The sequence below is a fragment of the Streptomyces sp. TG1A-8 genome, assembly GCF_030499535.1.
Lineage (GTDB): Bacteria > Actinomycetota > Actinomycetes > Streptomycetales > Streptomycetaceae > Streptomyces.
The window spans coordinates 3,040,247-3,096,488 of sequence record NZ_JASTLB010000001.1; the positions used below are offsets into that span (position 1 = coordinate 3,040,247).

Sequence of the window (56,242 nt, forward strand, 5' to 3'; positions counted from 1 at the left end):
GGCCGCTGAGCGAGTAGAGCGTGAAGCCGGGCGACTTCTCGCTGCCCATCGACCGGAACCACTCCTTGCCGTTCTTCAGGATGGCGGGAACCGACGCGATCGACTCGACGTTGTTCACCACGGTGGGACAGGCGTAGAGGCCCTCCACCGCGGGGAAGGGGGGACGGAGCCGCGGTTGGCCGCGGCGGCCTTCGAGCGAGTCGAGCAGTGCGGTCTCCTCACCGCAGATGTACGCGCCGGCGCCGGCGTGCACGGTGAGTTCGAGGTCGAGTCCGCTGCCCAGGATGTTCTCGCCAAGGTAGCCCGCCGCGTAGGCCTCGCGGACGGCCTCGTGCAGCCGCCGCAGGACGGGGACGACTTCGCCGCGCAGGTAGATGAAGGCGTGCGAGGACCGGATGGCGTAGCACGCGATCACGATGCCCTCGATGAGGCTGTGCGGGTTCGCGAAGAGGAGCGGGATGTCCTTGCAGGTCCCGGGCTCCGACTCGTCGGCGTTGACGACCAGGTAGTGCGGTTTTCCGTCCCCCTGGGGAATGAACTGCCACTTCATCCCGGTCGGGAACCCCGCGCCGCCGCGCCCGCGCAGACCGGAGTCCTTGACGTAGGCGATCAGGTCGTCCGGCGACATGGCGAGCGCGGTGCGCAGCCCCTCGTACCCCTCGTGCCTGCGGTAGACGTCCAGGGACCAGGACCGGTCCTCGTCCCAGAAGGCCGACAGCACGGGTGCGAGCAGCTTCTCCGGGCTGGTGTCCCTCACATCGGGTGCCACGGTCATCACTCCCCCTCCTCGGCGGTGGGCCCCGCCGGGTGGGCCGGGTCGGAGGCCGATGTGTCCTGCGGCGCGTCGTGGGAACTGAGGTGCTCGGCCGGGGACGGCTCGTGCACCGTCCGGGCCCGCGGTTCGTCGTGCGGGCCGCCGTCACGCGGGTGCACCACGCGCGCGGGCGCGGCCTCCCCCCTGGCCAGGCGGAGACCCACCAGCGAAGCGGGTCCCGCGCTGCCTCCCTCCTCGACGGCACCGGGCCGCTCGTCGGGGAAGCCGGCCAGGATCCGGGCGGTCTCCTTGAAGGTGCACAGCCGCGCCCCGCGCGTGGGCCGCACGGGCCGCCCGGCGCGCAGGTCGTCCACCAGGGCGGTGGCGCTGTCCGGGGTCTGGTTGTCGAAGAACTCCCAGTTGACCATCATGACCGGCGCGTAGTCGCAGGCCGCGTTGCACTCGATGTGCTCCAGGGTGACCTTGCCGTCGTCGGTGGTCTCGCCGTTGCCGACGCCCAGGTGCTCCTGGAGGGTCTCGAAGATCGCGTCGCCGCCCATCACCGCGCACAGCGTGTTGGTGCACACGCCCACCTGGTAGTCACCGGACGGCCTGCGCCGGTACATGGTGTAGAAGGTAGCGACGGCGGTGACCTCGGCCGTGGTCAGGTCCAGCATGTCCGCGCAGAACCGCATGCCGGTGCGGGTGACGTGGCCCTCCTGCGACTGCACGAGGTGGAGCAGCGGCAGCAGGGCGGACCGGGAGTCCGGATAGCGCGCGATCACCTCGCGCGCGTCCGCCTCCAGCCGGGCCCGGACGTCGTCCGGGTACGCGGGCGCGGGCAGTTCGGGCATGCCCAGGCTGACGCCCCGCTCCGAAGAAGAGGTGGTCACCGGTCGACGCCTCCCATCACGGGGTCGATGGACGCGACGGCGACGATGACGTCGGCGACCTGGCCGCCCTCGCACATCGCCGCCATGGCCTGCAGGTTGGTGAAGGACGGGTCCCGGAAGTGGACCCGGTAGGGGCGGGTGCCGCCGTCGGAGACAGCGTGCGCGCCGAGCTCGCCCTTGGGCGACTCGACGGCCGTGTACGCCTGTCCCGGCGGGACCCGGAAGCCCTCGGTGACCAGCTTGAAGTGGTGGATCAGGGCCTCCATGGAGGTGCCCATGATCTTCTTGATGTGGTCGAGGGAGTTGCCGAGGCCGTCCGGCCCGAGGGCGAGCTGGGCGGGCCAGGCGATCTTCTTGTCGGCGACCATGACCGGCCCGGGCTGGAGCCGGTCCAGGCACTGCTCGACGATCCTGAGCGACTGGTGCATCTCCTCCAGGCGGATGAGGAAGCGCCCGTAGGCGTCGCAGGTGTCGGCGGTCGGGACCTCGAAGTCGTACGTCTCGTAGCCGCAGTACGGCTGGGCCTTGCGCAGGTCGTGCGGCAGGCCGGTGGAGCGCAGGATCGGGCCGGTGGCGCCGAGGGCCATGCAGCCGGCCAGGTCGAGGTAGCCGACGTCCTGCATGCGGGCCTTGAAGATGGGGTTCCCGGTGGCGAGCTTGTCGTACTCCGGGAGGTTCCGCTTCATCTTCTTCACGAACTCGCGGATCTGGTCCACCGCGCCGGGGGGCAGGTCCTGGGCGAGTCCGCCGGGGCGGATGTACGCGTGGTTCATCCGCAGGCCCGTGATGAGCTCGTAGAGGTCGAGAATCATTTCACGATCGCGGAATCCGTAGATCATGATCGTGGTGGCGCCCAGCTCCATGCCGCCGGTGGCGATGCACACCAGGTGGGAGGAGAGCCGGTTCAGCTCCATCAGGAGCACCCGGATGATCTTGGTCCGCTCGGTGATCTGGTCCTCGACGCCGAGCAGCTTCTCGACGGCGAGGCAGTAGGCGGTCTCGTTGAAGAAGGACGTCAGGTAGTCCATGCGCGTGACGAAGGTGGTGCCCTGCGTCCACGTGCGGAACTCGAGGTTCTTCTCGATGCCGGTGTGCAGGTAGCCGATGCCGCAGCGGGCCTCGGTGACCGTCTCGCCCTCGATCTCCAGGATCAGGCGGAGCACTCCGTGGGTGGACGGGTGCTGGGGACCCATGTTGACGACGATGCGCTCGTCGTCGGCGCGGGCCGCGGACTGGACGACTTCGTCCCAGTCGCCGCCGGTGACCGTGTAGACGGTGCCCTCGGTGGTCTCGCGCGCCGAGGCGGCGGAGGCCGCGGATGCTGACTGCGTGCTCACGAGTACGACCTCCGCTGGTCCGGAGCCGGGATCTGGGCGCCCTTGTACTCGACGGGGATGCCGCCGAGGGGGTAGTCCTTGCGCTGCGGATGGCCCTGCCAGTCGTCCGGCATCATGATCCGCGTCAGGGCCGGGTGGCCGTCGAAGACGATCCCGAAGAAGTCGTAGGTCTCGCGCTCGTGCCAGTCGTTGGTGGGATAGACGGAGACCAGGGACGGGATGCGCGGATCGCTGTCGGGCGCGCTGACCTCGAGGCGGATCAGCCGGTTGTGGGTGATCGAGCGCAGGTGGTAGACGGCGTGCAGCTCGCGGCCCTTGTCGTGCGGGTAGTGGACGCCGCTGACGCCGGTGCACAGCTCGAAGCGCAGGGCCGGGTCGTCGCGCAGGGTGCGGGCGACGCGGACCAAGTGTTCGCGTTCGAGGTGGAAGGTGAGTTCGCCGCGGTCGACGACCGTCTTCTCGACGGCGTTGCCGGGGAGGAGTCCCTGTTCCTCCAGGGCGCCCTCCAGTTCGTCGGCGACCTCGTCGAACCAGCCGCCGTAGGGCCGGGCCGCCGGTCCGGGGAGCCGGATCGAGCGGACCAGGCCGCCGTACCCGGAGGTGTCGCCGCCGTTGTTGGCGCCGAACATGCCGCGCTGGACGCGGATCTCCTCGCCTCCCCCGCCCCGCCGGCCGGGAAGGTTGGAGGCTTCGAGGTCCTTGTCGGGGTTCACCCCGTTCGCGGACCCGTTCGCGGCGTTGGTGCCGTTCGCGTCGCTCACCGCAGCAGCCCCTTCATCTCGATCGTGGGCAGGGCCTTGAGCGCCGCCTCCTCCGCCTCGCGGGCCGCTTCCGCGGCGTTCACGCCGAGCTTGGTGGACTGGATCTTCTGGTGGAGCTTGAGGATCGCGTCCATCAGCATCTCGGGCCGGGGCGGGCAGCCGGGGAGGTAGATGTCGACCGGGACGATGTGGTCGACGCCCTGGACGATCGCGTAGTTGTTGAACATCCCGCCCGAGGAGGCGCAGACGCCCATGGAGATCACCCACTTCGGGTTGGGCATCTGGTCGTAGACCTGCCGCAGCACCGGCGCCATCTTCTGGCTGACCCGGCCGGCGACGATCATCAGGTCCGCCTGGCGGGGCGAACCGCGGAAGACCTCCATGCCGAAGCGGGCGAGGTCGTAGCGCCCGGCACCGGTGGTCATCATCTCGATGGCGCAGCAGGCGAGGCCGAAGGTGGCCGGGAAGACGGACGCCTTGCGCACCCAGCCCGCGGCCTGCTCGACGGTGGTCAGCAGGAAGCCGCTCGGCAGTTTTTCTTCGAGTCCCATGTCTAAAGGCCCCTCAGTCCCATTCCAGGCCGCCGCGCCGCCATACGTACGCGTACGCGACGAAGACGGTGAGCACGAAGAGCAGCATCTCCACGAGCCCGAAGATCCCCAGGGCGTCGAAGGTGACGGCCCAGGGGTAGAGGAAGACGATCTCGATGTCGAAGACGATGAAGAGCATCGCCGTCAGGTAGTACTTGATGGGGAAGCGCCCGCCGCCGGCCGGCGTGGGGGTGGGCTCGATACCGCACTCGTAGGCTTCGAGCTTGGCGCGGTTGTACCGCTTCGGACCGATCAGCGTGGCCATGACCACGGAGAAGATCGCAAAGCCTGCCCCGAGGGCTCCCAGTACGAGGATGGGCGCATACGCGTTCACCGCTCCTCGCTCCTCTCAGTCGGCGCTGACTGCATGGGCACTGGGCTCACGTCCGCCCCACCGGCCCCACGAACCCCGCTCGTCCCGGGCGGAGATCGCGAACATGTGAAGCAGGTCACAAGCCCAACTGCCTCGCATCCTATGCCTGCCGATGTGTGATCTGCGACACGGGGTATTGCACAAGCTTTGTGATCTCCACCACCTGACGAAGGATCATGAAGCCGGATGAGGGGTGATCTTCACACGCGAAGCGTTCAGGTGATCACCATAAGTGACATTTTCGCCGGTCACCGCAGGTCGGAGGGGTCGCCTCAATATCAAGAGAATTCCGTTGCATGCAAATTGGCGCTGGACGGCGCACCCTGCTAGGCGATCGCGTTCACACGTGCGAGGGGGGTCCGCGGCTCGATGTGAACGGGGCCGGGGCGCGTGCGCGCGTTCACGAAGTCCGCCGCGCCCGGGACGCCGCCCTCCCGGTAACCGTTCCGTGACCTCCGCCACATCCGTGAGAATCGGATGAGAACCGGGCTTGGCCAACCGGCCCAACCAATGGTAGGCGCGGGGCAATTCGGACGTAATGATCAAAGGCCGTGATCAAGGCCTTGATCACAAGCGTCCGCAATGTCCGTTACGGCGTCAATAAAGAGCGACACGCCCGGCTTTCGGGCCCCGGCTGAACAACTGTGGCGCACCACACGTTCCTTGAAGATATGAAGGAGCCCCTGGTACCGGTTGTTCCCATGTCCCACACCGCTCACATACGCAGCCACCGGAAACCCCGCCGCAGCGCGTCCACCATCGCGATGCGGGCCGGAGTCGCCGGTGGCGTTCTCGGCACCCTGGCAGTGGCCGGGGCGTCCGGTTCGGCGAACGCGGCCGAGCCGGTGGCGCAGACCCTCGAACTGCCCACCCTGACGTCCGACGTGGCCGCCCAGGTCGCCCGGTCCGCGGACGCCACGCAGCAGGCCGCCGCGAACTACGAGCTGCAGGCCGAGCGCGACGCGGCCGCCGCGAACGCCGCGAAGCAGGCCAAGGCGGACCTCGCGGAGGCCAGGAAGAAGGCGGCGCAGGCCAGGAAGAAGGCCGAGGAAGCCGCCCGCAAGGAGGCCGCCGCGCGCGCCTCGCGCACCGCGGAGCGCACCGCGCCGGCCACCACGACGAGCACCGGCACCGGTAGCAGCGCCGGCACCAGCGCCGGCACCACGGTCTCCACGAGCACGTCCACCGCCACCGGTTCGGCCGCGGCCATCGTCTCCTTCGTCGAGGCCCAGGTCGGCAAGGCGTACGTCTCCGGCGCCACCGGCCCCTCCGCCTACGACTGCTCCGGGCTGGTGCAGTCGGCGTTCAGGCAGGTGGGCGTCAGCCTGCCGCGCGTCTCCCAGGACCAGTCGGTGGCCGGCACCCAGGTGTCGCTGGGCAACCTGCAGCCGGGCGACATCCTCTACTGGGGCGGCGCGGGCAGCGCGTACCACGTCGCGGTGTACGTCGGCGACGGCATGTTCGTCGGCGCGCAGAACCCCTCCACGGGCGTCGTGGAGCGGCCGCTGTCGTACGACCCGCCGTCCGGCGCCGTGCGGGTGCTCTGAGGCACCGCACGCCTTCCCCGCGCGGGGCCGCAGCCGCTCGGGGGCAGCGGCCCGGCGCCGTTGCGGGCATGCTCGGTCCGGACCGCCGCCCGGCGGTCCGTCCACGAGCGGAGGAGACCGCGGTGCCCCGCGTGTTCGTCCGGGGAAACCCCGTCGGCCACTTCCCCCGCCACGCCCCCGAGGCCGGGCGCGGCGCGGTGCGCCGCATCCCCGAGGCCGGCGAGGAGGTCCTGCACCGGCCCTGCCGGGACGTCACGGAGTTCGGGCCCGACCTCGCCACGCTGATCGACGACATGTTCCGCGCCCTGTACGTCGCCGAGGGGCGGGCCTGGCCGCGAACCAGGTCGGGGCCGGGCGGCGCCTGTTCGTCCACGACTGCCCCGACGACGACGGGGGCCGGCACGTCGGACCCGTCGTCAACCCGGTGCTCGTGCCGCCGACGGGTGCCGGACGGCGGCTGACCGAGGCCGGCGAGGGCTGCCTGTCCGTGCCCGGCGCCGTGATGGCCGTGGCGCGGCCGGCGCGCGCCCTGGTGCGCGGGCGGAACAGGGACGGCGCTCCGGTCGCCGTCGAGGGCACCGGGCACTTCGCGCGCTGCCTCGCCCACGAGACGGACCACACCGACGGCCACCCCTACCTGGACCGGCTCTCCGGGCGCGGGAAGAAGGACGCGCTGCGGCAGACGAGCGGCCCGGCGGGACGAGGTCTACGCCCGCCGGGCCGCCAACGCCGCGGCCCTCATGCCCTGGGTGGGGCCTTTCGTCCGGACCGGGCCGGGTCCCGCGGGCCCGGCGGGATCCGGACGGGGGCCCTGGTCACGCCTTCGGGGCCACCTTGCTCAGGCCGTTGATGATGCGGTCCATCGCGTCGCCGCCCGTCGGGTCGGTGAGGTTGGCCAGCAGCTTCAGCGTGAACCTCATCAGCAGCGGGTGGGTCAGACCGCGCTGGGCGGCGATCTGCATGACCTTCGGGTTGCCGATGAGCTTCACGAAGGCGCGGCCGAGGGTGTAGTAGCCGCCGTAGGTGTCCTTCAGCACGCGCGGGTAGCGCTGCAGCGCGGTCTCGCGCTGGGCGGGCGTGGCCCGCGCGTGGGCCTGGACGATGACGTCGGCGGCGATCTGGCCGGACTCCATGGCGTAGGCGATGCCCTCGCCGTTGAAGGGGTTCACCAGGCCGCCGGCGTCGCCGACGAGCAGCAGGCCCCTGGTGTAGTGCGGCTGGCGGTTGAAGGCCATGGGCAGGGCGGCGCCGCGGATCGGGCCGGTCATGTTCTGCGGCGTGTAGCCCCAGTCCTCGGGCATGGAGGCGCACCAGGCCTTGAGGATCTCGCGCCAGTCAAGCTCCTTGAAGGCGGCGGAGGTGTTGAGGACGCCGAGGCCGACGTTGGAGGTGCCGTCGCCCATGCCGAAGATCCAGCCGTAGCCGGGCAGCAGGCGGTCCTGGGGGCCGCGGCGGTCCCACAGCTCCAGCCAGGACTCCAGGTAGTCGTCGTCGTGGCGCGGCGAGGTGAAGTACGTGCGGACCGCGACGCCCATCGGGCGGTCCTCGCGGCGGTGCAGGCCCATCGCGAGGGAGAGCCGGGTGGAGTTGCCGTCGGCGGCGACGACGAGCGGCGCGTGGAAGGCGACCTCGCGCTTGTCGTCGCCGAGTTTGGCGGTCACGCCGGTGATGCGGCCGGTGCGGTCGTCGACGACCGGACCGGAGACGTTGCAGCGCTCGTACAGGCGCGCACCGGCCTTCTGGGCGTTGCGCGCGAGCTGCTCGTCGAAGTCGTCCCGCTTGCGGACGAGGCCGTAGTCCGGGAAGGAGGCGAGGTCGGGCCAGTCGAGCTGGAGCCGGACGCCGCCGCCGATGATCCGCAGGCCCTTGTTGCGCAGCCAGCCGGCCTCCTCGGAGATGTCGATGCCCATGGCCACCAACTGCTTGACCGCGCGCGGGGTCAGGCCGTCGCCGCAGACCTTCTCCCGGGGGAACTCGGTCTTCTCCAGCAGCAGGACGTCGAGTCCGGCCTTGGCGAGGTGGTACGCGGTGGTGGAGCCTGCTGGCCCAGCGCCCACGACGATCACGTCGGCGGTGTTGTCGGGAAGGGGCTCGGTCACGGCGGGATCTCCCCAGGTTCGGAATCTGCGTGCCGACCGGCACTGGACAGGGGGCAGTCTATTCAGCGGTACCGAACCACCCGGCTGAAGGGCTGCCTCCGTGAACCGGCTCCTCCCCGCCCACGAGGACGCGCTCGTGCGGCACCGGGTCCTCGGCGACCGCGCGGTCGTGGAGTTCCACGGCGGCCGGCCGGACTGCCGGGCTGCCGGCCGGCCGGGCTGCCGGCCGGCCGGGCGGCCGGACTGCCGGGCTGCCGGCCGGCCGGGCGGCCGGGCTGCCGGGCTGCCGGTCCACGAGCAGCCGACCGCGTACCGGCGCCGGCACGACGCGGAGCGGGTCTTCTGCCCGCGGTCGGTGCTGGACGGGGCCGGGGAGGTCGTCGGGTTCGCCGGCGCGCGGTTGTGGCCGCATCCCGTGGAGGCCGGTGGGCGAGGTCGGGGCCGGCCGGCGGCTCGGCCGGGCGCGCACCGGGGCCGCCTCCGCGGCGGCGCGGGAGACCCGCGGGCGGCTGCGGGCGATGGGCGTACCGGGCGTGGTGGCGATGGTGGACGCCCGCAGCGAGCGCTCCATCACCGTCACCCGGAGGCCGGGCATGCGCCTGGAGCGGACCCTCACGGCACCGGACCCTGAACGGCGGGCCCTGCCATCACCTCGACCCGTGACCCACGGTAGTCGATTGTCACAATGTGCCACATCGCACTTCCGGGTGGACCGGGGCGGGGCTACCCTGCCGGTACCGCTGGGGGTGACATCTGTGCACACACCACGCAATATGCCCGGACCCCGTGTTCCCCGTCTGGTCGGCCTGATGGCCGTGGACGCGCGCGAGACGGCCCGGGCGCGGGGCCTGCTCCTCGCCGCGCCGGACCGCCCGGAGTTCCACCGCGCGGTCGTGGACCACGTCGTGCGCCAGTACCCGCAGCCCGGCGCCGAGGTGCCGCCGGACTCGACGGTGTACGTGTGGTTCGACTCCGCCGAGGGGGAGGGCGGCGGAGGTGTGCGCGAGCCGCGTGTCCCCCAGCCGCCCGCCGGCGGGGTCCGCCGCGAACTGGGCGAGGCCGGGGACGCCTTCGCGCTGGCCGACCGGTGAGGGTCCGCCGGGGGCTCAGCCCTCCTTGAAGCCCCGGTGCAGCGCGACCACTCCGCCGGTGAGGTTGCGCCAGGCCACCTTCGACCAGCCGGCCCTGCCCAGCCGTTCGGCGAGGCCGCTCTGGTCGGGCCAGGCGCGGATGGACTCGGCGAGGTAGACGTAGGCGTCCGGGTTCGAGGACACCGCGCGCGCGACCGGGGGCAGGGCCCGCATCAGGTACTCGGTGTAGACGGTCCGGAAGGGCGCCCAGGTCGGGTGCGAGAACTCGCAGATCACCACGCGTCCGCCGGGCCGGGTCACCCGGTGCATCTCCCGCAGGGCCGCGTCCGTGTCCTGCACGTTGCGCAGGCCGAAGGAGATCGTGACGGCGTCGAAGGTGTCGTCCCTGAACGGCAGCCGTGTGGCGTCGCCGGCCGTGAACGGCAGCCAGGCGTGCTTCCCCTTGCCGACCTGGAGCATCCCGAGGGAGAAGTCGCACGGGACGACGTAGGCGCCGGTGCGCGCGAAGGGCAGCGACGAGGTGGCCGTGCCCGCCGCGAGGTCGAGGATCCTCTGCGCGGGGCGGGCGTCGACCGCCCTGGCCACCTCCTTGCGCCAGCGCCGGTCCTGGCCGAGCGACAGCACGTCGTTCGTCAGGTCGTACCGTTCCGCCACGTCGTCGAACATCGAGGCGACTTCGTGCGGCTGCTTGTTCAGGAAGGCGCGGGTCACCCGCCCATTGTTGCAGCACGGTCCGCCGGTGGGAGGCGGGGCTTACCGCGTGCCGCGGCCCCTCCGGCCGGCCGTGCCCTGTCGCCGGCCTCCCCGGACGGCACGCCCGGGGCCTCTCGCCCGGATCCTGCCGGGCCCGCGGACCCCGGCACCGCACCTGATCCGACCCGGTCCGGACGAAGGACCCTAGCGGCGGCGGTGGAGCAGGCGGCCGGCGACGACCGTCGCGACGCAGACGGCGGCCCCGCGGCGGACCAGAGCGGCCTCGTCGGGCGCGTCGAACACGGCGAAGGTCGCGTCCCGGCCGTCGTCCGGCACGATCGGCGCGAGGATCGCCTCGCCGAGGCTGCGGCACCCGCGCAGCGGGTCCAGGTCCGGCGGGCCCGCAGGCGTCCCGCGCCGCGCCCCCGCCGTCATCCCGGCCCGGCGCACGGCGTCCGCGGCGGCGGGCCGCCGCAGTTCCCCGGCCACCGCGACGGTCCCGTGCGCCAGCATCCGCTGCACCCCGCGCCGCGCGCTCGCGCCCCACCGCGTGTCGGTCATCCCGAGGGCGGCCAGGGCCTCGCCGGTGAGCGGCGCGTCACCGAGTTCACCGGCCTCGCGCGGGTCGGGGTGGTAGGTGTGCTCCAGCAGTTCGGGCCCGCACGGGTTGAGCAGGCCGGGCGCGATGAGCCCGGGCCAGCGGCGCACGCGGGCCGTCGGGTGGGCGGCGGCCACCTCCTGGTACGGGCCGGCGGACGCGATCACCCGGCCCTGGACGAGGATCGCGCCCCCGGGCACCGGCGCCCGCCGCGGATCGCCGGTGAGGAGCAGGTCGGCGGTGTGGATCGTCAGCACGGCGGGGTCAGTTGGCGGCGAGCAGCTTCAGCTCGGGGTGGGCCGTGCCGCCGGCGATCGCCGTGGAGGAGACGTGGGAGACCACGCGGTCGTCGACGGGGTCGTCGGCCGGGTCCTCGTGGACGACGAGGTGCTCGTACGTCGTGGAGCGCTGCGCCGGGACGCGGCCGGCGGCCCGGATCAGGGCGATCAGCTCCAGGAGGTTGGAGCGGTGCCTGGCGCCGGCGGAGGAGACCACGTTCTCCTCCAGCATGACGGAGCCGAGGTCGTCGGCGCCGTAGTGCAGCGAGAGCTGGCCGACCTCCTTGCCCGTGGTCAGCCACGAGCCCTGGATGTGCGGGACGTTGTCCAGGAACAGGCGGGCGATCGCGATCATCCGCAGGTACTCGAACAGCGTCGCCTGCGTACGGCCCTTCAGGTGGTTGTTCTCCGGCTGGTACGTGTACGGGATGAACGCGCGGAAACCACCCGTGCGGTCCTGCACGTCCCGGATCATCCGCAGGTGCTCGATGCGCTCGGCGTTCGTCTCCCCCGTGCCCATCAGCATCGTCGTGGTGGACTCCACCCCCAGGCGGTGGGCGGTCTCCATGATCTCCAGCCACCGCTCGCCGGACTCCTTCAGCGGCGCGATCGCCTTGCGCGGACGCTCCGGCAGCAGCTCGGCACCCGCCCCCGCGAAGGAGTCCAGACCGGCCGCGTGGATGCGCGCGATCGCCTCCTCCACCGGCACCTTGCTGATCCGGGCCATGTGCTCCACCTCGCTCGCCCCCAGACTGTGGATGACGAGCTGCGGGAACTCCTTCTTGATCGCCGAGAAGTGCTCCTCGTAGTACTCCACCCCGTAGTCCGGGTGGTGACCGCCCTGGAACATGATCTGCGTGCCGCCCAGCTCGACCGTCTCCGCGCACCGGCGCAGGATGTCCTCCAGGTCGCGGGTCCAGCCCTTCTCCGTGTCCTTCGGAGCCGCGTAGAAGGCACAGAACCGGCACGCCGTGACACACACGTTCGTGTAGTTGATGTTCCGCTCGATGATGTACGTCGCGATGTGCTCGCTACCCGCGTACCTGCGGCGCCGCACGGCGTCCGCCGCGGCGCCCAGCGCGTGCAGCGGGGCGTCGCGGTACAGGACGAGCGCCTCCTCGGGCGTGATGCGTCCGCCCGCCGCCGCTCGCTCGAGCACGGCTGCGATGTCGGCGGAGGCGAGGCCGGCCTTCTCGGTCACCGGGCGTCCCTTTCGTCAAGGGTGTGGACGGACCGGACCAGCCTACGCCAGGCCCCCGCGCCGCCCGGCCCCGGCCGGACCCGGTGCCTCAGGCCGTGTACGCCCCGACCAGCAGTCCCGCGAGGGCCCCGGCGATCAGGAAGGGCCCGAACGGGATCGCCGTCTTGCGGCCCGCCTTCCGGGCGACGACGAGTGCGCCGCCGTAGAGCGCACCGAGGAGGAAACCGGCGAAGGTGCCCAGCAGGACCGTGCCCCAGCCGTACCAGCCGAGCACGGCTCCCGCCCCGAGCGCCAGCTTGACGTCCCCGAAGCCCATGCCGGCCGGGTTGACGAGGAACAGCACGAAGTAGCCGCCGCCGAGGGCGAGGGCACCGTACAGGGCGGTGGGCCAGTCACCGGCGTGTCCGGGCAGGGCCGCCGCCGCGCCGAGCAGGGCGAGCGCGGCGGCGGCGAGGGGCAGCGTCAGCGGGTCCGGCAGCCGCCGCACCCGGAAGTCCACGGCGGCCAGCAGCACCCCGGCGGGCGTGAGCAGCAGCCAGACCACCGTCTCGGGCCGGCCCCCGGTGGCGACGGCGAGCGCGGCGCACACGAGGGCGGTGACGGTGGCGAGCAGGACGGCGGAGGGGGCGCGCGGCGGGTCCCCGGCGGACGGCGCCGGCGCGGGGGCCGGGCCGGGCGCGTCCCGCCTGCCGGCGTGCGGCGGGCCGGGGGTGTCACGCGCGGGGGCGTGCGGTGGTGCGGCGGGGGTGGTCCGCCGCTCGCACGCCCGGCACGGTGTGCGGCCGAGCCAGCCGCGGAGCGGATGTCCCCGCGGGCAGTGGGCGCGCCAGGGCCGGTCCGGCGGGACGGCGAAGCGGTACGCGGCCCGGGGGAGCAGCGCGCCGGCCGCCGCGCCCCACAGGACGGCGGCGGCCACCAGGGCCGGCTCCACCGGGCTGCTCATCCGGCCGCCGCACCCTCGCGCCAGCTCGGCAGCAGCTCGTCCAGCAGGGCCTCGGTGCGCGGGGGCAGACCGCGGGCGCCGCTGCGGGCGAGCAGGTCGGCGGCGCGGGCGCGCAGGCGGTCGGGGTCGCCGGTGGCGTTGGTGGCGCGCAGCAGCTCGTTCCACAGGCGTTCGTCCGCCGGGGCGGTCCTCAGCGCCGCTTCGAGCGCCTCGATGGCCTTCTCCGCGCGGTCCTTCTCCAGGTGGAACGCGGACAGCGCGAGCCCGGTGTCCGCGACCAGCAGCGGGAGCCGGGCGTCGACGATCTCGTGGGTGAGCCAGCCGTAGCGGCCCTCGGGCCGGTCGGCGAGCAGCGGCCCGCGGACCAGCACCAGCGCGTCGGTGAGCAGCCGGCCGCGCACCGCCCGGCTGTCGACGCCCTTGCCCTGGGTCGCCTCGTGGTAGAGGGAGCGCAGGACGTCCAGGTCGGAGACGACGGACCGGGCGAGGACGAGCCGGCCGTTGCCGTCGGCACGCAGGCGCGGGGTGCCGTCGGGGTCGGTGCCCAGCCAGGCGCGCAGCCGTTCGACGAGCGCGTCCCGGACGTCCTCCGTGACGCCGCGCGGCCACAGCGCGGAGGCCAGCACGCGCGGGTGGACGCCCTCGCGGTGCAGGAGCAGCAGGGCGAGCGCTTCGTGGAGCAGGGCGCTGCGCTCGCCGTCCGGGGTGTCGAGGCCGATGATCTCGTACGGTCCGACCAGGCGCGCGTACACCGCGGGCCGGCCCTGTTCGCTGATGTCGACGAGGAACGGCGGCGTGGTGGCCGGGCCGTCCGGGTCGTGGTCGGGGTCGGTCCCCGCGAACAGCTCGACCACGGCCCGCTGCTGGACGGCCGGCAGCAGCTGGGCGTCCAGTTCCAGTCCGAGGAGCGGGGCGAGCAGCTTGCCCTCGGGGGTGATCCGCAGTTCCCAGGCGGCGCCGGGCAGGTCGCCGCCGTCGGTGCCGACGAGGTAGCCGATGCCCAGGCGGCCGGCGTCGGCGGCGAGTTCGGCGAGTTCGGCGGCGGCCCGGGCGGAGGGTTCGGCGGCGAGCAGGACGAGGTGGGGCGCCCAGCGGGTGTGCCGGGCCGGGCCGGTGCGGCCGGTGAGCACGGAGTCGTGTCCGGCGGCGCCCAGGGCGCCGCGCCGCTGGCGGGTCTCGGCCCGCATGGTCTCGATCAGGGCCTCGATGCCGTCGAGGTGGCGCAGCCGGTTGGGCGCGAGCGCGGTGAGGTCCTCGCCGAAGCCGACGAGCGTGATCGTCATGCGGTCGGACCAGCCGTTGGTGGCGAGTTCGGCGGCGACCGAGGCGAACACCGCGGCCCGGTCGGCCTCGCGTCCGCTCAGGGAGACGATGCCGGGCACCGCCTCCAGGTTGAGCAGCAGCCGGGAGCCGTCCATGGTGCCGAGGCTGACCAGGCCGGGGTAGGGGGCGGCGGTGTCGACGTCGGCGGAGCGCTCCGCGTCGGCGCGGGCGAGCACCCAGAACGTCTGGTCCTGGCCGGGCCGCCAGGGCGCGGGCGGCTTCCCGGCCGGCTGGGCGAGCTGGAGGTGCAGGTCGCCGTGGCTGAGCCAGGCGGCGTAGACGACGGGCAGCGGGCGGGACTCGGCGGCGAGGGCCGCGGCCAGCGCGCGCAGGGAGCGGTCGAGGAGGCGTACGGCCTCGGGGTCGGCGCCGACGAGCAGCGCGTCCTGGACGTCCTGGGCGTCACCGGCCGGGGTGGGCGGCTCCACGCCGTGGCGGCCGGCGACGGCGCCGAGCGCGGACTGCCACAGGGCCTGCCGGCGCCGCCGGCCGAGGGCGGCGAGGAGGCCGGCGGCGAGGAGCGGGGCGCCGACGAGGGCTTCGGGCAGGCCGAGGGCGTGCCCGTCCGCGGGCCCGGCGTGCGGTCCGTGGCCGTCGGCGGCGGATTCCCGGGCGGACGGGGACACGTGCCCCGTGCCGTCCCCGGCCCGTTCACCGTGTCCCTGGTCCTGGGCGTGCGCGCCGGTGCGGGCGTAGTCCCGGACCTGCTGCCGCACGTCCGGGGAGAGGGGCGTGCCGGGCATCTCGACGAGTTCGCCGCCGCGGGCGTCGCCGGGCATCTCCATGATCCAGCCGGGCCGGACGAGGCTCGCCTCGGACAGCCGTGAACCGTCGGGCTGCACCCGGTCCTTGTTCAGCTGGTAGATCTCCCTGTAGCGGCGGCCGTCGCCGAGGTGGCGCTGGGCTATCTCCCACAGGGAGTCGTGGTGGCGGCCCTCGGGCGGCTGGATCCGGTAGAACTTGGTGCCGCCGTCCCGGGCGGTGCCGGTGCCCCGGTCGGCCTGCGCGGCCAGGCGGTCGGCCTGCCGGGCGACGGCGTCCGCGGCGCTCCCGGCCGGCCCCTGCCGCTGGGCGAGCGGGCCGGGGGTCTGCTGGGCCGCGGCGACGGTCCCCTTCCGGCTGCCGTTCGGCTGCGCGTTGTGGCCGAGCTGCGACAGACCCGGGGTGAGGCTCGCGGCGGTGGCGCCGACCAGCAGCAGCGCGGCCACCAGCTGGCGCGCGAGCAACTGGCTGGGCCCGGCGCCGGGTACGCGGCCGGGCAGGCCCACGCCGGAGAGGGCGGCCTTGGCCTCCACCAGGACGCAGGCGGTGAACTGGGCCCAGGCGAACCAGACGACGACGGTCAGGACGTGCAGGAAGGTCTCGACCGTGATGTCCCGCATCAGCCAGTCCCGCAGCGACCCGCTGCGCGGCAGCGGCCAGCCGACCTGGGTGGCCAGCGCGGCGGGCACGCCGACGACCAGGACGAGCAGGGCGACGAGCGCGAGGAACGCCTTGACGAAGTCCCCGAACGTCCGCCGTCGCAGGCGCACCGGCTGGGGTGTCCGGTCCCGCGCGCCCGTCGGGCTTCCCGTCGAGCCTGAAGTGCTGCGTCGCGCCATGGCGGGTGTCCTGGGGTCGTGTGGGAGGAGGGTGCCGGGGGTCGGGGGTCGGGGGTCGGGGGTCGGGGGTCGGGTCGAGCCTACCGAGATCCTATTGACTCCGACCGGCGGCGTCGAAGGACCGGCGGGGGAACGGCCGCCCGGCGGAACCCGGTTCGCCGGGAACGCCCCGAAGGCCGCGGTCGCCGCGGGCCCGCCCGCGTGCCCCTCCGTGCTCCCTGCGCTCCCCGCACGCCCCCGCGTTCGCTCCGGTGGCCGTCACGGGCCCCTGATAACTTCGTTCCCAGCTGCACACATGCCGAACTCCCGGGGAGAACAAGCCGTGTCCCGCCGCACCCTGGCCCTCATCACCGCGACGACCACCGCGACCCTGCTGCTCACCGCCTGCGGCGGAGGCGGCGGCAGGACGGACGACATCGAGGGAGCGGACACGGCACCGGACGCGAGCCCGTCGGTGTCGGCGTCCGGTTCGGCGGCGCCGTCCGGCGCCAGCCGCCCGGACATCACCCTGCCGAGCAGTTTCCGGCTCACGTTCGAGAACTGGACGAGCAGCGACCCGGTGAAGCAGGCGGTGCTCAACGACGCGAGGGAAGAACTCCGGGCGGGATACGCGGCGATCATCGCGAACAAGCCCGACGGAGGGGAGGAACTGGCCTTCTACGACACGGAGACCGGCCTCGCCCAGAGCCAGAAGTGGATCCGGTCCTATACGGACAAGAACGTCACCGTCATCGGCAAGTTGCCGGCCTTCGCCGCCAAGGTCGTGCTGGCGAACAACGGGAGGGCGGCGTCCCTCAGCTACTGCACGGACGAGAGTGAGGCGTACACGAGGAACCGCAAGACGAACAAGGTCGAAGGAAACCCCGCGGGCACGGATCCCTACGTTCTCTACGTGGTGTCGCTGGCGAAGGGCGCACAGGGCGTCTGGCGGAACTCATCGGTCCAGGCGAAGCGGGGTGGATGCTCGAAGTGAGGCCGTGGCTCGCAGGAACACACCTGATCGTCGCATCCTTTGTCGCGGCGCTCATGGGCTCTGCACCTGCCCACGCGTTCGGAGGCTCCGACACGCGAGGCGAAGTCCAGGGCGACGAAGTGTCCGCCTCCGCCCATTCCTCCCGCATCAAAGTCACCCAGCAGAGTGGTCCCACCGGTGGCAGGCAGGGGACCGTCTCCCCGACGGACGTGAACTGGAAGCCCCCACCCTGCTGGTACGAGCCCGTCTTCTCGCCCGCGCAGTTGAAGGACTTCGCGGAGAACGACGGCGACGGCGACGTCGGTCTGCGCGACGGCTGGTACGGAACGAGGCTCTGGACCGACCACTTCAAGGACGGCAAGGACGCGACCAGCATCTTCACCTCCCCGTCCACCGTGAAGGGCTACAAGGACTACAACCTCGGCAAGAACGGTTATTTCTGGCGCGGCGTCGCACCGGACGTCACCGCCATCGACGACACCTCGCTGTGCAGCCGGCTCATGTTCTGGGTCGACGCGGGGGAGGTCCCCGACGTGCCGAACGCCCCCACCCCGAAGACCCTCGCCGAGTACGCCTACGACCGGATCAAGGTCCCCAGCACCGAGATCGAGGTGAGGCCGCAGACCAGGTCCACCGTCAACCTGCCGGCCTGGGTCTGGCTGGACAAGGGCCGGTTCAAGGAGGTCAGGGTCCGCGCGGAGCTGCCGGACACGGGGCTGTGGGCGGAGACGACGGCCGAACCGGTCGCGCTGCACCTCGACCCCGGCACACCGGACGCCGTGACGCAGCCGCCCTCCGGTGACTGCACCATCAACAGCGACGGTTCGATCGGCACTCCGTACACCCGAGGCGACGCCGACCGGACCCCGCCGTGCGGCATCACGTACCTGCGTGCCTCGAACGGCGGCCCGTACCGGCTGAGGGCCTCCCTCACCTGGCGGATCAGCTGGAAGGGGTCCGACGGCAGCGGCGGCGACCTCCCCGACGGCACCTTCCCGGCCACCCGGGACATGGCCGTCCAGGAGATCCAGTCCGTCAACCGCTGAGCTCGGTCAACCGCTGGGCGGTGCTCGGCGGGAGCGGGCGCCCTGCTCCGCTCAGCCCACCTCGTTGCGTGCCGCCGCGCGCCCGTGCACGGTCACGTCACCGCCGTAGAACATCCCGCTGAACACCGGCTCGTACGTCAACTGCACCTCGACCTCGACCCGTTGCGCGTCGGCGGCCACGCAGTGGGTCGCCGCGACGTCGGCGACGGACAGGCGCATCTCGCGGGCGAAGGCCTTCACCCGGGCGTCGCAGTCCTGGTAGTTGATCGGTGCGGGGCCGCCCTCGTCGTCGTAGAGGGCCTCCTTGTCGATGTCCTGGGCGGCGTACCGGGCCGCCTGTTCGGCCATGTCGGCGGCGCGCTCCCGCTTGGAGATGGACAGGCCGCCGTCGATGACGAAGGCCGACAGGGACAGGAACACCAGGGCGAAGACGATGACCGCGCCGGCGCCCGAGCCGCGGTCGTCCAGCCGCCTACGGCGCACGGCCCACCAGTTGCTCACGACGCCCCTCACGCCGACCTCCGGTACGGATCCAGCGGGGAGGAGAAGCTGGCGGACAGGCGCGTGGGCACGTCCAGGCCCAGCATGGCCAGACCGCGCACCCGGCAGCTCACCTCGACCGTGAAGAGGGTGTCGGGCGCGAAGCCCGCACTGGTCTGGACGACGGACACCGGGCCGGAGCAGACGTCGGACAGGTCGGCCTCCGCGGCCCTGCGGGCCTCCGCCATGGCCGTCGCGTGGTCCTTCTGGATCGAGCCCGCGCGGGCCGCGTCCCGCGCCGCGCCGTCGAGCGCGCCGCGTCCGTCGACCAGCTGGCCGAAGGCGACCAGGACCAGGACGAACAGGATCATCACCGGAGCGAGGATGACGACCTCGACCGTGGACAGGCCCCGGTCCGGGCCCGGGCCCGGGTCCTCGGCCGGGGGGAGCCGGCGCAGTGAGGGGAGCATCTAGTCCTCCCCCTCCCGCACGAACCGCTCCACCGGGCCCGACGACCGGGCGTGCACGGTGAGGTCCAGACCGGGGAAGACCGTCGGCACGCGCGCCGTGATGACCACGCCCACCGTGTGCCGCTCCGGCTGGACCAGGCGCACGTCGGGGGACAGCACGAGCCGCGGTCCGAGCTGACGGATGTAGGAGTCGGCCACGTCCCGTGCCTCGCCGCGCCAGGCGCCGGGCTGCTCGTCGGCCGTGGCACGGGCCTTGCGGGCGCCCGCCTGGGCCGCCGCCTGGGCCACGTGGTCGGCGAAGAAGTACAGCGCGAACTGCACGGTCGCGAAGATCATGAAAAAGAGGACGGGCGTGAGCAGCACGAACTCGATCGCGGTCATGCCGGAGTCACCGCGCGCCGCCTCCGTCCGGCGGCGCGCCCATCCGGCGGACCGCGCCCGCCACCGCGTCGTCCCCGTCATCCCCGCGCCGTCATCCCGTCGTTCCCGCCATCCCCCGCGCCGTCGTCCGCGCCTCGCCAACACCGCGCCACCGCGCGCCCGTTCAGCAGGTCTTGTCGGCGCTCGCGCCCTTGATGCAGTCGCCGACCTTGTGCGCGCCGTCGCTCAGCGCGGTGTTGATGATCGCGGCCACCACGCCCACGATCGCCACGACGACCGCGGAGATGATGACCCATTCCACCGCCGAGGCACCGCGGTCCAGTTCGCCCGAGCGGGCGCGCTCGACGCGGCCGCGCAGGAAGGCGACCAGGAAGTCGACCGCCGGGATGCCGGTACCGAAGTTCCGTCCGTTCATGATGGGTTGTCCCCTTTGTCCTCTCGAAACAGCAGTGGGCGAAAGTTCTTCGGAAGGCCTACACCTGGAACACCCGCATCGCCGCCGGGAAGATCAGGAACACCAGGAACCCGGCGCACAGCAGCAACTGGGCCACGAGCATCGACTGGGACTTCTCGCCCGCGCTGCCCTCGATCTCGGCGAGTTCGCGGTGCCGCATGGTCTCGGCGCGGGAGGCGAGCGACTCGCGCACCTTGGCGCCGTCGTCCGCGACCAGCGCCAGCGACGCGGACAGGTCCTTCAGCTCCTCCACGCCCAGTTCCTCGCCCAGCGCGCCCAGCGCCTGCCACTGGCTGACACCGGTGATCCGGGCGTCGGCGAGGGCGTTGCGGATGCGCTGGTTGGCCCAGCCGTCGGAGATCTCGGCCGCCGCCATCAGCGCCTCGGGCAGACCCCGGCCGCCGGCCAGGCTCATCGACACCAGGTCCAGGTACGCCCCGATGACCCGGCGCAGGTCCCGGCGCTTGTCGGCGGCGTCCCGCCGCACCTCCAGGTCGGGCAGGAAGAAGAACAGGCCCGCGCACATCAGGGCCAGCCAGACCGGGATGACCGGGCTGGAGCCGAAGCCCAGCGTCCACACCACCGCGAACAGCAGCGGCCCGAAGAACAGGCCGGCCGCGCCCAGCAGCGCCTTGGTCGCGAGGAAGTTCTCCCAGCTCCGGTCCAGCACGGCGAGGTCGGCGCGCAGCGAACGCTGCTCCCAGCCCTGGTGGAGGTAGAACTCCGAGACGTGGGCGCCGACCCGGGCCCGCAGGGTCCCCAGGCGGCCGGTGTCCGCCTCGGTCCGGCGGGCGGACTCGTGGGCCGTGCCCCGGGCCCGCATGGCGTCGATCCGGGCGACCTGGGCGACCGGGCCGCGCCGGGTCGGCATCAGGGCCCGCACGAGGGCGTAGACGCCGAGGCCGAAGACCACGCCGACGACGACCGGCAGGGTGAGGCTCATCGGTGCACCCCTTCCTCCTGCGGTGCCGGGGTCACCGGCGTACGGGGACGGACGAACCGGACGGCCGACCGGTCGCGGACCAGGAAGCGTTCGGGCGTCTCGATCGTCGACAGCTTGCGCAGCCACCAGAAGCCGAGGCCGAACAGGGCGCAGACGAGGCCGAGGACGAGCTGGCCGACGGCGGTGCCGTACGGCGAGACGAAGTCCCGGTTGAAGACGGCGAGCCCGAGGACGAACGCGATCGACACGGCGACGACGATCTGCACCGAGCGGCGGGTGGAGGCGCGCTGGGCCATCACGCGCTGGCGCATGTCGACCTCCTCGCGGGCGGACTTGGCGAGCGCGCCGAGCACCTGGCGCAGACCCGGGCCGCGCAGGCGGGCGTTGAGGATCAGGGCCGCGACGATGATGTCGGCGGAGGCGTCGTCGATCTCGTCGGCGAGGACCTGGAGGGCGTCCGGCAACGGTGTGCGGGCGCGCAGCCGGTCCACCAGTGCGTCGAGGTGGGGCCGCAGGACGGGGGCGGCGGCACGCGCGGAGGCCGGGATGGCCTGCTCCAGTCCGACGGCGCCGGCGATGGTGTCGCGCAGCGACTCGGTCCAGGAGGCGAGGGCCTCCACGCGGCGCATGGCGGCGCGTTCCTCGGCGGCGCCGCCGAAGAGCCGGTCCCAGAAGAAGACGAGGACGCCGGCCGCGACCCCGGCCACCACCCAGCGGGTCAGCAGCAGCACCGCGAGCCCGGCGATCGCCGCCAGGGAGCCGCGCTGTCCGGCGAACCGGAGGAGTTCGGCGGCCCGTTCGTTGGCCTTCTGCTTCTCGTGCGCGGGCTTGGCGGGCAGGCCGCGCAGGGCGACCAGGAGCAGCGCGAGCCCGCCGCCGGCGGCGACACCGCTGCCGAGGGCGTACAGGACGGTGAGGGAGAACAGCCCTCCGAGCGTGCCGAGGCTCATGCTCACCCCCACGTCCCGTGGGGCCGGTAGCCGTGGGCCATCAGGTCCTCCAGGCAGGCTATGGGGGCGTGTGGCACGACGCGTCCGTCGGGGGCCTCGGTGAAGACCTCGCTGGACAGCACGCGGCCGTCGACGCCGTTGACCTCGCGGACGGAGGTGACCGTGCGTTGCAGCCGGCCGCCGGTCTGGTAGTCGTTGCGCCGCTGGATGAAGACGACGAAGTTCACCGCGCCCGCGATCAGCATCTGGCTGGCCTCGATGGGCAGCCGCTCGGACGCCTGCAGCGCGTAGGTGGAGATGCGGTTGAAGACCTCGCTGGAGCTGTTGGCGTGGATCGTGGACAGCGAGCCGTCGTTGCCCTGCGACATCGCGTTGAGCATGGTGACGATCTCGTCGCCGAGGACCTCGCCGACGATGACGCGGGAGGGGTTCATGCGCAGTGACCGGCGTACCAGCTCGGCCATCGAAATGGCGCCCTGTCCCTCGGAGTTGGGCAACCGCTCCTCGAACGCCACGACGTTGGGGTGCAGGTCCGGGAAGGTGTCGAGCCCCAGCTCCAGGGCGCGTTCGACGGTGATGAGCCGCTCGTGCGGCGGGATCTCGTTGGCCAGCGCCCGCAGCAGCGTCGTCTTGCCGGCGTTGGTGGCGCCGGCGATCATCACGTTCTTGCGGGCGCGGACCGCGCAGGCCAGGAAGTGGCCGAGTTCCGGGGTGAGGGTGCCGTTGCCGACGAGGTCGGAGATGAACACCTTGCCCATGCGGGCCCGCCGGATGGACAGCGCGGGCCGGCGGGCCACGTCCATGACGGCGGAGAGGCGGGAGCCGTCGGGCAGCCGCAGGTCGAGCTGCGGGTTGGCGGAGTCGAAGGGCCGCGAGGACAGGCCCGAGTAGGCGCCGAGCACCTGGATCAGCTCGATCAGCTCCTCGTCGGACTCGGCGACGGGCTCGCCCCGCACCTCACGCCCGTCGGAGTAGCCGACGAAGACCTGGTCGCAGCCGTTGATGTCGATGTTCTCGACCTCGGGGTCGTCCAGCAGCGGCTGGAGCCTGCCGACGCCGAACAGCGCGGCGTGCACGGCGGCGGCGTACTGCTCCTCGGTCTCGGCGTCCAGCGGTGTGCGGCCCGCGTTGATCTCGGCGCGGGCGTACTCCTCCAGGATCTGCGCGATGACCGCGCGGGCGTACTGCCGCTCGTCCTCGGTGGACATAGGGGCGACGCCGTTGACCTGGTCCAGCCGGCGCTGCTCGGCGATGCGGTCACCGGCGTCCTGCCGGAACCGCTTGACCAACTGGTGGTCGACAGCGGTCATCGCCCGGCCTCCGCGCGGCCCTGCTGGGGCGGGTAAGGCTGCTGCGGCGGGTACGGCTGGGGCTGCTGGGGCTGCTGCGAACTCTGCGGCTGATGCGGCTGATGCGGCTGGTGCGGCTGCGGGGCCTGGTGCGCCTGCGCGGAGGCGGTCCAGGCGGCGCCGTACTGCTGGTGGAGGTCGGCGACGATCTTGCGGGCAGAGCGGATCAGCAGGGACTTGTCGAGGCGGCCCCGTTTGCGGCCGGCCAACTGGTCGGCACCGCCGGGGTCGTCCGCGAGGGTGCCGACGACCCGGGCGCCGGTCTGGGCGTGCACCAGCATGTCGTTGACCTGGTTGACCAGTTTGCCGGAGCCGCCCGCGTCGGTGATCAGGACGACGCCGACGGGCGGGGTGGCCAGGGTGGCCGCGCCGCGCGGGCCGCCGTGCAGCCTGGCGGACAGCGCGGCGGCCCGGTCCCGGACCCGGGCCAGGGCCTCGGGCTCGGTGCGGGAGACGAGCAGCACCAGCGCGGCGTGTGGGAACAGTTCGACGGCCGGGGTGTCGCCGCTGATCCGGCCGCAGTCGGCGATGACGTCGGCGGGTGCGTTCGGGGAGTCGGCGAGGGAGGCGAAGGCGTGGCCCAGGGTGGGCCACAGGCCGGCGAGGCCGGTGGCCTGCTCGGCGATGCCGAGTCCGACCAGCACGTCGAGACCACCGCTCAGCGGCTGTGCGTGGTCCCAGAGCTGGTCGGGCACCAGACCACGCCGGGCGGTCGCGGCCATGGACAGCAGGCCGGTGTTCGGGTTGAGCGGGCCGCCGTGCGCGGCGGCACTGCGGTAGACGAGGTCGCCGCCGGCCGGGTCGGTCTCGGCGAGCAGCACGCGGCGCGGCCAGACCGCGGCGAGGGCGACGGCCGCCGTCGTGACGCCGGGGGAACCCTTGTCGGCGGCGAGAGCGATGAGCGCCATGGGGTGGGTGCCGCCTTCTAGTCGCCGTTGCCGGGAACGTGCACGATGGCGACCGCGCCGGCGGCCGCGGCCCGCGTCACGGCGGCGGCGTCGGACTCGTCGACGAGCAGCGTGAGCGAGAGGTTGCCGGTGCTCACGGTGGCGTCGCCGGAGTCCTTCTTGTAGTTGACCTTGGCACCGTCGACGATGAGCCCGCCGGAGGAGGTGCCCGTGGCGGCCGGGCCCTTGTCGGAACCGGTGCTCCCGCTGGTGTCGACGTCGTAGACGGCGACGGTGTCACCGGTCTGGATGTCCGCCGGGTACTGGCCGTCCTTGAGGGAGACACCGACGACCGCCTTGCCGGCCGGCAGCGCGTTGCCCCGGGTGAACATCTCGCCGACGACGACGGTGCCCGGGAAGATCGTCGCCTTCGCCCTGTAGTCCTTCATGGCACCCAGCTGGTCCCACTGCACGTAGTGGATGGCGTCGTCGGCCGCGACCAGCACGGACGTGGAGTTCTTGCCGGTGACGGTCTGGCCGGCCTGGATCGGCCGGGTCACCTTGACGACCTCGATGCGGTCGCCCGCGCGCAGCACGAGCGTGGTGGCGCCGAGGGCGCCGAGCAGGATCAGCAACACCGCCAGAGCGGCCAGGGCGGGCTTGCGCTCGCGCGGCGGCGTGGGAAGCCGGTCACCGACCGGCGGCTGAGCCGGAACACCGGAACGACCGGCGCCCGCCCCCGTACGCTCTTGGATCTTCACGCAACCGCTCCCCGTACACCCAAGAAAGTCTCGCCTGCCAATGTCCGCGCGTGACCGGGCACTTCGCAGCCCCCGGGACACTCCACCGCACCGGCTCCCTCGGTCACCGAGCACCGGGGTGAGTGTCAAGCGATCGCACCGTATCAGCCGCACATAAGGCCCTCAAGGCGCGTTCGGCCCCGCCCGCTCCGGGTCCCGCGGCCTTGCTCTCTGCAACGCCGTTCAGGGGCCTGCCGATTGCGGGGCGGAGGCCACTGGTGCGGCCGCCTGTGCGCGAGCGAAGCGGCGGGTGGACGAACACCGCCCGGCACGCACGGCACGGCACGGCACGCCCACGGGTCCTGCACCGGTTGCTCACGCGGGAGCGAACGGTTCAGGCGCACGGATGGTCCGGGATGGTTCAGGTGAAGGTGCCCGATGCGCGGACCGCTTCACAGTTCGACCGGCCAAACCACGACCGGCCGGGTGACGGCGGGATGCCACTGGGTCCGGGACCGGGAGTGTCGTGACATCCAGGACGAGCCTCCCGACTGGCCGCCGGGCCCGGTGCACGCTCCGCACTGGGGCCCGATCCCGCCCCACAAGGAATTGGTGGGTCCCGAGTATGCCGATGCGTAGGGGAGTTCGCGCTGGCGAAACCGGCAACCGCACCGATAACGTCTGTGCTTCTGATGACCTTCAGTAGCGCTGACAGGCCACTGTGAAGCGCTGCATTGCGCCCGCGTTGCTCCCGCGTTTGGAGACCGGAGTTACACATGAGTGACCTGCGACTCGAAGACACGATCTTCCAGGACCTGAAGAAGACATTCTCATCCATCAGCGACCGCATGGAAGCGACGCGCCGCACGCTCAGCAGTGCAGACGCGTCGGCCGTCGGTGAGAGCGACCTCGTCGAGGACGTCCAGGACTTCGCTGACGACTGGGCCTACGGCATCAAGCAACTCGGCAAGCACACGCACGGCGCGGTCAAGATGATCAACGCGATAGGCGAGTCCTTCGACAGGCTGGACCTGGACCTCCTCGAGTCCCTCAGGAGCAAGAAGAGGGGGAAGTGACGTGGAGCAGCGGTCCTTCGCGCACATAGGCTGGGACCCCACGCCGGGGAGCGTGGCGGACACCAGGGAGCTGGCCAGGAAACTGGGTGGACTGGCGGGTGAACTGGGCACTGCGGTGAGGGAGCTGGAACGCATCGAATGCGGTGCGTGGAAGGGGAAGACCGCCGTCGCCTTCGTCGAGTACGTCGGCAAGGACGTCACCCCCCTCCTCCGCAAGAGCCACGACTCCTTCGAAAAGGCGTCGCGCGCACTGCACCGCTGGGCGAAGGAACTGCAGGCGTTCCAGGACGAGACCGACCGGCTGGACAAGGCCGCCGGTCAGAAGCTCGACGCCGAGTCCCAGGCCCGGGCCGAGGCGGGAGGCAAGGGCAGCCAGGAGCTGGGCAAGGCCTCCGGTGCCGTGGACAAGGTCATCAGTGACGTGCACGACCTCGAGGAGCGGTTCCACAAGGCCGCCCGGGAGATCAGCAAGGAACTGGACAAGGCCGGTGACATCGCACCGGACGAACCCGGGTTCTGGGACAAACTCGGCAAGGGAATCGAAAATGCCTGGGATGCCACCGGCGACTGGCTGAAGGATCACGCCGACCTGATCAAACTGGTGGGTGATCTCCTCAGTGACGTGAGCGGCATCCTCGGCATGCTGGCGATCCTCACTCTTCCCTTCGAGCCTCTGGGAGCGATCTTCGGCGCTGCGGCCCTGCTCACCAGTGGCCTGGCGTTGCTTTCCCACTCCATCGCCAAGGCGGCGGGGGGCGATGTGAGCTGGATGCAGATGGGATTCGATGCTCTCGGCCTCCTGCCGGGCCTCGGCGCGTTCGGCAAGGGCGTCAAAGTGGTGGACGAAGGCGTGGCTGCGGCGCGCGCAGCCGGTGAGTTCGGCAAGGGGTTCCAGGGCGCGAAGCTTGCCAGTGGCGCTCGTAACCTGTTCGCCACCGGTGATCTGGCGGGGAAGGTGGACGGCGGTCTCGCGCTGCTGGGAAAACGCGTCGTCCTGGGCGGAAAGTACGGCGACATCGGCATCATCACCCACGAGAGCGGCGCGATGAACCGCTTGGCCGGACTGGCTGAAGCGGGTTACCACCAAGGCCAAATGATCGGGTCCAAAGGACTCAAGATCGTGAGCGGGGGAAAGATCGATGTCCATCCTCTGAGCATGAAGGGCATCGCGTTGGATGCCACGCTCAAAGTCCTGCCGAAGACCTTCAGCATTCCGCAGCACATCGGAGAAGCGCTCCATCCGGGTGACAGCTTCCACGACGCTGCCACGTCACACTGAGAGTACGGAGCACATGGCGACCTGGACTCCCGAACCGGGTGAGACACTCCTCGCCCGGGATGCAATCGTCTTCGCGACCGGCACGGCTTCAAGAGTGGCCGGCATGCGATGGTTCCGTGACGCGCGGCGCGGCGACATCCAGGGCGAGCTGCCCGGCTGGCCGGAAGGGCCCTCCTTCTCCGTTCGACCGCAGGAGCCGGAACGCCCCGTCCGGCAAGCCGGTCTCTTCGGTCTGCGGGCTCTCTACGTCGCGGTCGGCGGAGCCCTCGAAGCCCTGGGCGGCACCGGCAGTTTCCTTCCCGGCTCCGGGAACGGGCCGGGGCGCCCGCAGGAGCCGGAGAACGAGGTGACGGACTTCCCTGTCATGTGGGCCGCGCCCGGCACTGTCGCCCGGACACTTCCCTGGCAGCTCGACCCTGGTCGCTGTCCGGAGAACCTCCGCACCCACATCGTCGTGACCGATCGACGCGTGGTCGTCCTCGGTCTTCCGGACGGAGAGCCGCTCCGCGACCGGGTCCTGTGGGAAGCCGAACGGTCGAAGATCGCGCGTGTCGAGCGGATGCGCTTCAGCGCCGTGGGGGGCGAGGCCAAGGTGTGTTTCACCGACGGCTCCTGGTGCAGGCTCGCGCCGCCGGACCCGAGGGAGTACTGGTCCGTTCTCCGGCACCTGGTCCACCCCACCGACCTCGTTCCCGTCGATGCCCTGACCCCGCGCCAACGCGCCTACGTGCAGTCGTACGTCGCGACGGTGAAGGAGGCGGACACCTCCGTCGACCCAGTGATCACTCGCCGCCCCAGTGGGAAGCTACTCATCGAAGTGACGACCACCCAGCCCGTGCGGTCCGACCTGGGCATCGTGAAGCCGTTCCGGTTCATGGGCCGGTCGGGCGGGCGCGGCGGTTTCGACCCCCACGACCTCTGATCCGCAGTGGAGCACCGAATGACCACCCTCGCCGTGGAAGTGGCGCCCGGGGTCGTGCCGCCCTTCTCCTTCATCGCGCCGAACGGCCTTCACGCACTTCCCGTCGCGTCCTCGCCCCAGGAACGCGCCGGCCTTTCCCGGGAATTCGTGCGCGAACTGTATTCCCGTGGCGACGAGACCCTCTGGGAACCTGCCGCGACGTACTATGCCGCGCTTGCCGAGTACATGGCCGAAAGCGGCTTTGCCTACTCCGCCTTGGGCCTCTTCGCGAGGGACGAAGGAGGGGTGGTGCAGTGCGCTCTCACGGTCGCCGTCGTGGAGACCGACCAGACCGACCCGGAGGTCGCGGCCCAGGGCATCCTGGCCGCGTTGTCCACGAATCCCCACAACGACGCCCGCTGGCTGGACCTGCCATGTGGACCTGCGGTTTCCTGCGTACGTGTCAACGAAGTCACCGTCCAGCCCGAGCTGACCGTCAGCGGCGACCAGGTCGAACTCCTGACGGGCCAGATCCAGGTTCACGTTCCCTTCCCGACGGGGCCGTACACGGTGGTCCTCACCCTGGGCACCGCCGCCATGGACTACTGGGCGGAGTTCTGCAACATGATGTACGCCGTGCTCCGGACGGTGTCGTTCGCCGATCCGGCCCTGTAGCCCTGTGCACCCTGCAGCGCCCGTCCCTCAACTCTCCACGACGAGCGTACGCGCGATGTGGTCCGCCGCTGCTTCCAGCACGTCCCCGATGCCTGGCATGGTCCATGACGCGAGGAGCACGACGGCGCTTTCGGTGCCGGTCGGCAGGACGCCGTACGTGAGGGTCTCCAGCAGGATGCCCGGCCCCTCGCGCGGCGGATCGTCCGCGGCGAAGTTCTGGCGGATCCGTACGGCGGGTCCCGCCGGCAGGTCGTGCCAGCTGATCCGCGGAGGCCCGAAGTCACGGGCACTGAATCTCTCCGCCACCCAGTCGAGCGTGATCCGGGGCACCACGTCGTCGGGGTGGATCAGGTCGACCTCCAAAAGCGCCAACGCGCTGTCGAAGCCGTCGGGACAGAGGGCGAAGGCGTACAACGGATCGCGAGCGCGGCTGTCCTCGGTGCGGGAACGCAGTTCCTTGCGCAGGGCGGCCATGTCGGGCTCGCGACCCGCGGCCTTCCCGCGTTCGCACAGCACCGCGGCGGTGGCCCTGGCCCAAGTCCGTACGTCCTGCGACGGATCCAAGGGGAGGCGCACCCAGTCCGGTGGGCAGGAGATCCCGTACTCAAGGACAGGGATGATCTCAGTGCTCCTTCCAGACGAGCGACCCCGCGATCGCGTCGAAGAGTTCGGCCATCGCGTCCGCGATCTGCACCAGTGGGCTGGAGAAGGTCAGCAGGAGGTGCATGTCACTGCGCGGGACCGGAAGCTGGTAGTCCACGGTGACGGAAGGCAGGGCGTAGTCGTCCTCCGCGACCCCCGGTGCCGTGGGGCGGTCCAGCGTGAAGCGGCTCCTCAGGTGGTGGCCGATGACCGGCACGAGTTCCGCGAGGATGGTGAGCGCCGCCAGAACACCTGACACCCGGTCCGTCGGCTGGTACCGCGAAAACACTTTAAATTTACTGAACTTGAACTCGTGATGTCGGGTTCATCGCGGGCTGACGTGCGTCAGATGTGGGCCCTGACTTGCCGCACTGGATGTCCGAGTGCGTCCCCGATGGCGGTCAGTTCCTCGTCGCTGAACCAGGCGCGCTCGGGGTTCCAGATGGCGATCTCGAATCGAGCAAAGCCACAGGGCCAGTCGTAGTCCAGTGCGTCCAGCGAGGTCGCGGTGCCGCAGCAGGGGACCACCACGGCGAGGGTTGCGAAGCCGTCGTCGCAGTGGGCTTCGAGTAGGTCGCCCCACCACTCGGTGTCGATCGACGCGCCGCAGTGGGGACAACCGATCTTCTGCAGATTCTGACCACAGTCGACAACGGTGAGTGTGTCGTGCCAGGTGACGTCAATCTCGACGTCGACGCCGCCGGGGAGCCCGGGGGCCAGGTCCTCCACAATCGACGCAGTGCGGTCAGCCGCGGCCTGCTCAGGCTGCCACTGCGGGTCGGTCGGAATGACAGAGAGGACGTCGTCGCTCATGGGCTCACTCGATTCGTCGGGCGGGAACCTCATCCAGGCGACGCGATGCTACTGATCGCGCGTGCGGGTGGCAGGTTCCCAGCCGGTCACGCGTCGAGTGCCAGGCCGGTGCCGGTGAGACAGCCGTCGAGCAGCTGGGGCCGATACTGCAGCATCTTGAGCTTGCGTTTCACGGTCCGGGTGATCTGCCCCAGGGCGGCGGCGGCGAGGTTGCCGAGGTCGTGCTTGACCAAGGACCACACGCCTTCCTGCGGGTTCAGGTCCGGGGCGTAGGCAGGTAGCTGGAACACTGTGAGCCAGTCGGTGTTCGCCGCGAAGAACTCGCGCAGATCTGCGGTCAGGTGAATGCGGACGTTGTCCCAGACCAGCACGATCGGACCACCCAGCTGGATCCGGGCGCGGACCAGCAGGTCACGAAAGTCCCGCGAGCCGAAGCCCTTGGGCTGGTTCTTGCGTCCGCGGTATTCGCGAACTGCGTAGATCAGCCGCGACCGCTCACCCACCTTGTAGCAAGTCATGCCCACCATGGACACCCGGCCCGAACCTCGGCCCCTGACGCGCACCACCGGGGTCTGGCCGACTCGGCCCCAGGTCCTGGCACGCGGCGGCGTAAGCGACTGGCCGGCCTCGTCTTCGAAGACGATCCAGCCGTTGCACGCTGCCGCGGTGCTCTTACCCGCGGCCACACCTCTTTCTTCCACAGCTCCACCGCGTCATCGTCACGCTCGATCGCGCGGCGAGCGGGCTGCTGCCACGACCAGCCGTGACGCTTGAGCAGTCGCCACGTGCCCTCCACCGTGTACGAGATACGGAAGAGCCGACCGATCAGCTTCTTGACCCGAGCCAGGGTCCACCGCTGGTCAGCCCAGCCGTGCGCGAGCGGTCCACGCTCCAACTCCCCCGCCAACCTGGCGACCTGGGCAGCACTGAGCCTCGGACGACCAGGCGACCCCTTCGAGGCGACACCAGCCGCTCCACCCTCACGCCACTGCCGCCGCCACCGTTCCACCGATCTTTCAGACACCCGCAGAGCGGCGGCGATGTCCTTGTTCCTGTCCCCGGCTTCAAACCGAGCCACCGCATCCAGCCGCACTCGCTCCCGGGCTGCCCTCTCGGCGTCGGTCAAGCCGCCACCCTGCGCGTACCTCACAGGGACAGCAGTACAGCGCAGCGGGCTCAACTCTCAGCCGAACGACCCGACATCACCCAATCAAGTTCAGTAGCCGAATGAGTGAATGTGGCTCAGACGATCCAGCGCAGGGACTCCGCGATGGACTCGCAGAGCCGGTGCATCGGACCCGCCATTCCGCTGACCGGCACCGCGAAGGCGAGGACCAGATAGCCAGCGTCGCCGGGCATCTGCACGTACACGTCCATGGTGGTGCCGGTGCGGACCCGCACCGCCTCGCCCGCTGGAAGGGGCAGCACCGACACCTCGACCGCGTCTGCATGCTGCCGCTCTCCCGCCTCGAACGACTCTTGAAGGTCACGAGGCGTCAGGGACCCGGTCCGGGGGATCAGGGAGACGATGAGTGAAGCTGGCAGGACGCCGCCCCCCACCTCGGACCTCAGGAAGAATTCCAGCGCGCCGTTCCTGATCCCCGCCTCTGCGGTGTTGCGCAGGGCCGCCCAGGCGTCCTGCTTGACCTCGGCCGGAACGTTCTTGCCCTCGGCCTGGTGGTCCACAAAGGTCTTCAGCTGGGCGCGCCACCCCCGTCGGCCAAGGTCGATCCGGAACCAGTCCCGGGGTACCAGAAGCCGGTAGTCCTTGGGGAGTGCCGTGGACTCGTGTTTCGTGGTCATCCGGGCATCACTGTCAGCTTGCCCGACTCGCCGAACAAGCGAACGCTCTTCACGACACCGGCGAACATGGCTGAGAAGACGTCCCAGCCCCGAGGCGTGGGAGTGCCCATCTCCATCACCAGAACCGTTCCGTTGCTCAGGGGTATCTGCACCTGAATGAAGGACGTCACGACGGGCTCGTCGGTCCCCGAGACTGTGAGGTTGCCGGGCAGACTCGTCGTCCGGGTGCCGATGCAGGAAACGGCAGGGCCGCAAGGCAGCTCGATTTCGCTGACCTGCCCCAGGCCGAGGTGACGCATCGTTGAGCCCAGGAAGCCCGCAGGGTGAGATCCGGCCCGCTCATCCAGGTCGATCATGCTCACCGTCACCGTCGCCGTGCAGCGCTCCCCGTCCACCTCGGTCAGCACGAAGCCTGAATACTGGATCCCGGCTTCCATGAAGGAGTCGTAATGCGCGGCGACCATGACCGCCCACTCCAACTGCACCTCAAAGGTGGCCTCCGGCATCACCGCACGGGCCAGACCGACGAGCTGCTCGGCGGTTTCGTCGAGGTCCTCCGCGTCCATCGGAATTTCGAAGAACCCCTCAGGCATGATCCATCGAACGTCGATTCCCGGTCCACCGATCGAGCCCCGAGTATTTTCTTCAATCGCTGTCGTGCTCACGACGACTCCTCTCCCTCGATGATCTCTACTTCATCCGCTTCCGGATGGAAGGTGGCCGCGAAGGGGTACGGGCCGTAGTGCGGGTAATGGGCAGGCAGGTCCGCCCCTCCTCTGCGCGCAAGATGCGCCAACTCACGGTACTTCCGGGCGCGGGCGCGAAGGTTCTGCCGTGCGGGATCCCCCCAGTGCGCCATGGCGGTGCGCACGCACGCGGCCAGTAGGACCAGTACGGCGGTGGCGGCCACGGCCGCATAGGCGACCCGTGCCGTACCTGACTCCCAGTACTGGGCCACGCCGCCCCAGTACACCACCTCGCCGAAGACGACGATTGCCAGGGGCACACCGATTTTGAAGCCCGCGTTGAACATTGCGACTTCGTCCTCGTGCCGGCGCCGGAGCATGCGAAGCACCGCCCGGTCGTCCAGGAAGTCGAAGCGGAGTTCCTCACCCGCCTGTTCCGCCAGCGTTTTGGCGGCGGGGGCGGCGGCGATCACCTCGCCGGGGACGAGCCGTGCGGGCTCTCCGCCCCTTCGGCCGACGAACTCCCAGTCGCCGAGGCCGGTCGGGTCGGTCATGTGGATCGCCCTTCTTTCTGTGGTTTCCACCCCCGCCAGAGCGCGGCGCCTACGCGGCCAGGGCAGCGTGGAACGGTTTCGGTGAAGGCCCGGGCGAAGGCGTCGGTGTGTGCTTGGCGGGTTCCGGCTCCTGGTAACCAGTGGTCCTGCCGTTCTCGCCGCTGAACATCCGGTGGAGCGCGCTCGCGAGACCGTTGCCCTTGATGACCGCGGTGACCTGCTTTCCGCCGATCGGCGTGAACCTCTCCGGCAGCCCGCCGACGTCGAGTTTCTGACCGAGCTTGAGGCCTCCGGCCAGCACCCTGTTCGCCAAGGTCACACTGAGACCGTTGAGAAAGTTGTGCCCGACACCGTCGATGCCGCGAACAGCGGCTTCGCCCCAGGTGCCGGCTTTGCCGAAGGCCCGCAGCTTGGCGAGGCCTTTGAGTTTGGCAACGGCTTTGAAACCCTTGAGCGCGCCGAGCCCGGGAAGGATGCCCAGGAAGTCCGTCCCCAATTTCAGCCAATCGACCTTTCCCCCGCGCTCTGACATATCGTAGGCGTGTCCGGCCAGTGCCGCTGCGCTGGAGAGGACCGCGAGCGTGGCGAAGATGGGCACGAGGAACTGCAAGGGCGGCACAAAAGCACAGACAACCGCGAGAACGGAGAGGATTGCGGAGATATTGGAGAACGTATCCGCCCAGTCAGCGAGCCAATTCATGAATCCGCCCGGATCGCGCACCGCATCATGGTGCACCACGTCCTTGATGTGTCTGGCGGCGCGGTCGCCCGCGTCGTCAAAGATGTCCCGGGCGTCCTTGACATCCTTGCGCGCCTGGCCGATCCGGTGCAGCGCGTCGTCACGCTTCTTCTGCCACCGCTCGTACTCCAGTCTGTCCGCCTCGGGGATAGGTGTCACAGGATGCTTGTCCGTGATCTTTCGCATTTCTCGGTCGGCGATGTCGTGGTCGGACTCGGCCTCCCGGTAGTCCGCCAAGGCCTTGTCGGCCTTCTTCTGGGCCCGATGCAATTCACCGGCGAATTCACTGGATTCACCTTCGGCTACCTTGGTGCCCAGCGCCTTTGCCGCCTCGTCATAGCGTTCGAAGGCTTTCTTGAGCCGGTCTCCGGCACCGTCGGCGATCTCATTGAAGGCACGTCCGGCGTCGCTGTCCCAACCTTCCACGGAAGACAACGCCTTAATGACCCTCGCCTGCTCGTCGATCATGTCGGCCATCTTGCGCAACTTCCGCCCTAAGGTCGCGACTTCATCCGGGTCCCCTGGGGTGGGGTCGCCGTCCCACAGCGGTGGCCATTCACTGGATCGCCTACTCACTTCTTACCTTTCTTCGTGTTCTCAGCGATGGCCTTCGCCAACTCGTGGTCGATCTCTTCGTACTTCCCAGCCGCGGCCGCGGTGTATTCGGCGAGATTTTTCAGCTCCTTGGACAATTTTTTGCGCGTCTTCTTCCAAGTGGTCCCGAACTCGTCGAAGGCGCCTTTCAGGCCATCGTGCCCCAGTTCGTCCCCGTAACCGTCCGAAGGATTCCCGTGCTGATCAAACTCCCTGTGCAGCTTGCCCAGTGTTTGTGAACACGCCTTGATCATGTCGAGGTCGTACGTGATTCTGTCGGCCATTGAAGAATTCCTCCATCAGGGACGTGAGACACTGCTGCGAGGCTTCCCTCGGCGAGCGACACGGAAGGTGGAACGGGTTTGTCCAGGAGCACCGACCACACTCTGCGGAACCGGCTCGGCGTCGTCCCGGACGCCGCGGCCTGGTGCACGATCGGCAAGATCCCCGAGCCGCCCACGGACGTTCACCGGGCTGCCGGATCCGGGCCCTTGCGGCCCGCTTTCATGAGACCGCTCGGCATACTCGGCGTTGTCCTGGCAGCGCCCCTGATGTCCGTCGCCAAGGTGCTCAGTCTCCTTGCCTCGGGCGAAGAGGCTCTCAAGCGTCTGCTGTCGACGAAAGAGGAACGCGACCGGGCCCGCGCCAAGGGCCTCGACACCAAGCGTCGTGACGCGGCCATCCTGGAACGCGGCCTCGACAAGACCTTCGACGGCGACTGGACCGGGGCCGCCGGCCGCTTCCTCCTTCAGTGGTACAGCCATTCCTCCCACCATCAACGATTCGTCGTGCTCGCCCAGGGCCGCATCCTGCTGGCCGCACCGCCCAAGCGGGTGTCCGTCCGCCGGGACGATCGCATGCGGGTCGTCGCCGAAATTTCCGCCGGAGACGCCGTCCTTGAGGACCCGCTCCCGGCGTTCGAGAACGACAAGCTGCTCCTCCGCTTCAAGGACGGCTCGTGGCTGACCTTGACGAGTGAGGAGTGGCGCAGCGATTTGCACATGTATCTGATGCGCCATCCGCGGCCTGACGGGATCCGAGGTGCCGAAGCCTGACAGCCGGGTGTGACGGAGTATGCTGCGCGCTCCGTCAACACCCGGCAGCACATGGAGCGCGCGCTCTTCTTGATGCGTGAAAGATCAGCTGTCTGGTCCGACATGTCCCCCGCCAAGACTTCGGGAAAAGCTCCGCAACGGGACCGTCGGTGCAGTGATCGGACGCCACCGCACCGACGTGCCCAGTGTGAACCGGACCTGACTAACCCCTCGCCTGCTGCGCCAGTTGCTCGTCCAGCTGTTCGTACGCTTCCTTGGCCTTCTTCAGGAAGTCGGACAGGCCGTGCAGGCCGTGGATGGTCTTGGCGGCACCCTTGGTGAACTCCTTGACGGAGTCGTCGTAGGCACCGGAGGCCTTCTGGGTGGTGAAGCCCTGTTCGACCAGGTTCGCGACCCGCTTCTCGATGTTCTTGATCTTGTCTTCCAGGTCGTGCATGTCCTTGATCAGGTCACCCGCGACCTTCTCCATCTCGGCATAAGTAAGGTCCGCGTCCTTGCCGCTCTTGCCCATGGCCGATCTCCCTCCCGTTCGCCGTCGCCGCAGGGACCGCCCCCGTGGCTCGCTCCTGCGGACCGGACCGGTCCGGCACCGGCACGCGGGCCGAGCAGCCCGACCGTCCGCACGAGCGAAGATCTTACGGGTGGGGCCCCTCGCACCGCAGGGCTGCGGTGCGAGGGAATGGTGAACCGCCCGGCTCCCGCTGCCCCGGCAAAGCCCGGCCGGTTAAGGTCGCTTGCAGTCGCTTCCACCCTGTGGAGCGTCACCAGTGTTCCGCGTTCCGGGGGCGGCCTCGGCCGTGCGAGGAGGACGAGCGTGCGCCTGAGTCTGACCGTCGTCGACCCGGTCGGGGGAACCGGCGCCGATGTGGTGCTCGACGCCGACCCCGAGTCCACGGTCGGCGACGTCGTCCGGGAACTGGGACGGCACGTCGGTCTGCACCACGGGAACGGCGGCGGAGAGGACGGCGGCGGAAGGGAAAGCCGGAACGCCACCGCCACCGGCACCGGCACCGCCACCGGCGATGGCGGCGGTGCGCGGGTCATTCCGTTCGGGGCGCCCCGCCACGGTGCCGGAGCAGCGGACGGGGCGGCCGGTGCCGCCGGTACAACCGGTACGACCGGTACGGTCCCGCCCGCCCGTCCGGCCGGTCCGCCCGCCTACGTCGACGGGTACGCCCTCGACCCCGCCGCGACCGTCGTCGGATCACCGCTGCGCGACGGCGCCGTCGTCAGCCTGCGCGACCCGGCCGGGTGCCTCCCCGGGGAGCCGGCCGGCGTCGTGGAGTTCCGCGTGGCCGGCGGACCCGCGGCCGGTGCCGTGCACCGGCTGGGGGTGGGGCGCTACGACATCGGCCGCGGGGCCGCCGCCCACCTGCGCGTCGACGACCCGGAACTGCCCTCCCGCGCCGCCTCGCTGGCCATCGCCATCGACGGCACCTGCACGGTCGCCCTGCACACCGGCGACGGCGCCGTCCGCCTGGACGGCGAGGACTTCACCGGCGGCGAGTGGCCGCTGGGCGCCCAGTTGGCCCTGGGCAACACGCTGCTGGAGATCACCGCCTACACCCCGCCCGACGCGGCCCTGAAGTGGTCCGAGGACGGGGTGGGGCTGGACTACAACCGGCCGCCCCGGCTGCGCCCGGCCGAACGCCGGACCCACTTCGCGCTGCCCAACCCGCCCGGTGAGTACGAGGCCCGGCCCCTGCCCTGGCTGATGGCGCTGCTGCCGCTGGTCGGGGCCGTGGTGTCGGTGCTGGTGTTCGGGCGGTGGTACTACCTGATCATGGCGCTGATGAGCCCCGTGATGCTCCTCGGCAACTACTTCATGGACAAGAAGCACGGCCGCAAGTCCCACGCCAAGCAGGTCAAGGAGTACAAGGAGCACAAGGCGCGGATCGAGGAGGACGCCCGGGACGCCCTGGTCGCCGAGCGGGCCGACCGGCGGCAGGCCGCTCCCGACCCCGCCGCCGTCCTGACCTTCGGCACGGGGCCGCGCACCCGCCTGTGGGAGCGGCGCCGCACGGACGCCGACCACCTGCTGCTGCGCTTCGGCACCGGGCGCCTGCCCTCCGACGTCGAGCTGGACGACCCGCAGCAGGACGAACACCGGCGCAGGGTCCGCCGGCACATCGAGGACGCCCCGGTCGCCCTGTCGCTGCGGGACCTCGGCGTCATCGGCATCGCGGGCCCCGGTGACTCCGCGCAGGCGCTGGGCCGCTGGGCGGTCGCCCAGTGCGCCGTGCTGCACAGCCCCTTGGACGTGCAGGCCTACGTGCTGACCGAGAACGACGCCGGTCCGCGCTGGGACTGGGTGCGCTGGCTGCCGCACGCCCGGCCGCCCGGCGGGCAGGACGTCAACGTGCTCGTGGGCACCGACTCCGAGACCGTCGGAGCGCGCGTCGGCGAGCTGACCCAGCTGCTCGACGCCCGGCAGAAGGCGCTCCGGCAGGGCGGGCGCAACAAGGCCGACGGCCCGGCCTTCTCCGACCCGGACATCGTCGTCGTCTGGGACGGTTCCCGGCGGCTGCGGTCGCTGCCGGGTGTCGTCCGGTTGCTGCGGGAGGGCCCGGAGGTGGCCATCCGCTCGATCTGCCTGGACGCCGAGGAGCGGTTCCTGCCCGGCGAGTGCCAGGCGGTGGTCGTCGCCGAGCCGCGGGACGGCGCGGAGTTTCCCGCCGCCGTCCCCGCTGCGGACCGGCCCGCCGGGGGCTTCCCCTCCTTCCAGGCCTGGCACCCGGCCGTCCGGCACGACGGGGAACAGACCGGGCGGGAGCCGGAACTGCGGCTGCGCGTGGAGCAGAGCGGGGCACCGCGCAAGCAGGACGTCCGGCCGGACTTCGTCTCCGCCGCCTGGTGCGCCCGGCTGTCCCGCGCCCTGTCCCCGCTGCGCGACATCAGCGGGGAGAGCCAGGACTCGGCGCTGCCGGCCGCGAGCCGGCTGCTGGACGTGCTCCGGCTGGAGCCGCCGACCGGTGACGCCGTCGCGGCACGCTGGCGGGCCGGCGGGCAATCGACGCTGGCGGTGATCGGTGAGTCCTACGACGGGCCGTTCGGCATCGACCTGCGCCGGGACGGGCCGCACGGCCTGATCGCCGGTACGACGGGTTCGGGCAAGTCGGAGCTGCTGCAGACCATCGTGGCGTCGCTTGCGGTGGCCAACACGCCGGAGAACATGACCTTCGTGCTGGTCGACTACAAGGGCGGCTCGGCGTTCAAGGACTGCGTGAAGCTCCCGCACACCGTCGGCATGGTCACCGATCTCGACGCCCACCTGGTCGAACGCGCCCTGGAGTCGCTGGGCGCGGAGCTGAAGCGGCGCGAGCACATCCTGGCCGCCGCCGACGCCAAGGACATCGAGGACTACCAGGACCTGGTGCGCAGGAATCCCGCGCACGCGCCCGTCCCCCGGCTCCTCATCGTCATCGACGAGTTCGCCTCCATGGTGCGCGACCTGCCCGACTTCGTGACCGGACTGGTCAACATCGCCCAGCGGGGCCGCTCCCTCGGCATCCACCTGCTGCTGGCCACCCAGCGGCCGAGCGGTGTGGTCTCCCCCGAGATCCGGGCCAACACCAACCTGCGCATCGCCCTGCGCGTGACCGACGCCGGCGAGTCCACCGACGTCATCGACGCGCCCGACGCCGGGCACATCTCCAAGAGCACGCCGGGCCGCGCCTACGTCCGGCTGGGCCACGCCTCGCTGATCCCGTTCCAGTCCGGCCGCGTCGGCGGCCGGCGGCCGGGTGCGGCCGACCCGCGGACCCTCGCGCCCTGGGCGGCCCCGCTGACCTGGCAGGACCTGGGGCGCGCCGCGCTGCGCAAACCCCGGACCGAGGCCCGCGAGGACGAGGAGATCACCGACCTGAAGGTACTGGTGGACGCCGTCCGGGAAGCCGACCGGGCGCTGGGCATCCCGGCGCAGCACTCCCCGTGGCTGCCCGCGCTGGACGACACCCTGCTGCTCGACGACGTCCCGCCGGTGCGCGCCCAGGGTGCGCTGCCCGCGGCCCCGTTCGGTGTGGAGGACCTCCCGGCCGACCAGGCCCGGCGTCCGGTGGCGGTGGACTTCGCCACCTTCGGCCACCTCATCGTCGCCGGCGCCCCGCGCACCGGCCGTTCCCAGGTGCTGCGCACCATCGCCGGTTCGCTGGCCCGCACCAACTCCTGTGCCGACGTGCACCTGTACGGCATCGACTGCGGCAACGGCGCCCTCAACGCGCTGACCCGGCTGCCGCACTGCGGTGCCGTCGTCGGCCGCAACCAGCTGGAGCGGGTCGAGCGGCTCATGGCCCGGCTGTCCGGCGAGCTGACGCGCCGCCAGGACCTGCTGGCCGACAAGGGGTTCGCGGACATCGGGGAGCAGCGGGCCGGCGTCCCGGAGGACGAACGGCTGCCGCACGTCGTGCTGCTGCTGGACCGCTGGGAGGGCTGGCTGCCCACGCTCGGCGAGCACAACCACGGCGACCTGACCGACCAGGTCATGGTGATGATGCGCGAGGGCGCGAGCGTCGGCATCCACCTGGTCATCACCGGTGACCGGCAGCTGCTGGCCGGGCGCATCTCCTCGCTCACCGAGGACAAGTACGGTCTGCGGCTCGCCGACCGCGGCGACTTCTCGATGCTGGACATCAACGCGCGCAAGGTGCCCGAGGAGATCCCGCCGGGCCGTGCCTTCCGCGGCGAGACGGCCGCCGAGACGCAGTTCGCGCTGCTCGCCGGGGACACCACCGGCCAGGGACAGGCCGCCGCGCTGCTGGCGATCGGCGAGGCGGCCGCGGCGCGGGACGCCGCGGTGCCGCGCTCCCGGCGCCCGTTCCGGGTCGACGTGCTGCCGAGCCGGATCTCCTTCGCGGACGCGTGGGCGATGCGCGACCCGGCGACGGCCTCCTCCCGGTTGTGGGCCCTGGTGGGCGTCGGCGGCGACGAACTGACCGCGCTCGGGCCGGACCTGGCCCGGGGCGTGCCGGCGTTCGTGATCGGCGGTCCCGCCAAGTCCGGGCGCTCCACGGTGCTGCTGAACTTCGCCCGCTCCTGCCTGGAGCAGGGCGTGCGGCTGGTCGTCGCGGCGCCCCGCCCGTCCCCGCTGCGCGAACTCGACGGCCGGGACGGCGTCCTGAAGGTGTTCACCGGCCGTGACGTCGACGAGGACGAGCTGACGGAGGCCATCGCGTCGGCCACGCCGCAGGACCCGGTCGCCGTCCTCGTCGACGACGCCGAGGTGCTGGAGGACTGCGACGCCGAGGACGTGTTCAAGCGGATCGTGGAGCGCGGGACCGAGGAGGGGCTGGCCCTCGTCATCGCCGGTGACGAGGACGAGATCTGCGGCGGCTTCTCCGGGTGGCAGGTCGACGCGAAGAAGGCCCGGCGCGGCATCCTGCTGTCCCCGCAGGAGTCGGGCTCGGGCGAGCTGATCGGCATCCGCACGACGCGGAGCATGGTCGGCGGCCCGGTCACGCCGGGCCGGGGCATGCTGCACCTGGGCGGCGGCGAGCACGTGACCGTGACGACACCCCTGTAGCCGGGCGCGGGAGCCGAGCGGGCTCCCGCAGCTCTGCGGCGCCCGGGCACCCGCGGCCCCGCGGCGCCCGCGGCACCGGGCGTCGCGCCGTCCCCGGCGGGCCGCCCCGGCGCCTACGGCTGGAGCAGGTCGACCTTCACGTCCGCGGGGAACCCCGTCGTCGGCCCCACCCGGCGGGCGAACTCCGCAACCGCCTCCAGCTGCGGCGCGCCGAAGCTGAAGTCCAGGGTGGTGAAGTACTGGGCGAGGGTCGCCTCGTCGAAGGACTCCCAGCGGGCGGCCTGCTCGGCGACCTTGCCGACCTCCTCCAGGGAGAGGTTGCGGGAGGCGAGGAAGGCCTCGTGGACCTTGCGGGTGATGAGCGGCTCGCGCTCCAGGTAGTCCCGGCGGGCCGCCCACACCGCGAAGACGAACGGCAGGCCCGTCCACTCCTTCCACAGCGCGCCGAGGTCGTGCACGTCGAGCCCGTAGCGAGGGCCGTCGTGGAGGTTGGCGCGCAGGGCCGCGTCGCCGATGAGGACGGCGGCCTCCGCCTCCTGCATCATCAGGCTGAGGTCGGGCGGGCAGGTGTAGTAGTCGGGCCGTACGCCGTAGCGCTCGGCGAGCAGCAGCTGGGCGAGCCGGACCGACGTGCGCGAGGTCGAGCCGAGGGCGACCCGGGCGCCGTCCAGCCGGTCGAGGGGGACCTGCGAGACGATCACGCAGGACATCACCGGGCCGTCGCAGCCGACGGCGATGTCCGGGAAGGCGACCAGGTCGTCGGCGTTGCGCAGGAACTCCACCAGGGTGACGGGCCCGATGTCGAGGTCACCGCGCACGAGCTGCTCGCTCAGCTTCTCCGGGGTGTCCTTCGTGAGCCGGAGGTCGAGGAGCGTGCCGGTTCTCGCGAGCCCCCAGTAGAGGGGCAGGCAGTTCAGGAACTGGATGTGGCCGACGCGCGGCCGGGTGCGTGAAATGTCCACATCGCGAGACTAGACCCCGTCCGGTGCGGTGCCGGGACCGGCTCCCCCCGCTCCGCCCGCCCGGCGGTTCAAACATTCGGGTGACGTGATCTTGGCCTCTGTTGCATTCGGCGGGCTGCGTGCTAGGCTCGCCGCAAGTTGCAGTTTGGTTTCCCTTGCAGTACAGAGCCTGCGGAGCATGTAACCGCGGGCTCTCGTCGTATTCAGACGATTGCAGTTGTGCAGCACCGTACGCACGTGCAGGTTCTGGAGCAGGGCAACCCTTTTGAGCCCAAGGAGGGCTTATGGCTACCGGAACCGTGAAGTGGTTCAACGCCGAAAAGGGCTTTGGCTTCATCGCCCAGGAGGGCGGCGGCCCCGACGTCTTCGTCCACTACTCCGCGATCAACGCGCAGGGTTTCCGTTCTCTCGAGGAGAACCAGCAGGTCTCCTTCGACGTCACGCAGGGCCCGAAGGGTCCTCAGGCGGAGAACGTCACCCCCGTCTGATCACTGCCTGATCGCAGAACCTGAGTGCAGTACCCAAGGAGCCCCGCGCCGTGAGGCGACGGGGCTCCTGCCTTTCGGCCGCCCACGGCGGACCGCCGCTTTCGGCCCCGTGAATGCCCGGTGAATTCCCGGCGCGGCCCGCCCCTTCCCTCCCTCGCGTCACACGTGCTGCATGACGAGGACGAATGTCGTGCCCGCCGCCAAAGCCTCGTAGGAATGGGGCACGTCCCCGCGACAGGACATGTAGTCGCCGGGTCCCAGTTCCACCTCCGCCCCCACCGGTCCCGCCTTCACCCGGCCCGTGCCGACGATCAGGTGTTCCACCGTGCCCGGGATGTGCGGTTCGGACAGGCGCGCCGCGCCCGGCTCCGCCCGCAGGTGGTAGACGTCGCGCCGGGCCCCGGGCGGACTGGCCGACAGCAGGGTGGCGACGAAGTCCGCCTGTTCGGAGGCGACCGCCGGACCCTCCCCCGCCCGGACCACCCGAACGCTCGGCGCGGGCGGCTCGACCAGCGTGCCGAACGGCACCCCGAGGGCGACCCCCAGCGCCCAGATCGTCTCCATGCTCGGGTTCCCGCTCGCCGCCTCCAGCTGGGAGAGCGTGGACTTGGCGATGCCGGCGCGCTTGGCCAGCTCGGACAGGGACAGCCCGGCGCGGGTGCGCTCGCGCCTGAGGGACGCGGCGATCCACTCCAGCGGAAGGCGGGCGGGGGGGCCGGCCGGGCCGCGCGGCCGGCGCCGCCCCCTCCGGGACGCAGCGACATGCCGGTGTCCGTGGCGCCGGGGCTCACCGCGTCGATGCGCACGTCGTCCTCGGCGCGGGTGCGGGGCGGCGACCCGGGTGAGGCCGCCGGGGGCGGCCGGGGTGCTCACGGGCGGCCCCGGAGGCGGTGCGGGCGGGGCCCGGCTGCCGGCGGACGCCGGGCGCCGGGCGCCGCCCGGCGCCGGCACGGTGCGGCAGCCCGCGGAACGGCGCGGCACGTCCGTCCCGCAGGCCTTCCCGTTCGCCCGGACGCTGCCCGATACCGGTTCGATCCCTGCCCGCACCTCTTCTGACCTGCGACTCAGCCCCACCAGGAACGATTGAAACCAGGATTACCAGGAGTGCGACCTGTTCCGGTAACCAGTGGGGACGGTACGGGTATCGCTTCCCCGGAGCATCGGTTCCGGAAGTCGGGGAAAGCCCGGCGACCGGAATCCGATCCTTCTCTGACCTGGGGGCTCACGGCTATGCGCACCTTCGCACTGCGTACGAAGACGGTCCTGGCGGCCCTCACCGGTGTCGGTGTCCTCGCGCTCGGCGCGGCCACCGCCGTGCCGGCGACCGGCGTGCAGCACACCCTGATGCACATCGCCTCCGGTCTGACGGGCCAGGACGCGCACTCCGGCCGGGTCCTGGCCGACGACCGCATGCCCGGCTGATCCGCGGACGGCACGTCGAGGCACCCCGCAGCGACGGCACCGGCCGGGCCCACCCCCCGCCGGTGCCGTTCTCCGTGAACGGCACCGGCACTCCGGCGGCGGCACGGACCCGCCCGCCGCCCGGAGCGCCCGGCGCCCTACAGCCGCCGTCCCGGCTCCGTCACGCCCATCGCGTCGTACAGCGCGCCGGCCGAGCGCTGGTACTGCTCGGCCGCCGGTCGGTCGCCCAGCAGGCGGGCCGCCTCGGCCATGCCGTGCAGGGCGCGGGCCATCTCGATGCGGTAGCCGAGGCGGGAGGCCAGCTCGTGGGCACGGCGGTGCAGTTCCATGGCCCGCTCCGGGGTGCCGGCGCGCGAGTGGATCACGCCCACCACGTTCACCACGGCCGACTGGCGCAGGACCGTGCCCCCGGCGGTGACCAGGTCCAGGGCGCGTTCGGCGTGCTCCTCGGCCGAGCGGACCTCGCCGAGGCGCTGGCAGACGCGGGCCCAGTGCGCCAGGACGAAGGCGACGTTGCCGGGCTGGCGGGACTCGTCGCACAGTTCGAGCGCCTGGGACAGACAGGCCCGGGCCCGCTCGTCCTCGCCGGTGCCGAGGTGGGCCAGCGCGAGGTAGGTGAGCGAGTGGATCTCGTTGCCGCGTTCGCCGAGGCGCCGGTTCAGTTCGGTGGCCCGGGCCGCGTGCCGGGCGGCGTCGGCGTGGTGGCCCGTCCAGGTCTCCACCGAGCTGAGGTTGGCCAGCGCCTCCGCCTCCAGCCGGTGGGCGCCCAGCGACCGGTGCAGCTCGACGCCCCGGGTGAGCTGCTCGCGGGCCTCGTCGAAGTTGCCGATCGCCCCGTGCAGCAGGCCGAGCACCTCGATGCAGAAGGCCTCGGTGCGGCGGTCGCTGCCGCCGATCAGCTCCAGGGCCTCCTGGGCGGAGGCGATGCCGTCGTGGAAGTCGCCCAGCCACCAGTGGCCCACGGCCAGGTTGGACAGGCTCAGGCTGAGCAGCACCGGGTCGTCGAGCTCCCGGCAGGCGCTGACCGCGATGCGGTTGACGATCCGGAACTCCTCGTAGTGGCCGCGCAGGTGGAGGTAGAACAGCACATTGCGGGCCAGCAGGGCGGCCGTGCGGTGCAGGCCCTGGGCACCCGCCTGCGCGACGACCGCGAGCAGTGCCTCGTGCTCCCGGTCGAACCAGCGCAGCGCCTGCTCGTAGTCGGTCAGCCGGGGCAGCTCGGCGGCGTCCGACGCGGGCGGGTCGTTGTAGCGGTTGCGGCCGGGGAAGAGTAACTCGCAGGCGTGGTCGGTGGCCAGGGTGTAGTAGCCGACCAGCCGCTCGACCGCGCCCTCCTCGTCGTCCTCGGCCTCCCGCACGCTCATCGCGTACGTGCGCACCAGGTCGTGGAAGCCGTACAGCCCCGCCTCCTGCTGCTCCAGCAGGTGCGTGTCGAGCAGGGACTCCAGCAGGTCCTCGGCGTCGTGGACGTCCATGCCGAGCAGCGCGGCGGCCGACTCGACGTCGATGGCGCTGCCGGGGTGCAGGCCGAGTAACCGGAACGCGGCGCGCTGGTCCTCGTCCATCGCCTGGTACGACAGCCGGAGCGTGGCCTCGACGCTGCGCTCCCCGGCGCTCAGCTCACGCAGCCGCCTGGTCTCGTCGGCGAGCCGGTCGACCAGGTACTGCACGGTCCAGCGGGGCCGGTTGCGCAGCCGGGCGGTGGTGATGCGCAGGGCCAGGGGGAGGCCGCAGCACAGGCGGGTGAGGTGGTCGACGGCCTGGGGTTCGGCACCGGTGCGGTCGGCGCCGAGCATGCGGGTGAGCAGGGTGGCGCTGTCGTCGTCGGAGAGGAGGCCGAGGGAGAGCCATTCGGAACCGTCGAGGTCGAGCATGCGGACGCGGCCGGTGAGGATGGTCAGGCAGTCCTCGGAGGCGGGCAGCAGGGGCCGTACCTGGGCGGCGTCGGCGGCGTTGTCGAGGAGGAGCAGGAGTTTCCGCTGGGCGGAAACGGTCCTCCATAATGTGGTGCGCCTCTCCAGGTCGTCCGGGATGCGGTCGTCGGGGACGCCGACGGTGCGCAGCAGGGAGTGCAGCACGGCGCCGGGTTCCTGCGCCTTCTCGCCGGGGCTGAATCCGCGCAGGTCCACGAAGAGCTGTCCGTCGGGGTAGTCGACGGTGAGCTGGTGGGCCGCGTGCACCGCGAGGGCCGTCTTGCCGCTGCCGCCCATGCCGTCCACGCCGACGATCCGGGTGCCCTGGCCGACCGGGGCCCGGCCGGCCTCCAGCACCCGGGCCAGTTCCTCGTCCCGGCCGGTGAAGTCCGGCAGGTCGTAGGGCAGGGTGCAGGGCGCGGGGCCGGCCTCGGGGGGGCCGTGAGCGGCGCGGGCGCGAGGTGGGCGGCGCGGTCGGCCACGGACTGCGGCAGCCGGGGGGCGACCTCGGGGCTGTCGCGCAGGATGGCCTCGTACAGCCGGGTCAGTTCGGCGCCCGGGTCGATGCCCAGCTCCTCGACGAGCAGTTCGCGCACCCGGCCGAACTCCTCCAGCGCCTCCGCCTGCCGCCCGGCCCGGTACAGCGCGAGCATCAGCCGCCCGCGCAGCGTCTCCCGCAGCGGGTGCGCGGTGACCAGTTCGCGCAGCGGGCCGATCAGTTCACCGGACTCGCCGAGGTCGAGCTGCAGTTCGAAGTACTGCTCGGCGACCGCCATGTGCCGTTCCTCCAGCGCGGCGGAGGCGGCGGTGATCACCGAGCCGCCCGCGCCGGCCATGACGGGCCCGCGCCACAGGTCCAGGCAGGTGCGCAGGTGGACGACCGCCTCGGCGGGCCGCCCGGCGGCCATCGCCTGCCGGGCCTCGCCCGCACGGCGGGTGAACTCGTGCAGGTCCAGCTGGTCCTCGGTGAGGACGGCCCGGTACCCGGACCCGTCGGTGAGGATCAGCGAGGCGCCGCCGGGGATGCGGGTGCGCAGCGCTGCCACGGCCTTGCGGATCTGGTGCCCGGCGGTCTGCGGCGGATCGTCGTCCCAGGCCGCGGCCACCAGCCGGGGCATGGGCACCATGCGCCCCGGCTCCAGCAGCAGGGTGACGAGGACGCGTTCCTGGGTGGGGCTGCCGAGTCTCAGCCGGTGCTGTCCGTGCCAGCCTTCCAGCGAACCTAGGATGTTGAACCGCACGCCGGGCGAACCGGACGCCGCCGACTCCACGAACCCGCACCCCCCGCCCCGTCACGTTGGCCAGCCCGAGATGTTCGGGACAATCCTAGGTTGTACCCGAACAAGCCGCACCGGTAGGCGACTTAGCCTTACCGGCGGGACGCGTCAGTGCTGTGACCAGCTAACCACCTTCACGCCGGCTGGAGGAGGGGGCTTCGCGCCTCGCCGGTCAGGGCGGGGTCGTGGCAGAGGATGGCGTTCTCCACCCGGCGCAGGGACGGGGAGGGCTGGATGCCGAGTTCGTCGTCCAGGTGGCGGCGCATCCGGCGGAAGACGTCCAGGGCGTCGGCCTGCCGTCCCGAGCAGTACAGGGCGATCATCAGCTGCTCGCAGAAGCGCTCGCGCAGCGGGTGGTTGGTGTGGGCCTCGGTCAGTTCGGCGAGGACGGCGGCGTGCCGGCCGAGCCGCAGCTCGGCGTCGAAGCGCAGTTCCATCGCGCGCATCCGGTACTCCTCGTAGCGGACGCCGGCGAGCTGGCACAGCGTCCCGCCCGAGAAGCCGCCGAAGACGGGACCGCGCCACATCGCGAGCGCGTCCCGGAGCATCCGCGCGCTGTGCGCCGCGTCGGCGGGATCGGCCGACTCGGCGTGCCGTACGACCTTGACGAACTCGGCCGCGTCCAGTTCGCCCTCGGCCACGGTCAGCCGGTAACCGGAGGGGTGGATGGTCACCCGGGGGGACGACCGCCCCGGTTCGAGGGCACGCAATTTCCGGCGTAGCCGGCTGATGTGGGCCTGCAGCGCGTTGGCCTGGTTGTCGGGGACGGCATCACCCCACATCTCCTCGACCAGGCTCTCCCCGGACACCGCCTGTCCCTCCGTGACCAGCAGCGTCTGCACGAGAGTGCGCTGCAGGTCACCGGAGATCTCGGCGGGGCCGGACAGGGTACGGATCTGCAGTGCCCCGAGGATCGAGAACTTCAGCATCCTGACTCCGCCTCCCGTTGATGTCGCTGGCGTCGTCGTCCTTCTTCCGGCGACGTATCAACGGTGCGGCCGACTCATACCGGATCGTTCCCGATCCGTTCCCGGCTCCCGGTCACGGCACGTCCGCGACGACCAGCGGCTTCAGCGCGTCCAGCCGCCGCTGCACCCCTTCGGGCGAATCGGCGTCCACGACGAGGTACCCCGGACGGCCGGCCGCCGGCGGCGACACGTGCCGCACCTGCGGCAGGGCCGCCACCTCCGCGGCCTCCAGCCGCCACGGCCCGCACAGCACGGCCGCCGCGGCGAACCGGTTCGGCCGCACCGCGTCGACCAGTTGTCCGGCCAGCACCTGCAGGGCCCCGGCCGTCAGGTCGAACCCGCCGGCCACCCTGATCAGCTCGGGCACCGGATCGTCCGCGAGTCCCGGCCGGCAGCCGGTGATCACCGGTCCGCGCCGGGTCAGCGCGATGCCGGTGTGGGCCGGCCCGTACTGGTACCCGGCCAGGTCCAGCAGCCCGGTCACCACCGCGCGCACCTCGGCCGCGGTGTCGTCCGTCACCGGCGCGGGGTGCAGCAGGCCGTACGGCATCCGGGCGGTGATCCCGACGGTCTGGTGCATGCCGTGGACGCTCAGCGTCTCCACGGTCAGCCGCGGATCGTCGGGCGCGACTTCGCCGCCGCCGGGCAGGAGCCGGTTGTCGCGGACCAGCCGCTGTACCGCTTCCGGGTCGGACAGCATCCTGAGGGCCCGGGCCGGATTGACGCACAGCCCGGCCTCGGCGGCCTCGGCGAGGGGCACCCGCAGCGCCGACTCGTCATGTGCGTCGACCTGGGCCGAACGCACTTGAACACCCGAGTGTGCGGCCTCGTGGAGGAGTCGCTGGTCCGGGTTCAGCAGGAAGATCCGGCGGACGTCTTTGTCTTCTTTCATGCCTCTGCTCGTAGGACGGAGTCGGCGAGGGTGGAAAGGCAGGCTATGAGGAGGCGTTACCGATCCGGTCCCGACCCGGTCCCGGTTCCGCTTCCGGGAAGGCCGGCCGGGTGGCCGCGCGGGAGGCGGGGCGGGCGTCGGCGGGGGGGTTGCCCGGAGTCGCGGGCGTGGAGGGCGGCCGGGCGGGTGGTGTCCGCCGGGCGTCCGCCGTCCTCCCCACCGCTGCGGCCCGATGTGGACCAGGCGGGTTGCTCGGTGTTCATCGCTCTCCCAGCAGTTGCTCGATCAGGACCGGGGATTCCGTCGGGCCGGGTGCCACCGCGCATGAGCCCGTGGCGGTTCACGGCCTCGCGGCGGGTCCGCGATCGGCCGCGGACGCCCCCGCACCCGCGGGTACCCGGCCGGTACGCGCTCCTCGGGGGGCAGCGGGCCGAACGGCCCGTCCGCCCGGGGCGGTTCGCCGGCCCGCTCCGCGGCCGGGATCCGGCCGGGGCCACGGCCCACCGGCCGGCCGGACGCCTTCCGGCCGTCCCCGCCCCGCCCGCGGAGCGACGTGGGCCGCCCGCCGGGCACGGCGGGGACCACCACGGAGCCGCCGGCCCGCGCGGGCGCCCCGGCCCGCGTTCCCGTTCCTCCGTCACGCCCATCCTCCTGGTCACGGCCGACGGGGCGTACACACGCCGTACGACCCTCGTACCACTACTCGTAGTCGTGAGGCCACCCCTGGCCAGGGTAGGGAAAACCGGCCATTCCCGGCGACGTGAACGCAGAAATCCCCCCTCCCCGCGGCCGAACCGCTCCAGCGGCCGGGAGCCGCCCCGCGCGGTGTCCGGCCGACCGCGAACCGGCCCACCACCTGGGGGCACCCGCACGACGGCGACGTGGCCGGTCCCGCGCGGCACCTCGCGGGCGGCGGACGCGGCCACCCACGGTCGTGCGCCCGGACGGGACGTCGCACCGCGGCCGCTGCCCCTGCCGCCGGGGGACACCCTGCGTGCCGGAGCGAACGGCGCGCGGGGCGGGCGCCCGCCGGCGGTTGCCGGCGCGGGGCCCGCGGGGCGGGGGCGGCCGGGGGCCGGTGCCCGCCCGGGTGCCGGCGTCGCCGTGGGGGTGCGGCGGCGGACCGCGGGCAGGGCGGTGCGGGCGGAGGTGGGACTGCCGTGGCTCACCCCTCGTACAGCCTCTCCACCTCCTGCGCGAAGTCGCGCAGGATCTGCTCGCGGCGGAGCTTCATCGACGGGGTCAGGTGGCCCGCCTCCTCCGTGAAGTCCACGGGCAGGACGGCGAAGCGGCGGATGGACTCGGGGCGGGAGACCGTCTCGTTGGCCTCGTCCAGGGCGCGCTGCAGGACGGCCCGCAGCTCGGGGTCCTCGACCAGGAGTTCCGCCGGCACCGGATGCTTGCCGATCATCCGGCGCCAGTGGGTGATGCCGGCGGGGTCGAGGGTGAGCAGGGCGGCGACACAGGGGCGGCCGTCGCCGACGAGCATGCACTGGGAGATCAGCGGGTGCCGGCGCAGCCGGTTCTCCAGCGGGGCCGGGGCGACCGACTTGCCGCCCGCCGTGATCAGCATCTCCTTCTTGCGGCCGGTGATGGTGAGGTAGCCCTCGTCGTCCAGCTCGCCCAGGTCGCCGGTGGCCAGCCAGCCGTCCCGGGTGGCCGGGACGATCCCGCCGGCCCCCGGGTCCCAGTAGCCGCGCAGGACGTGGTCGCCGGCGATGAGGACCTCGCCGTCCGCCGCGACGCGCACCCGGGTGCCGGGCATGGGCCAGCCGACGGTGCCCAGGCGGGGCTTGAGGGGCGGGGTGAGCGTCGAGGCGCCGGTGGTCTCCGTGAGGCCGTAGCCCTCGAAGACCTCGATGCCGGCGCCGGCGTAGAAGGCGGCCAGGCGCCGGCCGAGCGGGGAGCCGCCGCAGATGGCGTGCCGCACGCGTCCGCCCATCGCGGCCCGGATGCGCCGGTAGACGAGGGAGTCGTAGAAGGAGCGGGCCGTCCTCAGCGCCCGGCCGGGTCCGCCGCCGGTGCCGGTCTGCCGGGCCTCCAGCGCCTCGCCGTAGCGCACGGCCACGTCGGCGGCGCGGTCGAAGACGGTCGCCCTGCTGCCCGCCTCCGCCTTCGCGCGGGCGGAGTTGTAGACCTTCTCCAGCATGTAGGGGATGGTGAGCAGGCAGGTCGGCCGGAACGCGGCCAGGTCCGGTAGCAGGTCCTCCGCCTTCAGGCTCGGTGCGTGGCCCAGGCGGACGCGGGCCCGCACGCAGGCGATCGCCACCATCCGTCCGAAGACGTGGGACATCGGCAGGAACAGCAGGACCGACACCTCCTCGGACGGCCGCGCCCTGAAGACCGGGTGCAGGAGTTCGATGGCGTTGTCGACCTCGGCGAAGAAGTTGCCGTGGGACAGGGCGCAGCCCTTGGGGCGGCCGGTGGTGCCCGAGGTGTAGATGAGCGTGGCGAGGGTGTCGGGGCCCAGCACCCCCCTGCGGACGCCGACCTCGCCGTCCGGCACCTGCGCGCCCAGTTCGCCCAGGCGCTCCACGTGCCCCTTCTCCATCACCCACAGGTGCCTCAGGTCCGGCATGCGGCCGAGTTCGGGGCCGATCGCGGCGGCCTGGCCGACGGTCTCGGTGATCAGGGCCACGGCGCCGGAGTCGTGCAGGATCCAGCGGGTCTGGTAGAGGGAGGAGGTCGGGTAGACGGGGACGGTGACCAGGCCGGCGGCCCAGGCGGCGAAGTCCAGCAGCGTCCACTCGTACGTCGTGCGGGCCATGATCGCGATCCGGTCGCCCGGCACCAGGCCCTCCGCGATGAGCCCCTTGGCCACGGCGAGGACCTGCGCGGCGAACCCGGCCGCCGTCACGTCCGCCCAGCGCCCGTCGGGCAGCCGCCGGCTGAGCACGATCGCGGCGGGATCCTCCTCGGCGTTGTCGAACGGCAGGTCGGCGAGGGAACCGTGGGTCACCGGGGGCGCGAGGGGCGGCACGTACGCCTCGCGCACGGCGCCGTCGAGCCGCTGGGTGCGGGGCGCCACGAGGACGGGGCGGCCGTCGTCGCCGGTGGCCGGCACCGGGGTGCCGGAGGAGGCGGGGGCGGCGCGGACGACGGCGCCGGAGGGGGCGGGAGCACCGGGGGCACCGTGGGCGACGAAGGGCTGCGGGTACGGGGTCGGCACGGGCGGCTCCTCGGGCGTGCGACGGTGCACTGACCGGCGGTGGCCTCGGCGCGCCGGTCACCGACGGCCGGTCAGGCGATCGTACGGCGTCGCTGTGGGGGGCGTGTGCGGGTTCCGGGAGGGTCCGGAGCCGGGGATGTGCAACGTCGGCGCACCGGGTTCGCCGGCTCGCCCGGCCCCGTGACCAGACGGCTCCCGCACCGGAGCGGGGGCGGGGCGGCTCCCGCCGCAGCCGTCCGCCGGCGCTCCGCCCGCCGTCCGGACGGACGGGTGAGTGGGTGAGTGGGTGAGTGGGTGGGTGGACGGACGAGCGATGGCCTACGGCCGTTCCAGGATCGCCGTCACGCCCTGGCCCCCCGCCGCGCAGAGGGAGATCAGGCCCCGGCCCGGCCCCTCCCGCTCGGACAGCAGCTTCGCCAGGGTCGCCACGATCCGCGCCCCCGTCGCCGCGAAGGGGTGCCCCGTGGCCAGCGACGACCCGGCGACGTTCAGCCGGGCCCGGTCCACCGGGGCCAGCCCCGCCTTCTCCCAGGCGGCCAGCGTCGCCAGCACCTGGGAGGCGAAGGCCTCGTGGACCTCGATCAGGTCGAAGTCGGACAGGTCCAGGCCGGTGCGCTCCAGCATCCGCGGCACCGCGTGGGCCGGGGCCATCAGCAGGCCGTCCTCGCCGCCGGCCACGTCCCCGTGCACGAAGTCCACGGCCGCCGTCTCGTACGCCGTCAGGTACGCGAGCGGTTCCAGCCCGCGCGCCCCGGCCCACTCCTCGCTCGCCAGCAGGACGAGGGCGGCGCCGTCGGTCAGCGGGGTGGAGTTGCCCGCCGTCATGGTCGGCTCGGGGTCCCCCAGGCCGAACACCGGCTTGAGCGCGGCCAGTTTCTCCGGTGTGGAGCCGGGACGGAGGTTCTGGTCGCGGGCCAGGCCCCGGAAGGGGACGACCAGGTCCTGGAAGAAGCCCCGTTCGTACGCCGCCGCCAGCCGCTGGTGGCTGGCGGCGGCCAGTTCGTCCTGGGCCTGCCGGGTGATGCCCCAGGCGCGGGCGGTCACGGCCGCGTGCTCGCCCATCGACAGGCCGGTGCGCGGCTCGGCGTTGCGCGGGATGTCGGGGACCAGGTGGGAGGGGCGGACCTGGGCGAGGGCCCGCAGGCGGGCGCCGGCCGACCCGGCCCGGCGGGCCTGGAGGAGGATGCGGCGCAGCCGGTCGTTGACGCCGAGGGGCGCGTCGCTCGCGGTGTCCGCACCGCCGGCGACCGCGGATTCGGTCTGGCCCAGGGTGATCTTGTTGGCGGCGGCGACGACCGCCTGGAGCCCGGTGCCGCAGGCCTGCTGGATGTCGTAGGCGGGGGTGCGCGGATCGAGCCGGGAGCCGAGGACGGTCTCGCGGGCCAGGTTGAAGTCCCGGCTGTGCTTGAGGACGGCGCCGGCGACGAACTCGCCCACCGCGCCCGGCTCCCGCAGGCCGAAGCGCTCGGTGAGCCCGTCGAGGGCGGCCGTCAGCATCTCCTGGTTGGAGGCGGTGGCGTAGGGGCCGTCCGAGCGGGCGAAGGGGATGCGCGCACCGCCGATCACCGCGACCCGGCGGGCCCGCGGGGGCTCCAGAGGGCGCTCAAGGGGACTCATCTCGACCTGCTCCTCACCCGCGACATAGACTTACCTCCGGTAACCTTACTGCAGAGTAAGCACATGGGACCCAGTCGTGTGGGAGTTGGCATGGCGGACCGCTACCTGAGCTTCACCGGCACGGCACCCGGCCGGTTCCTGACCAGGCGGCTGGGTCTGCCCCAGCCGGCCGAGCTGCACCGCTGGTCGGCCGAACAGCCGCGGCTCAGGGGTGAGTTGCTGCACCTCACGGCCGGGCGGTCCACCCTCGCCCTCTCCCCCGTCCTGGCCCGTACGGGCCTCACCCCGGGCAGCGCCCGCCCCGCCGCGGTCGTCCTGGACGCCACCGGCGTGGCGGACGTCGGCGCGCTCGACGGGGTGCACGCGGCCCTGCACCCCGTCGTACGGTCCGTCGTCCCGAGCGGCCGGGTCCTGGTGCTGGGCGCCCCGCTGGACCCCGAGGACCACCACCAGTGCGCCGCCCAGCAGGCCCTCGAGGGCTTCACCCGCTCGCTCGGCAAGGAGATCGGCCGGGGCCGGACCGTGAACCTGCTCCGGCTGGGCGACGCGGCCGCCGCCGAGTCCACCCTGCGCTTCCTGCTCTCCCCCCGGTCGGCGTACGTCAGCGGCCAGGTGATCGAGGTCGGGTCCGGCACGGTCACCGCCCCCGCCGACTGGGACGAGCCGCTGGCCGGGCGGACCGCCCTGGTCACGGGCGCCGCGCGGGGCATCGGCGAGGCCGTCGCCGGGACGCTGGCCCGGGACGGCGCCCGTGTCGTCGTCCTCGACGTGCCCGCCGCCGAGGCGGACGCCCGCCGGGTCGCCGAACGGATCGGCGGCACCGCCCTCGCCCTGGACGTCACGGCCGCCGACGCGGGCGAACGGATCGCCGCCGCCCTCCCCGGCGGCCTGGACGTACTGGTCCACAACGCGGGCATCACCCGCGACCGGCGCCTGGTCAACATGCCCGCCGACCGCTGGGGCCCGGTCCTGGAGGTGAACCTGGGCAGCGTGCTGCGCACGACCGACGACCTGCTGGCCCGGGGCGTCCTGCGCCCCGGCGGCCGGATCGTGGCCACCGCCTCCATCGCCGGGCTCGCGGGCAACGCGGGCCAGACCAACTACGGCGCCGGCAAGGCGGGGATCGTGGGTCTCGTACGGTCCCTCGCGCCGCGCGCGCTCGCCGGGCACGGGGTGACGGTGAACGCGGTGGCGCCCGGGTTCATCGAGACGCGGATGACGGCCGCGGTCCCGCTGCTCATCCGCGAGGCCGGGCGCCGGATGAACTCCCTGGCCCAGGGCGGACTGCCCGCCGACGTCGCCGAGACCACCGCCTGGCTCGCCCACCCGGCCTCCGGCACGGTCAACGGCCAGGTCGTCCGCGTGTGCGGCCAGAGCCTGCTGGGGGCGTGATGACCGACGTCACCCTGCGCTCCGCGCCCGCGCTGGCCCCCCTGCTGGTCCGGGGCGCCCTGCGCTCCCCGTTCAAGCGCCCCGGCCCGGAGGCGGACTTCCCGCGCACCCGGCTGGTGCTGCCCCGCCTGCGCGTCGACCGGTCCCGGACGGCCGCCTACGCGCGGGTCTGCGGCTTCACGGACCCGGCGGACACCCTGCCGGTCACCTACCCGCACGTCCTGGGCTTCCCGCTGGCCATGCGCCTGATGAGCGGACGCGGCTTCCCGCTGCCCCTGCTCGGCCTGGTCCACACCTCGATCGGGATCGTCCGCCACGCCGCCCTGCCGACCGCCGGGACCTACGAACTGGCCGTGCGCGTCGCCGCACTGGCCCCGCACCACCGGGGCACGGAGGCGACGGTGGTCACGGAGCTGCGCGCGTCCGGGGAGCCCGTGTGGGAGTCCCGCAGCACCTACCTGGCCCGCCACCGCACGGCCGGCGCCGCCCCGGCCGCCCCCGGGAGGAGTCCGGCGACCCGCTGCCCGCCCGGGCCGAGTGGCGCCTCCCCGGCGACCTCGGCCGCCGCTACGCCGCCGCCTCCGGCGACCGCAACCCCATCCACCTGCACCCCCTCACCGCCCGCCCGTTCGGCTTCCCCCGCGCCATCGCCCACGGCATGTGGACGGTCTCCCGCTGCCTGGCCGCCCACCCGGTCCCCGCCGCGGCGGACATCCGGGCCCGCTTCCGCGCCCCGGTCCTCCTCCCGGGCGCGGTGACCTACGGCGCGGACGGCGCGGGCGGCTTCGAACTGCGCGGCGGGACCGGCCGGCTGCACCTGACCGGCGAGGTGCGGCCGCTGCGGGACCGGGGTCTTCCGGGTGGACCGGGCCGGACCCCGCGGACCCGGCAGGATCCGGACGAGGGGCCCTAACCCCCGGGCTGCGGCGGGGTCCAGGGCCTGGCGTCCATCAGGTTGCCCAGGCCGGCCCAGGCGAAGTTCATCAGGGTGGCAGCCGCCTGCCGGGCGGTGACGGTGCGCGCGGTGTTGGCCCAGGCGGCCAGCGACTCCG

The 56,242-nt window shown here is 72.2% G+C and carries 52 protein-coding genes and 4 pseudogenes (2 of these 56 cut by a window edge); 15 read left to right on the forward strand and 41 right to left on the reverse strand.

All coding sequences use genetic code 11. The annotated features are described in order from the left end of the window. The 6 genes in view from nuoF to QQY24_RS13035 are tightly spaced (at most 13 nt apart) and all read right to left on the reverse strand, a layout consistent with a single transcriptional unit that may run on beyond the window. Positions 1 to 778, reverse strand: the 5' portion of a protein-coding gene (gene nuoF, locus QQY24_RS13010) for an NADH-quinone oxidoreductase subunit NuoF (protein WP_301972854.1). Its footprint begins 572 nt before the window's first position; only the first 778 of its 1,350 coding nucleotides appear in the window; the start codon lies at positions 776 to 778; its stop codon lies beyond the left edge, outside the window. Next, positions 775 to 1,647: an NADH-quinone oxidoreductase subunit NuoE gene (gene nuoE / locus QQY24_RS13015; protein ID WP_301972855.1), complete on the reverse strand. Its 873-nt coding sequence runs from the start codon at positions 1,645 to 1,647 to the stop codon at positions 775 to 777. Before nuoE ends, nuoF begins: the two co-directional genes overlap by 4 nt. Continuing rightward, positions 1,644 to 2,984 carry an NADH-quinone oxidoreductase subunit D gene (locus tag QQY24_RS13020; RefSeq protein WP_301972856.1) on the reverse strand — a complete coding sequence of 447 codons (1,341 nt, stop codon included), beginning with the start codon at positions 2,982 to 2,984 and terminating at the stop codon, positions 1,644 to 1,646. The genes nuoE and QQY24_RS13020 overlap by 4 nt, the downstream gene beginning before the upstream one ends. Further along, positions 2,981 to 3,745 (reverse strand): NADH-quinone oxidoreductase subunit C, encoded by a 765-nt coding sequence (locus QQY24_RS13025; protein ID WP_301972857.1) that lies wholly within the window; start codon positions 3,743 to 3,745, stop codon positions 2,981 to 2,983. The genes QQY24_RS13020 and QQY24_RS13025 overlap by 4 nt, the downstream gene beginning before the upstream one ends. After that, positions 3,742 to 4,296, reverse strand: coding sequence for an NADH-quinone oxidoreductase subunit B family protein (locus tag QQY24_RS13030; protein WP_301972858.1), 555 nt, complete (start codon positions 4,294 to 4,296; stop codon positions 3,742 to 3,744). Before QQY24_RS13030 ends, QQY24_RS13025 begins: the two co-directional genes overlap by 4 nt. Positions 4,297 to 4,309: 13 nt before the next feature. Continuing rightward, entirely contained in the window at positions 4,310 to 4,669 is a 360-nt protein-coding gene (locus QQY24_RS13035) for an NADH-quinone oxidoreductase subunit A (protein ID WP_003992243.1), read from the reverse strand. A 740-nt stretch (positions 4,670 to 5,409) separates the two neighbouring features. Here QQY24_RS13035 and QQY24_RS13040 point away from each other — a divergent pair. Continuing rightward, positions 5,410 to 6,255, forward strand: coding sequence for a C40 family peptidase (locus QQY24_RS13040; protein ID WP_301972859.1), 846 nt, complete (start codon positions 5,410 to 5,412; stop codon positions 6,253 to 6,255). Positions 6,256 to 6,377: 122 nt separating this feature from the next. Next, positions 6,378 to 6,992, forward strand: a pseudogene (locus tag QQY24_RS13045) (peptide deformylase); the annotation flags it as partial. A gap of 78 nt (positions 6,993 to 7,070) precedes the next feature. Here QQY24_RS13045 and QQY24_RS13050 read toward each other — a convergent pair. Then, positions 7,071 to 8,354, reverse strand: coding sequence for a geranylgeranyl reductase family protein (locus tag QQY24_RS13050; protein ID WP_301972860.1), 1,284 nt, complete (start codon positions 8,352 to 8,354; stop codon positions 7,071 to 7,073). 773 nt (positions 8,355 to 9,127) lie between these two features. Between QQY24_RS13050 and QQY24_RS13060 the strand changes: the two genes are divergently transcribed. Beyond that, positions 9,128 to 9,445: a PASTA domain-containing protein gene (locus tag QQY24_RS13060; RefSeq protein WP_301976230.1), complete on the forward strand. Its 318-nt coding sequence runs from the start codon at positions 9,128 to 9,130 to the stop codon at positions 9,443 to 9,445. Positions 9,446 to 9,460: 15 nt separating this feature from the next. Here the strand turns inward: QQY24_RS13060 and QQY24_RS13065 are convergent, their stop codons facing one another. The 5 genes from QQY24_RS13065 to QQY24_RS13085 all read right to left on the reverse strand — a co-directional run bounded on the left by QQY24_RS13065 (position 9,461) and on the right by QQY24_RS13085 (position 16,082). Beyond that, positions 9,461 to 10,156 (reverse strand): demethylmenaquinone methyltransferase, encoded by a 696-nt coding sequence (locus QQY24_RS13065; protein ID WP_301972861.1) that lies wholly within the window; start codon positions 10,154 to 10,156, stop codon positions 9,461 to 9,463. Between the two features lie 186 nt (positions 10,157 to 10,342). Beyond that, positions 10,343 to 10,993, reverse strand: a complete 651-nt coding sequence (locus QQY24_RS13070; RefSeq protein WP_301972862.1) for a hypothetical protein — start codon at positions 10,991 to 10,993, stop codon at positions 10,343 to 10,345. 7 nt (positions 10,994 to 11,000) lie between these two features. Then, positions 11,001 to 12,215 (reverse strand): cyclic dehypoxanthinyl futalosine synthase, encoded by a 1,215-nt coding sequence (gene mqnC, locus QQY24_RS13075; protein WP_301972863.1) that lies wholly within the window; start codon positions 12,213 to 12,215, stop codon positions 11,001 to 11,003. 88 nt (positions 12,216 to 12,303) lie between these two features. Continuing rightward, complete coding sequence (locus tag QQY24_RS13080) at positions 12,304 to 13,158, reverse strand: A24 family peptidase (protein ID WP_301972864.1); 855 nt, start codon at positions 13,156 to 13,158, stop codon at positions 12,304 to 12,306. Next, positions 13,155 to 16,082 (reverse strand): BTAD domain-containing putative transcriptional regulator, encoded by a 2,928-nt coding sequence (locus tag QQY24_RS13085; RefSeq protein WP_301972865.1) that lies wholly within the window; start codon positions 16,080 to 16,082, stop codon positions 13,155 to 13,157. The genes QQY24_RS13080 and QQY24_RS13085 overlap by 4 nt, the downstream gene beginning before the upstream one ends. Before the next feature lie 322 nt (positions 16,083 to 16,404). Here QQY24_RS13085 and QQY24_RS13090 point away from each other — a divergent pair, with 322 nt between their 5' ends. Both QQY24_RS13090 and QQY24_RS13095 read left to right on the forward strand, forming a co-directional pair. Beyond that, complete coding sequence (locus tag QQY24_RS13090) at positions 16,405 to 17,055, forward strand: hypothetical protein (protein ID WP_301972866.1); 651 nt, start codon at positions 16,405 to 16,407, stop codon at positions 17,053 to 17,055. A 23-nt stretch (positions 17,056 to 17,078) separates the two neighbouring features. After that, the gene (locus QQY24_RS13095; RefSeq protein ID WP_301976231.1) at positions 17,079 to 18,101 is read left to right on the forward strand and encodes a hypothetical protein; all 1,023 of its coding nucleotides are present in this window, start codon (positions 17,079 to 17,081) and stop codon (positions 18,099 to 18,101) included. A gap of 51 nt (positions 18,102 to 18,152) precedes the next feature. Here the strand turns inward: QQY24_RS13095 and QQY24_RS13100 are convergent, their stop codons facing one another. From QQY24_RS13100 to QQY24_RS13140, 9 genes are all read right to left on the reverse strand, one after another. Beyond that, a complete protein-coding gene (locus tag QQY24_RS13100; RefSeq protein ID WP_301972867.1) occupies positions 18,153 to 18,602 on the reverse strand; it encodes a pilus assembly protein TadG-related protein in 450 nt (149 codons plus the stop codon). 8 nt (positions 18,603 to 18,610) lie between these two features. After that, positions 18,611 to 19,051, reverse strand: a complete 441-nt coding sequence (locus QQY24_RS13105) for a TadE/TadG family type IV pilus assembly protein (protein WP_301972868.1) — start codon at positions 19,049 to 19,051, stop codon at positions 18,611 to 18,613. Next, the gene (locus QQY24_RS13110) at positions 19,052 to 19,432 is read right to left on the reverse strand and encodes a TadE family protein (RefSeq protein WP_301972869.1); all 381 of its coding nucleotides are present in this window, start codon (positions 19,430 to 19,432) and stop codon (positions 19,052 to 19,054) included. It lies immediately after the preceding gene. Positions 19,433 to 19,595: 163 nt separating this feature from the next. Continuing rightward, a complete protein-coding gene (locus QQY24_RS13115) occupies positions 19,596 to 19,847 on the reverse strand; it encodes a hypothetical protein (protein WP_301972870.1) in 252 nt (83 codons plus the stop codon). A gap of 58 nt (positions 19,848 to 19,905) precedes the next feature. Then, positions 19,906 to 20,829 (reverse strand): type II secretion system F family protein, encoded by a 924-nt coding sequence (locus QQY24_RS13120; RefSeq protein ID WP_301972871.1) that lies wholly within the window; start codon positions 20,827 to 20,829, stop codon positions 19,906 to 19,908. After that, positions 20,826 to 21,779: a type II secretion system F family protein gene (locus QQY24_RS13125; protein WP_301972872.1), complete on the reverse strand. Its 954-nt coding sequence runs from the start codon at positions 21,777 to 21,779 to the stop codon at positions 20,826 to 20,828. The genes QQY24_RS13120 and QQY24_RS13125 overlap by 4 nt, the downstream gene beginning before the upstream one ends. Before the next feature lie 2 nt (positions 21,780 to 21,781). Continuing rightward, positions 21,782 to 23,089: a CpaF family protein gene (locus tag QQY24_RS13130; protein WP_301972873.1), complete on the reverse strand. Its 1,308-nt coding sequence runs from the start codon at positions 23,087 to 23,089 to the stop codon at positions 21,782 to 21,784. Beyond that, entirely contained in the window at positions 23,086 to 24,036 is a 951-nt protein-coding gene (locus tag QQY24_RS13135; RefSeq protein ID WP_301972874.1) for a hypothetical protein, read from the reverse strand. The genes QQY24_RS13130 and QQY24_RS13135 overlap by 4 nt, the downstream gene beginning before the upstream one ends. Before the next feature lie 17 nt (positions 24,037 to 24,053). Continuing rightward, positions 24,054 to 24,776, reverse strand: a complete 723-nt coding sequence (locus tag QQY24_RS13140; protein ID WP_301972875.1) for a hypothetical protein — start codon at positions 24,774 to 24,776, stop codon at positions 24,054 to 24,056. Positions 24,777 to 25,531: 755 nt separating this feature from the next. On the opposite strand from QQY24_RS13140, the gene QQY24_RS13145 reads away from it, so the two are divergent. The 4 genes from QQY24_RS13145 (at position 25,532) to QQY24_RS13160 (ending at position 28,686) form a co-directional block, all read left to right on the forward strand. Further along, entirely contained in the window at positions 25,532 to 25,831 is a 300-nt protein-coding gene (locus QQY24_RS13145) for a hypothetical protein (RefSeq protein ID WP_301972876.1), read from the forward strand. A 52-nt stretch (positions 25,832 to 25,883) separates the two neighbouring features. Then, positions 25,884 to 27,110, forward strand: coding sequence for an enoyl-CoA hydratase/isomerase family protein (locus QQY24_RS13150; RefSeq protein ID WP_301972877.1), 1,227 nt, complete (start codon positions 25,884 to 25,886; stop codon positions 27,108 to 27,110). A 103-nt stretch (positions 27,111 to 27,213) separates the two neighbouring features. Continuing rightward, the gene (locus tag QQY24_RS13155) at positions 27,214 to 28,032 is read left to right on the forward strand and encodes a hypothetical protein (RefSeq protein WP_301972878.1); all 819 of its coding nucleotides are present in this window, start codon (positions 27,214 to 27,216) and stop codon (positions 28,030 to 28,032) included. Positions 28,033 to 28,050: 18 nt separating this feature from the next. Then, positions 28,051 to 28,686 (forward strand): hypothetical protein, encoded by a 636-nt coding sequence (locus tag QQY24_RS13160; RefSeq protein ID WP_301972879.1) that lies wholly within the window; start codon positions 28,051 to 28,053, stop codon positions 28,684 to 28,686. Between the two features lie 27 nt (positions 28,687 to 28,713). On the opposite strand, the gene QQY24_RS13165 is transcribed toward QQY24_RS13160, so the two are convergent. The 10 genes and pseudogenes from QQY24_RS13165 to QQY24_RS13210 form a co-directional block, all read right to left on the reverse strand. After that, entirely contained in the window at positions 28,714 to 29,250 is a 537-nt protein-coding gene (locus tag QQY24_RS13165) for a hypothetical protein (protein ID WP_301972880.1), read from the reverse strand. A gap of 58 nt (positions 29,251 to 29,308) precedes the next feature. Beyond that, positions 29,309 to 29,587, reverse strand: a complete 279-nt coding sequence (locus tag QQY24_RS13170) for a hypothetical protein (RefSeq protein WP_301972881.1) — start codon at positions 29,585 to 29,587, stop codon at positions 29,309 to 29,311. Positions 29,588 to 29,673: 86 nt separating this feature from the next. After that, positions 29,674 to 30,141 carry a hypothetical protein gene (locus QQY24_RS13175; protein ID WP_301972882.1) on the reverse strand — a complete coding sequence of 156 codons (468 nt, stop codon included), beginning with the start codon at positions 30,139 to 30,141 and terminating at the stop codon, positions 29,674 to 29,676. Between the two features lie 86 nt (positions 30,142 to 30,227). Then, a complete protein-coding gene (locus QQY24_RS13180) occupies positions 30,228 to 30,827 on the reverse strand; it encodes a transposase (RefSeq protein WP_301972883.1) in 600 nt (199 codons plus the stop codon). Next, a pseudogene (locus QQY24_RS13185) lies at positions 30,755 to 31,291 on the reverse strand (winged helix-turn-helix domain-containing protein); the annotation flags it as partial. The pseudogene QQY24_RS13185 and the gene QQY24_RS13180, both read right to left, overlap by 73 nt. Positions 31,292 to 31,383: 92 nt before the next feature. Beyond that, the gene (locus tag QQY24_RS13190; protein ID WP_301972884.1) at positions 31,384 to 31,944 is read right to left on the reverse strand and encodes a hypothetical protein; all 561 of its coding nucleotides are present in this window, start codon (positions 31,942 to 31,944) and stop codon (positions 31,384 to 31,386) included. Continuing rightward, positions 31,941 to 32,609: a hypothetical protein gene (locus QQY24_RS13195; RefSeq protein WP_301972885.1), complete on the reverse strand. Its 669-nt coding sequence runs from the start codon at positions 32,607 to 32,609 to the stop codon at positions 31,941 to 31,943. Before QQY24_RS13195 ends, QQY24_RS13190 begins: the two co-directional genes overlap by 4 nt. Then, positions 32,606 to 33,184 carry a hypothetical protein gene (locus QQY24_RS13200; protein ID WP_301972886.1) on the reverse strand — a complete coding sequence of 193 codons (579 nt, stop codon included), beginning with the start codon at positions 33,182 to 33,184 and terminating at the stop codon, positions 32,606 to 32,608. The genes QQY24_RS13195 and QQY24_RS13200 overlap by 4 nt, the downstream gene beginning before the upstream one ends. Before the next feature lie 49 nt (positions 33,185 to 33,233). Further along, positions 33,234 to 34,499: a putative T7SS-secreted protein gene (locus QQY24_RS13205; protein WP_367657994.1), complete on the reverse strand. Its 1,266-nt coding sequence runs from the start codon at positions 34,497 to 34,499 to the stop codon at positions 33,234 to 33,236. Then, a complete protein-coding gene (locus QQY24_RS13210) occupies positions 34,496 to 34,801 on the reverse strand; it encodes a hypothetical protein (RefSeq protein WP_301972888.1) in 306 nt (101 codons plus the stop codon). The genes QQY24_RS13205 and QQY24_RS13210 overlap by 4 nt, the downstream gene beginning before the upstream one ends. 78 nt (positions 34,802 to 34,879) lie before the next feature. On the opposite strand from QQY24_RS13210, the gene QQY24_RS13215 reads away from it, so the two are divergent. Continuing rightward, complete coding sequence (locus tag QQY24_RS13215) at positions 34,880 to 35,572, forward strand: hypothetical protein (RefSeq protein WP_301972889.1); 693 nt, start codon at positions 34,880 to 34,882, stop codon at positions 35,570 to 35,572. Between the two features lie 202 nt (positions 35,573 to 35,774). Here QQY24_RS13215 and QQY24_RS13220 read toward each other — a convergent pair whose 3' ends face one another. Beyond that, positions 35,775 to 36,083, reverse strand: coding sequence for a WXG100 family type VII secretion target (locus tag QQY24_RS13220; RefSeq protein WP_301972890.1), 309 nt, complete (start codon positions 36,081 to 36,083; stop codon positions 35,775 to 35,777). 303 nt (positions 36,084 to 36,386) lie between these two features. Here QQY24_RS13220 and QQY24_RS13225 point away from each other — a divergent pair, with 303 nt between their 5' ends. Next, complete coding sequence (locus QQY24_RS13225; RefSeq protein WP_301972891.1) at positions 36,387 to 41,090, forward strand: FtsK/SpoIIIE domain-containing protein; 4,704 nt, start codon at positions 36,387 to 36,389, stop codon at positions 41,088 to 41,090. 113 nt (positions 41,091 to 41,203) lie between these two features. On the opposite strand, the gene QQY24_RS13230 is transcribed toward QQY24_RS13225, so the two are convergent. Beyond that, a complete protein-coding gene (locus tag QQY24_RS13230) occupies positions 41,204 to 42,052 on the reverse strand; it encodes a menaquinone biosynthetic enzyme MqnA/MqnD family protein (RefSeq protein ID WP_301972892.1) in 849 nt (282 codons plus the stop codon). Positions 42,053 to 42,336: 284 nt separating this feature from the next. On the opposite strand from QQY24_RS13230, the gene QQY24_RS13235 reads away from it, so the two are divergent. Next, positions 42,337 to 42,540, forward strand: a complete 204-nt coding sequence (locus QQY24_RS13235) for a cold-shock protein (RefSeq protein ID WP_003974443.1) — start codon at positions 42,337 to 42,339, stop codon at positions 42,538 to 42,540. A 159-nt stretch (positions 42,541 to 42,699) separates the two neighbouring features. Here QQY24_RS13235 and QQY24_RS13240 read toward each other — a convergent pair whose 3' ends face one another. Next, positions 42,700 to 43,236, reverse strand: coding sequence for a helix-turn-helix domain-containing protein (locus QQY24_RS13240; RefSeq protein ID WP_301976232.1), 537 nt, complete (start codon positions 43,234 to 43,236; stop codon positions 42,700 to 42,702). A 534-nt stretch (positions 43,237 to 43,770) separates the two neighbouring features. Here QQY24_RS13240 and QQY24_RS13245 point away from each other — a divergent pair. Continuing rightward, positions 43,771 to 43,962, forward strand: a complete 192-nt coding sequence (locus QQY24_RS13245) for a hypothetical protein (RefSeq protein ID WP_301972894.1) — start codon at positions 43,771 to 43,773, stop codon at positions 43,960 to 43,962. 137 nt (positions 43,963 to 44,099) lie between these two features. Here QQY24_RS13245 and QQY24_RS13250 read toward each other — a convergent pair whose 3' ends face one another. From QQY24_RS13250 to QQY24_RS13275, 6 genes and pseudogenes are all read right to left on the reverse strand, one after another. Further along, on the reverse strand, positions 44,100 to 46,232 hold the full coding sequence (locus tag QQY24_RS13250; protein ID WP_301972895.1) for a tetratricopeptide repeat protein: 2,133 nt from the start codon (positions 46,230 to 46,232) through the stop codon (positions 44,100 to 44,102). Between the two features lie 224 nt (positions 46,233 to 46,456). Next, positions 46,457 to 47,002, reverse strand: a pseudogene (locus QQY24_RS34760) (BTAD domain-containing putative transcriptional regulator); the annotation flags it as partial. Positions 47,003 to 47,286: 284 nt separating this feature from the next. Beyond that, positions 47,287 to 48,081, reverse strand: coding sequence for an AfsR/SARP family transcriptional regulator (locus tag QQY24_RS13260; protein WP_301972896.1), 795 nt, complete (start codon positions 48,079 to 48,081; stop codon positions 47,287 to 47,289). Between the two features lie 112 nt (positions 48,082 to 48,193). After that, entirely contained in the window at positions 48,194 to 49,012 is an 819-nt protein-coding gene (locus tag QQY24_RS13265) for a hypothetical protein (protein ID WP_301972897.1), read from the reverse strand. Positions 49,013 to 50,177: 1,165 nt separating this feature from the next. Beyond that, positions 50,178 to 52,076, reverse strand: a complete 1,899-nt coding sequence (locus tag QQY24_RS13270) for a long-chain fatty acid--CoA ligase (RefSeq protein ID WP_301976233.1) — start codon at positions 52,074 to 52,076, stop codon at positions 50,178 to 50,180. A gap of 423 nt (positions 52,077 to 52,499) precedes the next feature. Beyond that, the gene (locus QQY24_RS13275) at positions 52,500 to 53,798 is read right to left on the reverse strand and encodes an acetyl-CoA C-acetyltransferase (protein ID WP_301972898.1); all 1,299 of its coding nucleotides are present in this window, start codon (positions 53,796 to 53,798) and stop codon (positions 52,500 to 52,502) included. A gap of 90 nt (positions 53,799 to 53,888) precedes the next feature. Between QQY24_RS13275 and QQY24_RS13280 the strand changes: the two genes are divergently transcribed. Together QQY24_RS13280 and QQY24_RS13285 are read left to right on the forward strand one after the other, a co-directional pair. Continuing rightward, positions 53,889 to 55,190: a 3-oxoacyl-ACP reductase gene (locus QQY24_RS13280; RefSeq protein ID WP_301972899.1), complete on the forward strand. Its 1,302-nt coding sequence runs from the start codon at positions 53,889 to 53,891 to the stop codon at positions 55,188 to 55,190. Further along, positions 55,190 to 56,103 (forward strand): annotated as a pseudogene (locus QQY24_RS13285) (MaoC/PaaZ C-terminal domain-containing protein). The gene QQY24_RS13280 and the pseudogene QQY24_RS13285 overlap by 1 nt, the downstream one beginning before the upstream one ends. Here QQY24_RS13285 and QQY24_RS13290 read toward each other — a convergent pair. Beyond that, positions 56,100 to 56,242, reverse strand: partial view of a TetR/AcrR family transcriptional regulator gene (locus QQY24_RS13290; RefSeq protein WP_301972900.1) — the 3' portion only. It continues 508 nt past the right edge of the window; only the last 143 of its 651 coding nucleotides appear in the window; its start codon lies off the right edge, out of view; its stop codon occupies positions 56,100 to 56,102. The pseudogene QQY24_RS13285 and the gene QQY24_RS13290 sit on opposite strands and share 4 nt — an antisense overlap.

Excerpts from the sequence above, each read along its gene's own strand:
- QQY24_RS13030 (WP_301972858.1), bottom strand. The coding sequence starts at position 4,296 with ATGGGACTCGAAGAAAAACTGCCGAGCGGCTTCCTGCTGACCACCGTC.
- QQY24_RS13040 (WP_301972859.1), top strand. The coding sequence starts at position 5,410 with ATGTCCCACACCGCTCACATACGCAGCCACCGGAAACCCCGCCGCAGC.
- QQY24_RS13060 (WP_301976230.1), top strand. The coding sequence starts at position 9,128 with ATGCCCGGACCCCGTGTTCCCCGTCTGGTCGGCCTGATGGCCGTGGAC.
- QQY24_RS13080 (WP_301972864.1), bottom strand. The coding sequence starts at position 13,158 with ATGAGCAGCCCGGTGGAGCCGGCCCTGGTGGCCGCCGCCGTCCTGTGG.
- QQY24_RS13085 (WP_301972865.1), bottom strand. The coding sequence starts at position 16,082 with ATGGCGCGACGCAGCACTTCAGGCTCGACGGGAAGCCCGACGGGCGCG.
- QQY24_RS13105 (WP_301972868.1), bottom strand. The coding sequence starts at position 19,051 with ATGCTCCCCTCACTGCGCCGGCTCCCCCCGGCCGAGGACCCGGGCCCG.
- QQY24_RS13110 (WP_301972869.1), bottom strand. The coding sequence starts at position 19,432 with ATGACCGCGATCGAGTTCGTGCTGCTCACGCCCGTCCTCTTTTTCATG.
- QQY24_RS13115 (WP_301972870.1), bottom strand. The coding sequence starts at position 19,847 with ATGAACGGACGGAACTTCGGTACCGGCATCCCGGCGGTCGACTTCCTG.
- QQY24_RS13120 (WP_301972871.1), bottom strand. The coding sequence starts at position 20,829 with ATGAGCCTCACCCTGCCGGTCGTCGTCGGCGTGGTCTTCGGCCTCGGC.
- QQY24_RS13125 (WP_301972872.1), bottom strand. The coding sequence starts at position 21,779 with ATGAGCCTCGGCACGCTCGGAGGGCTGTTCTCCCTCACCGTCCTGTAC.
- QQY24_RS13130 (WP_301972873.1), bottom strand. The coding sequence starts at position 23,089 with ATGACCGCTGTCGACCACCAGTTGGTCAAGCGGTTCCGGCAGGACGCC.
- QQY24_RS13135 (WP_301972874.1), bottom strand. The coding sequence starts at position 24,036 with ATGGCGCTCATCGCTCTCGCCGCCGACAAGGGTTCCCCCGGCGTCACG.
- QQY24_RS13145 (WP_301972876.1), top strand. The coding sequence starts at position 25,532 with ATGAGTGACCTGCGACTCGAAGACACGATCTTCCAGGACCTGAAGAAG.
- QQY24_RS13155 (WP_301972878.1), top strand. The coding sequence starts at position 27,214 with ATGCGATGGTTCCGTGACGCGCGGCGCGGCGACATCCAGGGCGAGCTG.
- QQY24_RS13160 (WP_301972879.1), top strand. The coding sequence starts at position 28,051 with ATGACCACCCTCGCCGTGGAAGTGGCGCCCGGGGTCGTGCCGCCCTTC.
- QQY24_RS13175 (WP_301972882.1), bottom strand. The coding sequence starts at position 30,141 with ATGAGCGACGACGTCCTCTCTGTCATTCCGACCGACCCGCAGTGGCAG.
- QQY24_RS13190 (WP_301972884.1), bottom strand. The coding sequence starts at position 31,944 with ATGACCACGAAACACGAGTCCACGGCACTCCCCAAGGACTACCGGCTT.
- QQY24_RS13200 (WP_301972886.1), bottom strand. The coding sequence starts at position 33,184 with ATGACCGACCCGACCGGCCTCGGCGACTGGGAGTTCGTCGGCCGAAGG.
- QQY24_RS13210 (WP_301972888.1), bottom strand. The coding sequence starts at position 34,801 with ATGGCCGACAGAATCACGTACGACCTCGACATGATCAAGGCGTGTTCA.
- QQY24_RS13220 (WP_301972890.1), bottom strand. The coding sequence starts at position 36,083 with ATGGGCAAGAGCGGCAAGGACGCGGACCTTACTTATGCCGAGATGGAG.
- QQY24_RS13235 (WP_003974443.1), top strand. The coding sequence starts at position 42,337 with ATGGCTACCGGAACCGTGAAGTGGTTCAACGCCGAAAAGGGCTTTGGC.
- QQY24_RS13245 (WP_301972894.1), top strand. The coding sequence starts at position 43,771 with ATGCGCACCTTCGCACTGCGTACGAAGACGGTCCTGGCGGCCCTCACC.
- QQY24_RS13260 (WP_301972896.1), bottom strand. The coding sequence starts at position 48,081 with ATGCTGAAGTTCTCGATCCTCGGGGCACTGCAGATCCGTACCCTGTCC.
- QQY24_RS13265 (WP_301972897.1), bottom strand. The coding sequence starts at position 49,012 with ATGAAAGAAGACAAAGACGTCCGCCGGATCTTCCTGCTGAACCCGGAC.
- QQY24_RS13275 (WP_301972898.1), bottom strand. The coding sequence starts at position 53,798 with ATGAGTCCCCTTGAGCGCCCTCTGGAGCCCCCGCGGGCCCGCCGGGTC.
- QQY24_RS13280 (WP_301972899.1), top strand. The coding sequence starts at position 53,889 with ATGGCGGACCGCTACCTGAGCTTCACCGGCACGGCACCCGGCCGGTTC.